This window comes from Bacillus sp. N13C7 (assembly GCF_026790065.1).
Lineage (GTDB): Bacteria > Bacillota > Bacilli > Bacillales > Bacillaceae > Bacillus.
In genome coordinates, this window is record NZ_JALAMO010000012.1 from 1 (window position 1) to 57,671 (window position 57,671).

Annotated in this window: 60 protein-coding genes, 1 pseudogene and 1 riboswitch (1 of these 62 running past the window's edge); of the genes and pseudogenes, 48 read left to right on the top strand and 13 right to left on the bottom strand. The window is 45.5% G+C overall.

The features are described 5' to 3' along the window. Both MOB98_RS20905 and MOB98_RS13580 read left to right on the top strand, forming a co-directional pair. Positions 1–78 (top strand): IS3 family transposase (locus MOB98_RS20905; protein WP_419901046.1); only part of this gene is annotated, 78 nt, incomplete at its 5' end. 201 nt (positions 79–279) lie between these two features. After that, positions 280–525, top strand: coding sequence for a YczI family protein (locus MOB98_RS13580; protein ID WP_075750065.1), 246 nt, complete (start codon positions 280–282; stop codon positions 523–525). Between the two features lie 5 nt (positions 526–530). On the opposite strand, the gene MOB98_RS13585 is transcribed toward MOB98_RS13580, so the two are convergent. Then, on the bottom strand, positions 531–818 hold the full coding sequence (locus tag MOB98_RS13585) for an antibiotic biosynthesis monooxygenase family protein (protein ID WP_268362784.1): 288 nt from the start codon (positions 816–818) through the stop codon (positions 531–533). A 151-nt stretch (positions 819–969) separates the two neighbouring features. On the opposite strand from MOB98_RS13585, the gene pbpC reads away from it, so the two are divergent. From pbpC to MOB98_RS13605, 4 genes are all read left to right on the top strand, one after another. Further along, positions 970–2,976, top strand: a complete 2,007-nt coding sequence (gene pbpC / locus MOB98_RS13590) for a penicillin-binding protein 3 (RefSeq protein ID WP_268367127.1) — start codon at positions 970–972, stop codon at positions 2,974–2,976. Between the two features lie 100 nt (positions 2,977–3,076). Beyond that, a complete protein-coding gene (locus MOB98_RS13595; protein WP_268362790.1) occupies positions 3,077–3,979 on the top strand; it encodes an aldo/keto reductase in 903 nt (300 codons plus the stop codon). A gap of 189 nt (positions 3,980–4,168) precedes the next feature. Continuing rightward, on the top strand, positions 4,169–6,253 hold the full coding sequence (gene mtlR / locus MOB98_RS13600; protein WP_268367128.1) for a mannitol operon transcriptional activator MtlR: 2,085 nt from the start codon (positions 4,169–4,171) through the stop codon (positions 6,251–6,253). A gap of 215 nt (positions 6,254–6,468) precedes the next feature. Beyond that, positions 6,469–7,980: a class I adenylate-forming enzyme family protein gene (locus MOB98_RS13605; protein WP_268358327.1), complete on the top strand. Its 1,512-nt coding sequence runs from the start codon at positions 6,469–6,471 to the stop codon at positions 7,978–7,980. A 16-nt stretch (positions 7,981–7,996) separates the two neighbouring features. Here the strand turns inward: MOB98_RS13605 and MOB98_RS13610 are convergent, their stop codons facing one another. Next, positions 7,997–8,593 carry a class I SAM-dependent methyltransferase gene (locus MOB98_RS13610; RefSeq protein ID WP_268358326.1) on the bottom strand — a complete coding sequence of 199 codons (597 nt, stop codon included), beginning with the start codon at positions 8,591–8,593 and terminating at the stop codon, positions 7,997–7,999. A 150-nt stretch (positions 8,594–8,743) separates the two neighbouring features. Here MOB98_RS13610 and MOB98_RS13615 point away from each other — a divergent pair, with 150 nt between their 5' ends. From MOB98_RS13615 to amj, 5 genes are all read left to right on the top strand, one after another. Beyond that, entirely contained in the window at positions 8,744–9,604 is an 861-nt protein-coding gene (locus MOB98_RS13615) for an SDR family oxidoreductase (protein WP_268358325.1), read from the top strand. Positions 9,605–9,619: 15 nt separating this feature from the next. Continuing rightward, a complete protein-coding gene (lyxE, locus tag MOB98_RS13620; protein ID WP_268358324.1) occupies positions 9,620–10,123 on the top strand; it encodes a D-lyxose ketol-isomerase in 504 nt (167 codons plus the stop codon). Between the two features lie 87 nt (positions 10,124–10,210). Beyond that, positions 10,211–10,759 carry a GNAT family N-acetyltransferase gene (locus MOB98_RS13625; protein WP_268358322.1) on the top strand — a complete coding sequence of 183 codons (549 nt, stop codon included), beginning with the start codon at positions 10,211–10,213 and terminating at the stop codon, positions 10,757–10,759. 80 nt (positions 10,760–10,839) lie between these two features. Next, on the top strand, positions 10,840–11,262 hold the full coding sequence (locus MOB98_RS13630; RefSeq protein WP_268358321.1) for a pyridoxamine 5'-phosphate oxidase family protein: 423 nt from the start codon (positions 10,840–10,842) through the stop codon (positions 11,260–11,262). Between the two features lie 504 nt (positions 11,263–11,766). Next, positions 11,767–12,576, top strand: a complete 810-nt coding sequence (gene amj, locus MOB98_RS13635) for a lipid II flippase Amj (RefSeq protein WP_268358320.1) — start codon at positions 11,767–11,769, stop codon at positions 12,574–12,576. Positions 12,577–12,620: 44 nt separating this feature from the next. On the opposite strand, the gene MOB98_RS13640 is transcribed toward amj, so the two are convergent. Continuing rightward, on the bottom strand, positions 12,621–12,911 hold the full coding sequence (locus MOB98_RS13640; RefSeq protein WP_268358318.1) for a DUF3817 domain-containing protein: 291 nt from the start codon (positions 12,909–12,911) through the stop codon (positions 12,621–12,623). A 185-nt stretch (positions 12,912–13,096) separates the two neighbouring features. Here MOB98_RS13640 and lrpC point away from each other — a divergent pair, with 185 nt between their 5' ends. The 10 genes from lrpC (at position 13,097) to MOB98_RS13690 (ending at position 27,589) form a co-directional block, all read left to right on the top strand. Then, entirely contained in the window at positions 13,097–13,531 is a 435-nt protein-coding gene (gene lrpC / locus MOB98_RS13645) for a transcriptional regulator LrpC (protein WP_268358316.1), read from the top strand. Between the two features lie 64 nt (positions 13,532–13,595). Continuing rightward, positions 13,596–15,779, top strand: coding sequence for a DNA topoisomerase III (locus MOB98_RS13650; RefSeq protein ID WP_268425346.1), 2,184 nt, complete (start codon positions 13,596–13,598; stop codon positions 15,777–15,779). A gap of 198 nt (positions 15,780–15,977) precedes the next feature. Beyond that, positions 15,978–17,066: a glycosyl hydrolase family 8 gene (locus tag MOB98_RS13655; protein ID WP_268358315.1), complete on the top strand. Its 1,089-nt coding sequence runs from the start codon at positions 15,978–15,980 to the stop codon at positions 17,064–17,066. Next, positions 17,047–17,898, top strand: a complete 852-nt coding sequence (locus tag MOB98_RS13660; RefSeq protein ID WP_268358314.1) for a diguanylate cyclase domain-containing protein — start codon at positions 17,047–17,049, stop codon at positions 17,896–17,898. Before MOB98_RS13655 ends, MOB98_RS13660 begins: the two co-directional genes overlap by 20 nt. Before the next feature lie 10 nt (positions 17,899–17,908). Next, positions 17,909–19,618, top strand: a complete 1,710-nt coding sequence (locus MOB98_RS13665; protein ID WP_268358329.1) for a DUF2334 domain-containing protein — start codon at positions 17,909–17,911, stop codon at positions 19,616–19,618. After that, positions 19,611–20,873, top strand: a complete 1,263-nt coding sequence (locus tag MOB98_RS13670) for a glycosyltransferase family 2 protein (RefSeq protein WP_268358313.1) — start codon at positions 19,611–19,613, stop codon at positions 20,871–20,873. The genes MOB98_RS13665 and MOB98_RS13670 overlap by 8 nt, the downstream gene beginning before the upstream one ends. Positions 20,874–20,878: 5 nt before the next feature. Further along, positions 20,879–22,993, top strand: coding sequence for a cellulose biosynthesis cyclic di-GMP-binding regulatory protein BcsB (locus tag MOB98_RS13675; protein WP_268358311.1), 2,115 nt, complete (start codon positions 20,879–20,881; stop codon positions 22,991–22,993). 134 nt (positions 22,994–23,127) lie between these two features. Beyond that, positions 23,128–23,273, top strand: a riboswitch (cyclic di-AMP (ydaO/yuaA leader). A 193-nt stretch (positions 23,274–23,466) separates the two neighbouring features. Beyond that, positions 23,467–25,290: a potassium transporter KimA gene (gene kimA, locus MOB98_RS13680; RefSeq protein ID WP_268367130.1), complete on the top strand. Its 1,824-nt coding sequence runs from the start codon at positions 23,467–23,469 to the stop codon at positions 25,288–25,290. A gap of 59 nt (positions 25,291–25,349) precedes the next feature. Then, on the top strand, positions 25,350–25,802 hold the full coding sequence (locus tag MOB98_RS13685; RefSeq protein WP_268359180.1) for an NUDIX hydrolase: 453 nt from the start codon (positions 25,350–25,352) through the stop codon (positions 25,800–25,802). 62 nt (positions 25,803–25,864) lie between these two features. After that, positions 25,865–27,589, top strand: a complete 1,725-nt coding sequence (locus MOB98_RS13690) for a pyruvate oxidase (RefSeq protein ID WP_268359178.1) — start codon at positions 25,865–25,867, stop codon at positions 27,587–27,589. A gap of 251 nt (positions 27,590–27,840) precedes the next feature. Here MOB98_RS13690 and MOB98_RS13695 read toward each other — a convergent pair whose 3' ends face one another. From MOB98_RS13695 to MOB98_RS13710, 4 genes are all read right to left on the bottom strand, one after another. Continuing rightward, entirely contained in the window at positions 27,841–28,107 is a 267-nt protein-coding gene (locus MOB98_RS13695) for a hypothetical protein (protein ID WP_024714475.1), read from the bottom strand. A 109-nt stretch (positions 28,108–28,216) separates the two neighbouring features. After that, positions 28,217–29,494: an Nramp family divalent metal transporter gene (locus MOB98_RS13700; RefSeq protein WP_268359177.1), complete on the bottom strand. Its 1,278-nt coding sequence runs from the start codon at positions 29,492–29,494 to the stop codon at positions 28,217–28,219. 230 nt (positions 29,495–29,724) lie between these two features. Further along, entirely contained in the window at positions 29,725–29,982 is a 258-nt protein-coding gene (locus tag MOB98_RS13705; protein ID WP_268359176.1) for a GlsB/YeaQ/YmgE family stress response membrane protein, read from the bottom strand. Positions 29,983–30,059: 77 nt separating this feature from the next. Then, entirely contained in the window at positions 30,060–30,515 is a 456-nt protein-coding gene (locus MOB98_RS13710; RefSeq protein ID WP_268359175.1) for a DUF2188 domain-containing protein, read from the bottom strand. Positions 30,516–30,630: 115 nt separating this feature from the next. On the opposite strand from MOB98_RS13710, the gene MOB98_RS13715 reads away from it, so the two are divergent. The 4 genes from MOB98_RS13715 to MOB98_RS13730 all read left to right on the top strand — a co-directional run bounded on the left by MOB98_RS13715 (position 30,631) and on the right by MOB98_RS13730 (position 32,780). After that, on the top strand, positions 30,631–31,449 hold the full coding sequence (locus MOB98_RS13715; protein ID WP_268359174.1) for an EcsC family protein: 819 nt from the start codon (positions 30,631–30,633) through the stop codon (positions 31,447–31,449). Between the two features lie 130 nt (positions 31,450–31,579). Then, positions 31,580–31,951 (top strand): glucose starvation-inducible protein GsiB, encoded by a 372-nt coding sequence (gsiB, locus tag MOB98_RS13720; protein ID WP_268359173.1) that lies wholly within the window; start codon positions 31,580–31,582, stop codon positions 31,949–31,951. Between the two features lie 134 nt (positions 31,952–32,085). Next, the gene (locus MOB98_RS13725) at positions 32,086–32,418 is read left to right on the top strand and encodes a cupin domain-containing protein (protein WP_268359172.1); all 333 of its coding nucleotides are present in this window, start codon (positions 32,086–32,088) and stop codon (positions 32,416–32,418) included. Between the two features lie 2 nt (positions 32,419–32,420). Next, positions 32,421–32,780 (top strand): YdbC family protein, encoded by a 360-nt coding sequence (locus MOB98_RS13730; protein WP_268359171.1) that lies wholly within the window; start codon positions 32,421–32,423, stop codon positions 32,778–32,780. Between the two features lie 36 nt (positions 32,781–32,816). On the opposite strand, the gene MOB98_RS13735 is transcribed toward MOB98_RS13730, so the two are convergent. Next, positions 32,817–33,638 (bottom strand): manganese catalase family protein, encoded by an 822-nt coding sequence (locus MOB98_RS13735; protein ID WP_268359170.1) that lies wholly within the window; start codon positions 33,636–33,638, stop codon positions 32,817–32,819. 88 nt (positions 33,639–33,726) lie between these two features. Beyond that, positions 33,727–34,779: a C4-dicarboxylate TRAP transporter substrate-binding protein DctB gene (dctB, locus tag MOB98_RS13740; RefSeq protein ID WP_268359168.1), complete on the bottom strand. Its 1,053-nt coding sequence runs from the start codon at positions 34,777–34,779 to the stop codon at positions 33,727–33,729. Positions 34,780–34,848: 69 nt separating this feature from the next. On the opposite strand from dctB, the gene dctS reads away from it, so the two are divergent. From dctS to MOB98_RS13785, 9 genes and pseudogenes are all read left to right on the top strand, one after another. Continuing rightward, the gene (gene dctS / locus MOB98_RS13745; RefSeq protein ID WP_268359167.1) at positions 34,849–36,456 is read left to right on the top strand and encodes a two-component system sensor histidine kinase DctS; all 1,608 of its coding nucleotides are present in this window, start codon (positions 34,849–34,851) and stop codon (positions 36,454–36,456) included. After that, positions 36,446–37,126: a two-component system response regulator DctR gene (dctR, locus tag MOB98_RS13750; protein ID WP_268359166.1), complete on the top strand. Its 681-nt coding sequence runs from the start codon at positions 36,446–36,448 to the stop codon at positions 37,124–37,126. The genes dctS and dctR overlap by 11 nt, the downstream gene beginning before the upstream one ends. A 118-nt stretch (positions 37,127–37,244) precedes the next feature. Next, entirely contained in the window at positions 37,245–38,510 is a 1,266-nt protein-coding gene (gene dctP / locus MOB98_RS13755; RefSeq protein ID WP_268359165.1) for a C4-dicarboxylate transporter DctP, read from the top strand. Between the two features lie 147 nt (positions 38,511–38,657). Then, positions 38,658–39,710: an AI-2E family transporter gene (locus MOB98_RS13760; RefSeq protein WP_268359163.1), complete on the top strand. Its 1,053-nt coding sequence runs from the start codon at positions 38,658–38,660 to the stop codon at positions 39,708–39,710. Positions 39,711–39,731: 21 nt separating this feature from the next. Continuing rightward, a pseudogene (locus tag MOB98_RS13765) lies at positions 39,732–39,878 on the top strand (cation:dicarboxylate symporter family transporter); the annotation flags it as partial. A 114-nt stretch (positions 39,879–39,992) separates the two neighbouring features. Continuing rightward, positions 39,993–40,919 carry an ABC transporter ATP-binding protein gene (locus tag MOB98_RS13770; RefSeq protein WP_268359161.1) on the top strand — a complete coding sequence of 309 codons (927 nt, stop codon included), beginning with the start codon at positions 39,993–39,995 and terminating at the stop codon, positions 40,917–40,919. Further along, positions 40,912–41,679 carry an ABC transporter permease gene (locus MOB98_RS13775; protein WP_268359160.1) on the top strand — a complete coding sequence of 256 codons (768 nt, stop codon included), beginning with the start codon at positions 40,912–40,914 and terminating at the stop codon, positions 41,677–41,679. The genes MOB98_RS13770 and MOB98_RS13775 overlap by 8 nt, the downstream gene beginning before the upstream one ends. Positions 41,680–41,773: 94 nt before the next feature. Continuing rightward, a complete protein-coding gene (locus MOB98_RS13780; protein WP_268359159.1) occupies positions 41,774–42,109 on the top strand; it encodes a hypothetical protein in 336 nt (111 codons plus the stop codon). 128 nt (positions 42,110–42,237) lie between these two features. Next, positions 42,238–43,383, top strand: a complete 1,146-nt coding sequence (locus MOB98_RS13785) for an acyl-CoA dehydrogenase family protein (RefSeq protein WP_268359158.1) — start codon at positions 42,238–42,240, stop codon at positions 43,381–43,383. 24 nt (positions 43,384–43,407) lie between these two features. On the opposite strand, the gene fbpB is transcribed toward MOB98_RS13785, so the two are convergent. Continuing rightward, entirely contained in the window at positions 43,408–43,587 is a 180-nt protein-coding gene (fbpB, locus tag MOB98_RS13790) for a Fur-regulated basic protein FbpB (protein WP_010886410.1), read from the bottom strand. Next, the gene (locus MOB98_RS13795; RefSeq protein ID WP_003225157.1) at positions 43,541–43,705 is read right to left on the bottom strand and encodes a Fur-regulated basic protein FbpA; all 165 of its coding nucleotides are present in this window, start codon (positions 43,703–43,705) and stop codon (positions 43,541–43,543) included. Before MOB98_RS13795 ends, fbpB begins: the two co-directional genes overlap by 47 nt. A gap of 248 nt (positions 43,706–43,953) precedes the next feature. On the opposite strand from MOB98_RS13795, the gene MOB98_RS13800 reads away from it, so the two are divergent. Next, on the top strand, positions 43,954–44,826 hold the full coding sequence (locus MOB98_RS13800; RefSeq protein WP_268359157.1) for a cation diffusion facilitator family transporter: 873 nt from the start codon (positions 43,954–43,956) through the stop codon (positions 44,824–44,826). A gap of 14 nt (positions 44,827–44,840) precedes the next feature. On the opposite strand, the gene MOB98_RS13805 is transcribed toward MOB98_RS13800, so the two are convergent. Further along, positions 44,841–45,161, bottom strand: a complete 321-nt coding sequence (locus MOB98_RS13805) for a thioredoxin family protein (RefSeq protein WP_003225161.1) — start codon at positions 45,159–45,161, stop codon at positions 44,841–44,843. A 153-nt stretch (positions 45,162–45,314) separates the two neighbouring features. On the opposite strand from MOB98_RS13805, the gene MOB98_RS13810 reads away from it, so the two are divergent. The 5 genes from MOB98_RS13810 to MOB98_RS13830 all read left to right on the top strand — a co-directional run bounded on the left by MOB98_RS13810 (position 45,315) and on the right by MOB98_RS13830 (position 51,854). Next, positions 45,315–46,400: a D-alanine--D-alanine ligase gene (locus MOB98_RS13810; RefSeq protein ID WP_268359155.1), complete on the top strand. Its 1,086-nt coding sequence runs from the start codon at positions 45,315–45,317 to the stop codon at positions 46,398–46,400. 71 nt (positions 46,401–46,471) lie between these two features. After that, positions 46,472–47,845, top strand: coding sequence for a UDP-N-acetylmuramoyl-tripeptide--D-alanyl-D-alanine ligase (locus tag MOB98_RS13815; RefSeq protein ID WP_268359152.1), 1,374 nt, complete (start codon positions 46,472–46,474; stop codon positions 47,843–47,845). A gap of 402 nt (positions 47,846–48,247) precedes the next feature. After that, positions 48,248–49,732, top strand: a complete 1,485-nt coding sequence (cshA, locus tag MOB98_RS13820) for a degradosome RNA helicase CshA (protein ID WP_268359150.1) — start codon at positions 48,248–48,250, stop codon at positions 49,730–49,732. Positions 49,733–49,903: 171 nt separating this feature from the next. Further along, complete coding sequence (locus tag MOB98_RS13825) at positions 49,904–50,383, top strand: PH domain-containing protein (RefSeq protein WP_268359146.1); 480 nt, start codon at positions 49,904–49,906, stop codon at positions 50,381–50,383. Next, positions 50,373–51,854: a PH domain-containing protein gene (locus tag MOB98_RS13830; RefSeq protein WP_268359144.1), complete on the top strand. Its 1,482-nt coding sequence runs from the start codon at positions 50,373–50,375 to the stop codon at positions 51,852–51,854. Before MOB98_RS13825 ends, MOB98_RS13830 begins: the two co-directional genes overlap by 11 nt. Here MOB98_RS13830 and MOB98_RS13835 read toward each other — a convergent pair. After that, the gene (locus MOB98_RS13835) at positions 51,851–52,450 is read right to left on the bottom strand and encodes a rhomboid family intramembrane serine protease (protein WP_268359142.1); all 600 of its coding nucleotides are present in this window, start codon (positions 52,448–52,450) and stop codon (positions 51,851–51,853) included. The two genes, MOB98_RS13830 and MOB98_RS13835, sit on opposite strands and share 4 nt — an antisense overlap. 91 nt (positions 52,451–52,541) lie before the next feature. Between MOB98_RS13835 and acpS the strand changes: the two genes are divergently transcribed. From acpS to rsbT, 8 genes are all read left to right on the top strand, one after another. After that, positions 52,542–52,907, top strand: coding sequence for a holo-ACP synthase (gene acpS, locus MOB98_RS13840; RefSeq protein ID WP_268359140.1), 366 nt, complete (start codon positions 52,542–52,544; stop codon positions 52,905–52,907). Between the two features lie 163 nt (positions 52,908–53,070). Continuing rightward, on the top strand, positions 53,071–54,087 hold the full coding sequence (locus MOB98_RS13845; protein ID WP_080010740.1) for a LolA family protein: 1,017 nt from the start codon (positions 53,071–53,073) through the stop codon (positions 54,085–54,087). Between the two features lie 115 nt (positions 54,088–54,202). Next, the gene (gene alr / locus MOB98_RS13850; protein ID WP_268359137.1) at positions 54,203–55,372 is read left to right on the top strand and encodes an alanine racemase; all 1,170 of its coding nucleotides are present in this window, start codon (positions 54,203–54,205) and stop codon (positions 55,370–55,372) included. Between the two features lie 116 nt (positions 55,373–55,488). Next, a complete protein-coding gene (endB, locus tag MOB98_RS13855; RefSeq protein WP_003225183.1) occupies positions 55,489–55,770 on the top strand; it encodes a type II toxin-antitoxin system antitoxin EndoAI in 282 nt (93 codons plus the stop codon). Between the two features lie 4 nt (positions 55,771–55,774). Beyond that, positions 55,775–56,125 carry a type II toxin-antitoxin system endoribonuclease NdoA gene (ndoA, locus tag MOB98_RS13860; RefSeq protein WP_003156187.1) on the top strand — a complete coding sequence of 117 codons (351 nt, stop codon included), beginning with the start codon at positions 55,775–55,777 and terminating at the stop codon, positions 56,123–56,125. 116 nt (positions 56,126–56,241) lie between these two features. Next, on the top strand, positions 56,242–57,066 hold the full coding sequence (gene rsbRA, locus MOB98_RS13865; RefSeq protein ID WP_080314625.1) for an RsbT co-antagonist protein RsbRA: 825 nt from the start codon (positions 56,242–56,244) through the stop codon (positions 57,064–57,066). A gap of 4 nt (positions 57,067–57,070) precedes the next feature. Further along, positions 57,071–57,436, top strand: coding sequence for an RsbT antagonist protein RsbS (gene rsbS, locus MOB98_RS13870; RefSeq protein WP_003225190.1), 366 nt, complete (start codon positions 57,071–57,073; stop codon positions 57,434–57,436). A gap of 3 nt (positions 57,437–57,439) precedes the next feature. Next, positions 57,440–57,671 carry the 5' portion of a serine/threonine-protein kinase RsbT gene (gene rsbT, locus MOB98_RS13875; RefSeq protein ID WP_003225192.1) on the top strand. The gene runs 170 nt beyond the window's last position, so the window shows 232 of its 402 coding nt (coding positions 1–232); it begins with the start codon at positions 57,440–57,442; the stop codon falls past the right edge of the window.

Sequence of the window (57,671 nt, forward strand, 5' to 3'; positions counted from 1 at the left end):
CATTATTATAACAATATTCGTATTCAAACGAAACTAAACAACCACTCACCGATAAACTATCGGCAATTGGCTGTTTAAAAGGTGTTTTGATCCCTGTCTCAAAAACGGGGGTCAGTCCCTGACAGGGCGCGTTTTTTATGTGTGATTGAAATATTAAAAGAAACTTAAAATTCTCTGTCTTCTGTTCTACAGACAAACAAAGTGCGCTAGAATAATGGAGGACGTAGGCAAATATAGCCATAACGTTCAATATTTCGTATATAAGGAAGGATGGTCCTTTTGTTTCGGATTTTTAAAATGTCTTTTGCGGTTATCATTATTATATTGGCGCTGATTGCTTTTAAATATACGGAACACACCTCTGTTATTCAATCGGTCATGCTCGTCTTTCTCGGTGCAGTCATGTTTATGCAGGGGCTGGAAGAACGCAAAAAAGAAAACGACGGGTCAGGCGCTTTTAATATTTATACCGCCGTTTTCGTATGGTCTGTCTCTCTCATCGGTTTTACACTTCATATTATATAAATCTATTACACATCCTGAAAATGCTCGACCGTCGGGAATGGGGCATAGAACCGATGAAGCAAGGCTTTCCACTCTTGATATTCTGAAGAACCGCGAAAGCCTTCCGTATGGTCCTCAAGTGTTTCCCATTTCACAAGCAGCAAATATTTATGTGTTTCTTCCATGCATTTAGATAACGAGTGTGTGATATAGCCCCTCATGCCGGAAATGATCGGCACAGCTTGCCGGAACGCCTCCTCAAACTCCTGTTCAAGCCCTTCTTTAATGTGAAGTATTGCTGCTTCTCTGATCATTTCATTCCTTCTTTCCTTCTTTTCAAATAGTCTACAGCAAACGACAGGAGATTTCTTCAAAATCGGTGAACCTTTTCCTTCATTTTCAAAAAAATCTTGCACGCACCAATTCATTTAAGAGAAAATAACAAGTGGAAGGCAGGGGAAAGTCATGTTAAAAAAGTGTATTCTACTAGTAGTTCTATGCGTCGGATTGATTGGATTAATCGGATGCTCCAAGACAGATTCACCAGAGGATCGCATGGAAGCATTCGTAAAGCAGTGGAACGATCAGCAATTCGATGACATGTATCAAAGCCTGACCAAAGATGTTAAAAAAGAAATCTCAAAGAAAGATTTCGTCAACAGGTATAAAACCATCTATGAACAGGCAGGCGTAAAACATCTGAAAGTCACTGCGGGAGAAGTGGATGAGGATGATAAAGACAACGAGACAATGAAGCACATCCCATATAAAGTCAGCATGGATACAAATGCGGGCAAGGTCAGCTTCAAAAATTCGGCTGTGCTGAAAAAAGAAAAAACAGATGACGAGGAGTCGTGGAATATAGATTGGGACCCGTCGTTTATTTTCAAGCAGCTGGCTGATGACAAAACAGTGCAAATCGCCAGCATTGAACCGAAACGCGGCCAAATCTACGATAAAAACGGGAAAGGCTTAGCCATCAATACAGATGTTCCTGAAATCGGAATTGTTCCCGGAGAGCTTGGCAATAAAAAAGAAAAAGTCATAAAAGAGCTCGCAAAAAAACTTGATTTGACTGAAGATGACATCAAGAAAAAGCTGGATCAAAGCTGGGTGAAAGACGATTCGTTTGTGCCGCTCAAAAAGGTCAGCCCGGACCAGCAAAAATTAGTGTCTGAGGCGACGTCATTACAAGGCGTAACAAGAACGAATGTCGGCTCCCGCTATTATCCATACGGCGAAAAGACAGCCCATTTAACAGGCTATGTCCGCGCCATTACGGCTGAAGAACTGAAGAAAAAGAAAGACGGAACGTACAGTGATACGTCTAACATCGGTATTGCCGGACTTGAAAATGTGTATGAAGACAAACTAAGGGGCACAACCGGATGGAAAATCTACGTACCGCAAACCGGAGAAGTCATCGCTGAAAAGAAAGCGAAGGACGGCGAGGATCTTCACCTCACAATTGATATCAACACGCAAACGAAGCTGTATGATGAATTGAAGGATGACAGCGGCACGGCCGTTGCCCTGCAGCCGAAGACAGGTGAAACACTCGCTCTTGTCAGCGCACCTTCTTACGATCCAAACGGATTTATTTTCGGCTGGAGTGATAAGGAATGGAAAAAACTAAACGAAGATAAAAACAATCCGTTTTCAGCAAAATTCAACAAAACATACGCACCGGGTTCTACGATTAAACCGATCGCGGCTGCCATCGGAATCAAAAACGGCACCCTTAAAGCGGATGAGAAGAAAACAATCAAAGGAAAAGAGTGGCAAAAGGATTCAAGCTGGGGCGGTTATTCAGTGACACGTGTGTCTGAGAGCCTTCAGCAAGTCGATCTGGAAAATGCCCTCATTACATCAGACAATATTTATTTTGCACAGAACGCGCTTGATATGGGAGCAGACAGCTTTACAAAAGGGTTGAAAACGTTTGGCTTCTCAGAGGACATTCCGTATGAATTCCCGATCCAGAAGTCGTCTATCGCAAATGGCAAGCTCGATTCAGACATTTTGCTTGCGGATACGGGGTACGGACAAGGGCAAATGCAAATGTCTCCGCTTCACTTAGCAGCTTCTTACACGCCATTTGTTGACAACGGAGATCTTGTCAAACCAACACTGATCAAAAAAGACTCACAAACAGCCGATGTCTGGCACGAGCAAGTGGTCACGAAGGAAGGAGCGGCAGACATTACAAAAGGTCTGAAAGGCGTTGTGGAAGACGAACGCGGATCAGCGTATCAGCCTGTCGTGAAAGGAATCACTGTTGCCGGAAAAACAGGAACAGCTGAGCTGAAAGCATCAAAAGATGACAAAGACGGCGCAGAAAATGGCTGGTTCGTCGGCTACGATTACAAAAACAAAGACCTGCTTGTCGCCATGATGATTCAAAATGTGCAGGACCGCGGCGGCAGCCACTATGTTGTGGAGAAAGCGAAGAAGCTATTTCAATCGAATTAAAATGCCATTTTGACGGGAGCGAAAGGAAAAAGGGGATCTGAGGCCGAATGAACTAGTAAGGGGCAAGACCCGGTTTATACAAAGAAAAGAGGGATTTTGCATGCAGCGTATTCAAGTGGCGGAGGATCTTCAATTTTCAAGAGTCATACACGGGCTTTGGCGGCTGAATGAATGGAGCTATTCAGATGCTGAACTGCTTAACCTCATTGAATGGTGTATGGAACACGGCATCACGACCTTTGATCATGCGGATATTTATGGAGGCTATACGTGCGAGAAGCTGTTTGGAAACGCCCTTGCCCTTTCGCCCGGATTGAGAGAAAACATACAGCTGGTCACAAAATGCGGCATCGTTCTTGAATCACCTGAACGTCCCGCTCACAAGTCGCATCATTATAACACAAGCAAATCACATATCTTGGCATCCGTTGAACAATCCCTTCTAAACCTTAGAACGGATTATATCGACGTACTGCTGATTCACAGACCGGACCCGCTCATGGATCCGGAGGGAGTAGCAGAGGCGTTTCAGGCGCTGAAAGGCTCTGGCAAGGTCAGGTACTTCGGCGTTTCGAATTTTAAAGATCACCAGTATCGCATGCTGGAATCGTATTTGCCTGAGAAGCTTGTGACCAACCAAATTGAGCTTTCCGCATATGAATTAGAAAATGTTCTGGACGGCACTTTGAACTTGTGCCAGGAAAAGCGGATTTCACCGATGGCTTGGTCACCGCTGGCAGGCGGAAAAGTATTTACAGGTGACACGGAAAAAGACCGGCGTGTCCGCACGGCACTTGAATCCGTTCAGGCAGAAATCGGCGCCGCATCGTTGGACGAGGTGATGTACGCATGGCTGTTCACGCACCCGGCCTGTATCATGCCGATCGTCGGAAGCGGAAAACGCGAGCGGATTTCCGCCGCGGTAAATGCGCTGGCATACAAGCTGGACCAGGATCAATGGTTCCGCATATTTACTGCCGCACAGGGATACGATATTCCATAACACAAAGCACCGGCTTAGCAGCTGGTGCTTTTTCAATATTGTCACACCGCTTAGTGCCAAATTCCCATTTATAAGTGATTGAATCTTGTTTGAAAGCGTTTTATATTATAAAGAAAACCTCTCTTTTTCCTCTGCTGCATCTCCTTGCGACTTCATCCGCACATCAAGATTGTCTAGGAGGTCTTTTTTATGTATATGACTGCCAGGGAACAAAAGCTTTTAAAGCACTTGTTATTACAAAATAGATATATAACCGTAACTGAGCTTGCTGAACTGATGCAAGTCAGCACGAGAACCATTCACAGGGAACTCAAATCAATTAAGCCGCTGATGGAAAATGTCGGGCTTACGCTCGATAAACAGCCCGGTAAAGGGTTGAAGGCAGTGGGAAGTCCCGAGAATAAACAAAAGCTGCTTACCGATTTGTCATATGAGCAGCATGAATATAGCGCGGACGAACGGAAACTGCTCATTCTCTGTTCGTTATTAGAGTCTCAGGAGCCTGTCAAGCTGTACACGCTGGCTCATGATCTGCAGGTGACGAATGCAACGGTCAGCTACGACTTAGATGAACTGGAGAAATGGATTTCTCCCTTCGGATTAACACTGATCCGTAAAAGAGGCTTTGGCATCCAGCTCATCGGGCCGGAAAATGCGAAACGTAAAATTGTCGGCAACTTGATTGTGAACCGTCTCGACATCCAAATGTTTTTGGAAGCGGTTGAATTAAACATCAAAGGAAACGCCGATTCTTCAGAGAAAATGTTCGGTGTTGTCAGCAAAGGTGAGCTGTTAAAAATGGAGCGCATCCTTTTTCAGCTCAAAGAAAAAATCGCCTTTTCATTATCTGACAGCTCCTATATAGCGCTCGTCGTCCATCTGACGTTTGCGATCGAACGCATCAAACTTGGGGAAACCATCACCATGGAGCAGAATGAGCTTGAGGAGCTGAAGAATGCAAAAGAATACAGCTCTGCTCTAGAAATCGCGGGCGAGCTTGAACGTGCCTTTGGCGTGACAATTCCGGAGGCGGAGGTCGGCTATATCACCATCCACCTTCGAAGCGCCAATCGCAAATACAAAACAGAATACAAAGCGCAGGAAATTGAACTCGAAACAGCCCTGCAAACAAAGCGGCTCATTGCTTTTATTTCAGACAAAATCAGAATGGATCTCACAAAAAACTACTCGTTATATGAAGGCCTGATCGCCCATTTGGAGCCGGCCGTCAGCCGCATAAAAGAAAATATCGAGATATACAATCCGATGAAGGAACAGATCAAACGCGATTATTTTCTGCTTTATATGGCGATCGAAGAAGGCGTGGAAAAGTATTTTCCAGGCATGTCCTTTTCAGATGATGAGATTGCATTTATCGTCCTTCACTTCGGCTCTGCTCTTGAAATCAAAAAAGAGGAGGCAAAAGTAAAAGCGCTTGTCGTCTGCTCAAGCGGAATCGGCTCTTCGAAAATGCTTGCTTCCAGACTGAAGAAAGAGCTGCCGGAAATTGAATCGTTCGACATGTCATCCCTGATCGAGCTGAAGGGCATGGATGTTCAATCCTATGATTTGATTGTTTCCACCGTTCCGATTCCTTACGAAAACATTGATTACATCATGGTCAGCCCGCTTTTAAATGAGGAAGACACAAACCAGGTGAAGCAGTATATCAAGCGGAAAATCCCGCTCATTCTTGACAAAAATAGAAATTCAAAGGAAGACACGCAGCAGGCTGATGTACCGGACATGCTGGCCGCGGCGGAGAGCATGGGGCGGTACATGGACGTTATTCAAGATGTTCTGCGCCATTTTACACTTACTCACATCGAAACGAAACCCGATCACAGGGTGCTCCTGTTAGAGCTTTTTCAACAGCTGAAGGAGGACGGCTTGATCCGTGATCCGAAAAAAGCGGCTGTTTACCTGGCGGAGCGGGAGAAGCAAGGGGGATTGGGAATCCCGGGGACAAACATGGCGCTGTATCATCTCAAAAATGAAGAAATCGTCCTGCCTTTTTTCAAAATATATGATCTCAGCACCTCGTATGAAGTGAATGGCATGGACGGAAATACCCTCAGCATGACACGCATCCTTGTGATGATGGCGCCGGGGTCGCTATCAGCTGAAGGCTCGGAGATTTTAAGCGCGATCAGCTCCGCCATTATCGAGAGCAATGAAAGCATGGCGGGGTTTCAGGAAGAGGAAGAACAAGAACTTTATCAGCGGTTAAACCGCATATTTTTCACATGGATGAAAGAAAAAAACATACCGTAACAGTGCATGTCACACGTCAAAAAATTGGCGTGTGTTTTTATGTGGAGCGGGTACAAAATAAGAAAATGTGGGACTATTTTATCATTCAGTAATAGAATAATTCCAAAATGAAATAGTTTTACAAGTGATCTTTTTTGGGTTAAAATGGGTGAGGTAAAGGAAGAAAATCTAACAAATGATTGAAGATTCAAGAGAATAATATAGGAGATGACGATATGGAAACATTACAGCATCTGATTCTGCATGACATGCCGGATAGCGAAGAAATAGAGGCTGTAAAAAGCGGAGATCATACCTTGACATATGCAGGTTACCGTAAACGGATTAATCAGCTGGCGAATGCCATGCTTCAAAAAGGAATTCAAAAAGGCGATCGTGTTGCATTGCTTTGCAAAAACGGCCATCCTGCATCAACTGTTATGTTTGCCGCGCTTGAAATAGGTGCTGTTGTCGTACCTGTCAGCTGGCAGCTGAAACCATATGAAATGACAGGCATTTTAAAAGCAAGTGAACCGAAGGCGATGTTTTACGGAGCGGAGTTTAAAGAGACACTGGACGAAGTTCTTCCCGAACTGTCTACATTGCATATCACAATGGAAACAGGAACAGCTTACGAAACGTCTGCTGAGTTTGAAGCACTGTTTACCGGATCTGATCATTTGCCCGAAACTGAAATGGTTTCACCAGATGATACAGCGCTTTTGATGTTTACGTCTGGAACTACAGGAAACCCGAAGAGATGCATGATCACACATGGCGGCATATACAGATACGTCAAAAGATCCAACAGCTCTGTAACACGCATGAAGGGGCTTCGTTTTCTTGCATGCCATCCGATTTATCATACGAGTGCGCTCATTTGCATCATGCTTGGAACGTTTGCAGGAACAACTTTTGTATTTACAAAGGATCAAGACCCTGTTCACATGCTGAAGGTCATTGAAAAAGAGAAAATTCAAACCGTGATGGCTCTTCCTGTGTTTTACACATATTTGCTTGAAGCATGGGAAACGCACCAAACTGACTTATCTTCGCTAGTGATGTTAATGACTGGCGGAACAAAAGTGCCAAGCAGCCTGATCCGCCGCTATCTTGATATCGGCATTCCACTCGCGCACGGGTATGGAAGCACTGAGGCTTGGGGAATCAGCACATGGACGCCTGATATGGGTATGGATAAGGCTGCCTCTGCAGGAAAGCCTGTGGCAGGTGTTAAAGTCAAAGTGGAAGATCCTCAGACGGGAGAAGAACTCCCTCAAGGGGAAATTGGCGAAATCGTTGTTCACACCCCATTCTTATTTAAAGGCTATGAAGACAATCCTGAAGCGACAGCAAAAGTGCTGCAAAACGGCTGGTTCAGAACCGGAGATTCAGGCTATGTAGATGAAGATGGTTTTATTTTCATCACGGGACGCTACAAGGATGTCATTATTTACGGAGGCGATAACGTTTATCCGGATCAGGTTGAAGAAGTCATCCAGCAGATCCCGGGAATCCTTGAAACGGCTGTGGTTGGTATTCCAGATCCGCTGTACGGAGAAAAGCCGAAAGCTTTTATCGTGACAAACGGCGGCCAGCGTATAACGGAAGAGGATGTCATCGCATTTTGTAAAGAGCGCCTATCCGCTTACAAAATACCTGAAGTTGAATTTGTTAAAGAACTGCCGAAAAATAACCTCGGCAAAGTAAAAAAAGACGTCTTGCGCAAGCAGGCCGTACATTCATAAAAAAGAAGCCCGCCGCTTATGTGGCGGGCTTCTTTGCAGTTGTGCAGACAGAAAGCTCAGGCTTAATGTTTTTAAATTGCAACTCAATGTCTTCGAAGCCGGCTGCTTTGAAGTCGGCAACCATCTGTTTTCCAAATGATTTGGTTTTCTCAGGACTCGCATCCGCTTCCCGCGGCTGCATTGTAATCGCTGCTTTTCCGCCGGGCTTGAGCGCCCGATATATCTGTTTTATGCCTTTTGTTTGGTCATTCCAAATGGTGTAGTTGTTAACGGAAATCACTTTATCATAAAACGAGGCATTAAGAGGAAATGTTTCGACGCTTCCTTGTATCAGGCGCACAGGCTTCGATTTTACTCTGCGGGCGGCCAGCTTCAGCATGGCGTCTGACACATCAATTCCATGAAGATGAATGTCCTTTTCGCGTTTCAGCATCTGCTGCATGCAGTATCCCGGCCCAAACCCGACTTCTAATATGCTGTCTCCGCGTGTAATCCCCAGCTGATCGATTGTCCACTGATTCAGTGTCTTATTTTCAGCAGCCATGATGTATCCGGCGATCATGCCGGTTACGCCCTTTGGCCTGCTGAATTTTTTAGAAAGCATGTTAATCATTCAGCAACCCCCTTTGAAAGTTATTTCCTCCTTCCGTTTCATGTGAAACATTTTTCTGATAAAGCAATGCGAAGGTGCCAACCCATGTTTATCCAACGAACGTGCGAGGTACACAACAAATAGACACGAAAACAAAGGAGGAAAATCATCATGGCCAATTATCCAAAAGAACTGCCGGCCCAAACCCAAAATCGCCAGCCGGGAATCGAAAGTGAAATGAATCCAAGTCCGGTGTATGAATATGAACATTACAAAGGGGCGGACAAATTAAAAGGAAAAGTAGCGCTCATTACAGGCGGTGACAGCGGGATTGGACGTGCGGTCTCCGTTGCATATGCAAAGGAAGGCGCTGACATCGCCATTGTGTATAAGGATGAGCATGGGGACGCCGAAGAGACGAAGAAGCGTGTAGAACAAGAAGGCGTCAAATGCCTGCTGATCGCCGGTGACGTAGGCGAAGAGGAATTCTGCAATGAAGCAGTGGAAAAAACGGTTAAGGAACTTGGCGGCTTAGACATCCTTGTCAACAATGCCGGTGAACAGCATCCGAAGGAAAGCATCAAAGACATTACAAGCGAACAGCTTCACCGTACATTTAAAACAAACTTTTATTCTCAATTTTATTTGACTAAAAAAGCAATTGATTACTTGAAACCGGGCAGCGCCATTATCAACACGACATCCATCAACCCGTACGTAGGGAACCCGACACTGATTGATTATACAGCGACAAAAGGGGCGATCAATGCCTTTACAAGAACAATGGCGCAGGCGCTTGTCAAAGACGGCATCCGTGTGAATGCAGTTGCGCCGGGGCCAATCTGGACGCCATTAATCCCAGCTACGTTCTCTGAAGATACAGTCGCTCAATTTGGGCAAGATACGCCGATGGGCCGTCCTGGACAGCCTGTTGAGCACGTAGGCTGTTATGTGCTGCTGGCATCTGATGAGTCATCTTACATGACAGGCCAGACACTGCATGTCAACGGCGGAAATTTTGTGACGACTTAAGAGGGAGTGAGACATATGGGCATCACAAAAGAAGAAGTGAACAGCTATTATCAAAAAGCGGGCATTGTATTAACGGACGAGGAAGTAGATAAAATTCAGCTGATGGATTACGGCTTAGGAAAAGAAAGAAAAGTCGGGCTCCAGCTCTTCGTCTACGTCAATACAGACCGTTATTGCTCAAAGGAACTGGTGCTGTTTCCGGGACAGACTTGCCCGGAACACCGCCATCCGCCGGTTGACGGCCAGGAAGGAAAGCAGGAGACATTCCGCTGCCGCTACGGAAAAGTGTATCTTTACGTAGAAGGAGAAAAAACGCAGCTGCCAAAGGTTCTCCCTCCGCAGGAGGACAGAGAACACTATACGGTCTGGCACGAAATTGAGCTAGAACCAGGCGGGCAATATACGATTCCGCCAAACACAAAGCATTGGTTCCAGGCGGGAGAAGAAGGTGCCGTCGTGACGGAAATGTCCTCGACGAGCACAGATAAACATGATATCTTTACCGATCCAAGAATATAAGGATGGGGCTTAACGGCCCATCCTTTTTTGTGTTGAAAAAAACGGAATCATCGCTATAATGGGTAAAAAAGGAAAGAGGGCGAGGCAATGTTCACCTGCAAGGTAAATGAGCACATTACCATCCGGTTACTTGAGCTGAAGGATGCGGAGCGGCTAGCGGAACTTATTGCCCAAAACCAGCAGCGGCTCGGCCAGTGGCTGTTTTGGGCGGAAAACCCAAGCAGCGCTGACACGTACAGAGAAACGATCATTCCAGATTGGCGGCGAGAGTATGCCGACCTAAGCAGCATTGAAGCTGGGCTCCTTTATGACGGCAGCCTATGCGGCATGATCGGCCTGCATAACCTTGATCTAGTGAATCGAAAAGCGGAAATCGGCTATTGGATTGCCAAAGAGTTTGAAGGCAAAGGCATCGTTACCGCCGCCTGCCGAACACTCATCACGTATGCTTTTGTTGAGCTTGGGCTGAATCGCGTTGCTCTCTGTGCTGCTGTGGGGAACCAAAAAAGCAGAGCGGTTCCGGAGCGGCTCGGCTTTCAAGAGGAAGGAAAGGCACGGGACGGCTTATTCGTAAATGGCAGGTATCATGACCTTGTTTATTACAGTTTGCTGAAGCGTGAATGGAAAAATTCATAATAAAGCGCGCATTTTCTTGTTTAAATCTTCCCCGGAAGTGGAAAAGTAACAGCGGAGACGTTAAAAAGGAGTGATTCGCAATGAATCAGCAAGACATGAAACAAAAAGTGCTTGATGTTCTAGATCACCATAAAGTAGGCTCGCTCGCAACGGTTCAAAAGGGCAAACCGCATTCCCGCTACATGACTTTTTTCCATGACGGGCTGACGATTTACACGCCGACAAGCAAGGAAACTCATAAAGCGGAAGAAATTGAGAACAACCCCAACGTTCATATTTTATTAGGCTATGATTGTGAAGGCTTTGGCGACGCGTATGTTGAAGTTGAAGGAAAAGCCAAAATCAACAATTCGGCAGAACTGAAGGACAAAATATGGAGTTCCAAATTAGAGCGCTGGTTTGACGGCAAGGATGATCCGAATCTGGTGATTCTTGAAATTGAACCGGAGGATATCAGATTAATGAATGCCGGAGAGAAAACACCGGTCTCACTCGAACTATAAAGAATTTGTGTTTTCAGGGGCGATATGTTATCATGAATAGCTAAGCAAGAAAATAAGCAAATAAAAAAGAAAGTAAACTTCTTTTTTCTGTTTTGAGAGAGAAGCTTTACCGCTTCGGATGCAGCAAACCCGCTGCCCTTATTCTTTTCCTTCATAACAAATCGCCCCTAACGATGAGATGGAAAAAAGACTTTTTTGTTTTACAATTCACACCGGCGCGGCTTCGGAGCCGCAGTGACGATTGAGAGGTAGGGCTTTCGTTGTCTTGTGTTCAAGAAAATTCCATGGTGTTTACTTTCCAGAATGATTCTTCGGAACAATGCTTTATGAATCTAACTCGCCCGATGAGGCGGATGATATAATCTTTATTTGCGTATAGAAAAGAATAAGACAAACCGCTCGGCGTACGCCGGCGGTTTTTTTATTGTAAAAAGCACATCGCGCTGAAACCTCTTTGGCTTCTTTCCAGTCTTATCACTAGGATGAAATTGGAGGAAGAATAACGTGCATGTCATGACAACGCAAGTACTTTTTATTTTCTGTTTTTTATTACTGATTCACTCGATAGAAACATTAGCTTACGCCACAAGGCTTTCCGGGGCCCGCGTTGGATTTATTGCGTCCGCGCTTTCTTTGTTTAATGTCATGGTTATTGTATCCAGAATGTCGAACATGGTGCAGCAGCCCTTTACTGGACATTTAATTGATGATGCGGGAAAAAATGCCCTGGCGATTGTCGGAGAGCAGTTCCGCTTCTTGATCTTCGGATCGACAGTCGGCACCATCCTGGGCATTATCCTGCTTCCGTCATTCGTCGCTCTTTTTTCACGGGCGATTATTCACTTAGCGAGCGGCGGCGGGTCCGTTTTTCAAGTATTCCAAAAAGGATTCTCGAAACAAGGATTCAAAAATGCCCTTTCCTATTTGCGTCTGCCGTCTATTTCGTATGTAAAGGGATTTCACATGCGCTTGATTTCGAAGCGTTTGTTTGTCATCAACATGCTGATTACATCCATTTACACGATCGGCGTGCTTTCAGCTTTATACGCAGGCCTTCTGGCGCCGGAGCGCAGCACGACTGCCGTCATGGCATCGGGTTTGATCAACGGCATTGCGACAATGCTATTAGCCATTTTTGTTGATCCTAAGGTATCCGTTCTTGCTGATGATGTGGCAAAAGGAAAACGAAGCTACATCTATTTAAAATGGACCTCTGTCACAATGGTCACATCAAGAGTGGCGGGCACACTCCTCGCCCAGCTGATGTTTATTCCGGGGGCCTACTATATCGCGTGGCTGACAAAGTGGTTTTGATGAAAAAGGCTGGATCATAAAGATCCAGCCTTTTTTGCGTTTCCTTATTTATATTTCCTTAATCCGCGGTCGTACAAAAAGTTTCCGAATGGGACAAAAGCGGCGATGAAGCCGGCAGCTGACCATTTCAACGACCATCTGACAGAGAAAGTCGCATACGCCAAGACAAGCAAATACAAAATGAACAGCCCGCCGTGAACCGAACCGACAATGGTTACTGCAAGCGGAAGGCCTGCCCAATATTTAAGCGGCATGGCGATAAACAGCAAGATTAAGAGTGACATTCCTTCAATAAAACCCATCGTGCGAAGTCTTCCGATCGGCGTTTGCAGCATAAATCGCCCTCCTTGTGGACACGTTTTCATTCTATACTATAAACAATCCGGAGTGCGCATATGACAGCTTTCAGACAATGTTCGAAAAACATTCATTTTTACATGCCTTTTCTCGGGAACTATACTTGTCATTTACAAAAATACCCGAGATAATGTGTACAAAATCATAAAAGAAGGATGTTCAAATGAAACTTGACCAGATTGATCTGAATATCATTGAGGAGCTGAAGAAGGACAGCCGTTTGTCGATGAGGGAATTAGGCAGGAAAATCAAGCTGTCGCCGCCATCCGTGACAGAGCGGGTGAGACAGCTTGAATCATTCGGCATCATCAAGCAATACACGCTGGAGGTCGACCAGAAAAAGCTGGGGCTTCCCGTTTCCTGCATTGTGGAAGCAACCGTCAAAAACGCGGATTACGAGCGGTTCAAGAGCTATATCCAAACATTGCCGAATATCGAATTTTGCTACCGGATTGCTGGCGCCGCCTGCTATATGCTGAAGATCAATGCCGAAAGCCTCGAGGCAGTAGAAGATTTTATTAACAAAACATCTCCATACGCGCAAACCGTCACTCACGTCATTTTCTCAGAAATTGACACGAAAAACGGGCACGGTTAGAGAGTGTCGCGTGAAGTCTGTTATAATAGCAGGATGAGCGTGAAAGAAAGAGAAGTGATCAAGCATGTCAAAAACAGTTGTATTAGCTGAAAAACCTTCAGTCGGCCGGGATTTGGCCCGGGTGCTGAAGTGCCATAAAAAAGGAAACGGTTATCTCGAAGGCGATCAATATATTGTGACTTGGGCTTTAGGCCATTTGGTGACACTTGCTGATCCGGAAGGCTACGGAAAAGAATTTCAATCATGGCGCCTGGAGGATCTGCCGATTATCCCAGAACCCTTAAAGCTTGTTGTGATTAAGAAAACCGGAAAACAGTTCAATGCGGTTAAATCCCAGCTCACCCGTAAAGACGTCAATCAGATTGTCATCGCAACTGACGCAGGCCGGGAAGGGGAGCTTGTCGCGCGCTGGATCATTGAAAAAGCGAATGTCCGCAAGCCGATTAAGCGGCTGTGGATTTCTTCTGTAACGGATAAAGCGATCAAGGAAGGCTTTCAAAAGCTGCGCAGCGGCAAAGAATATGAAAACCTGTACCATTCTGCCGTCGCCAGAGCGGAAGCCGATTGGATAGTGGGAATCAACGCGACCCGTGCACTGACCACAAAATTCAACGCCCAGCTCTCATGCGGCCGTGTGCAGACTCCGACACTTGCCATGATTGCAAAGCGCGAGGCGGATATTCAAGCATTTAAGCCAGTACCGTATTACGGCATCCGTGCCGCGGTCGATGGCTTGACACTGACGTGGCAGGATAAAAAATCAAAGCAGGCGAGAACGTTCAATCAAGACGTTACAAGCCGTTTATTAAAAGACCTTGAAGGAAAGCAAGCAGTCATTGCTGATCTGAAAAAAACAGCGAAAAAAAGCTTTGCACCTGCGCTTTATGATTTAACGGAGCTTCAGCGCGACGCACACAAACGCTTCGGATTTTCTGCTAAAGAAACGCTTTCTGTGCTGCAGAAGCTGTATGAGCAGCATAAGCTTGTCACATATCCTCGGGCGGATTCAAGGTTTTTATCAAGTGACATTGTCCCGACGTTAAAAGACCGTCTGGAAGGCATGGAGGTAAAACCGTATGCCCAATATGTCAGCCAAATTAAAAAACGCAGCATCAAATCCCATAAAGGATATGTCAATGATGCGAAGGTGTCAGACCACCACGCGATTATCCCGACCGAGGAACCGCTCGTTCTCAGCAGTCTGAGTGATAAAGAACGAAAGCTGTATGACCTGATCGCGAAACGTTTCCTTGCTGTATTAATGCCTGCATTCGAATATGAGGAAACAAAAGTCATCGCAGAAATTGGCGGAGAAACCTTTACGGCGAAAGGCAAAATCGTGCAGTCACAAGGGTGGAAAGCCGTTTATGATATGGCGGATGATGATGAAGAGCAGGAAGATGACAAAGATCAGACGCTCCCGGCACTTCAAAAAGGCGACACTCTTGCCGTCCGCACGTTAACTGAGACAAGCGGACAAACGAAGCCGCCTGCCCGATTTAACGAAGGGACCCTGCTGTCAGCGATGGAAAACCCTAGCGCCTTTATGCAGGGAGAAGAAAAGGGCCTCGTCAAAACGCTTGGAGAAACAGGCGGCCTCGGCACGGTGGCAACGCGTGCCGACATTATTGAAAAACTGTTCAACAGCTTTTTGATCGAGAAAAAAGACAAGGATATTTTTATCACATCTAAAGGAAAACAGCTGCTGCAGCTTGTTCCGGAGGATCTGAAATCACCTGCCTTAACAGCAGAATGGGAGCAAAAGCTGTCTGCGATCGCCGCCGGAAAGTTGAAATCGGCTGTCTTTATTAAAGACATGAAGGCTTACGCACACCAGACAGTAAAAGAAATCAAAAACAGCAGCCAAACCTTCCGGCACGACAACATCACGGGAACGGCATGTCCTGAATGCGGCAAAATGATGCTGAAGGTAAATGGCAAACGCGGCACGATGCTCGTGTGCCAAGACCGTGAATGCGGAAGCAGAAAAACGATTGCCCGAAAAACAAACGCGCGCTGCCCGAACTGCCATAAAAGAATGGAGCTTCGCGGGCAAGGCGAGGGCCAGACCTTCGCATGTGTCTGCGGTCACCGTGAGAAGCTCTCCGTATTTGAAAAACGAAAAAACAAAGACAAAGGGCGCGCTTCCAAACGGGACGTTTCCTCTTATATGAAAAAACAAAATAAAGATGAACCGATTAACAACGCGCTGGCAGAACAGCTGAAGAAACTCGGTTTGGATAAATAATAAAAAACCTGTGCATCTCGCACAGGTTTTTTATTGGTCTTAGGTCCCGTTTTTTAAATGTTCAAAAAGGAAAAAAAGCTAGCAATCTGCATTTTTTTCTTTTATAGTAAATGTAATTTGTAACATGGCAGTCATATTTTCGTCTATAACTATTTGTGAGCGTCTGATTCGCTTCAGGCGACAAAGGGGGATTTGCCTGTGAGGCAAGTGTTAATCGCTGTCATCTTATTCTTCTTATCTATCGGACTTTCTGCAGGGTGTGTTGAAGCTGGAAATGAGATCCAAAATCAGTCGGCGGCAGAAGTGAACGCCAGCCCGCTCCAGCCGGCAGAGCATTTCATCTATCACAATCTAATGAATGGTCAAGGGCTGATCAAAACTGATTTGTCAGACCAGCCTTCGTATTTATCGGAATCTCTCGGCCTGTGGATGGCGTTTCTTGTCAGCAAAAATGATGCCCCGCATTTTCAGGAGCAATACCAGCATTTGACTGATTCATTTCTGCTGAGCAATCACTTGGTGACGTGGAAGATTCAAAATGGCCAGGCGAGCAGGACAAATGCGCTGATAGATGATATGAGAATTATGCTGTCTCTTGACCAAGCCGGCGCAAAATGGGGCCGCAGTGACTATGCGCAAACAGCCCGGGATATCGGCACGGCTTTGAAGACATACAATATGAACAACGGGTTATTTACAGACTTTTATGACTCACAGGCCGTTTCAAAGGATGTGACGCTGTCATACGTCATGCCTGAAGCGTTAGCTGTCTTAAAGAAGAATGGAATCATAGACGAAGAAACGGAACAGCGGAATGCCAATGTTCTCTATTCAGCTCCTTTACAAAATGGCTTTCTGCCGAAGACATACAGCTCAGACACGAAAACATACACATACGACAGTGAAATCAACCTGATTGATCAGCTGTACGCTGCTTGGCATTTGCCGGAAGGGAATGAAAAAGCCGCTGTATTAGCAGACTGGATCAAGCAGGAATTTCAGGCAAACGGAAAGCTGTACGGACGGTATTCGGCGGATACGAAGGAGCCTGCCGTCCAATATGAGTCGCCATCTGTATATGCATTAGCCGTGTTATTTTTAACGAAACAGCATGATGACAGCTCTGTCATCAAAGCCATATATGACAGAATGAATGACTTTGAAATTCTTGATCCGGTGAAATCGTATTATGGAGGCTATATGAGCGGCACCCAGACGCATTCTTTTGACAATTTGCTGCCGCTGTTAGCCGAAAGGAAGCTTTTTAATGAAAATATCATTCAATGAATCACAAAAATTATTTGCTTATTTTTCAGGGCTCGTTGCAGCCCTGTCTCTGTTTATTTATTATGTGTCGTCGCAGCAATCGGAGGGCGCTCTGGTGCTTTCTATCACGTTTGTCGTCATCGCTGCAGGCATATGGTTCGGCCCGATTTACGCGCTGGCAGTGACTTTAATCGTACTCTTTGTTCTCGGCACGCTCATGATGTTTTTCCAGACCGGACAGGGTGCGCTGTTTCCGGCTGAGGAAGGGCTGCAAATGCTTGTCGTGTGGGGAATCGCACTTTTGCTGTTTTCTTTTATCGCAGGAAGAATCCATGATATTGCAGCAGAGCTTCGGCGCTCAGTGACGCGGCTTCAATCCGAAATCAAAAGCTTTGTCGCTGTGGACAGAGTGACCGGATTTGATAACAAGCAGAGGATGAAGCTGGAACTTTCAGAAGAGATCAAGCGGGCGGAGCGCTACGGCAATTCTTTCGTGTTTTTGCTGCTGCATATGCATTATTTCAAAGAGTTTAAGTCTTTATACGGTGAAAAAGAAACCGAACGTCTCTTCCAATATGTCAGCAGGCAAATCAGGTCAAGCGTCAGGGAAACGGATAAGAAATTCCGCCCTTCTGACGAGCGTATCGGAATCGTGCTGACGCACACGCCCGCTGAACATATGCCGGCCGTCCTGACAAAGCTGAAAAAAGAATTAGACACGTATCAGCTGGAAAATGGAAAGTATGTGTCGCTCACGTTCCATGTCTGCTACTTGCCTTACCGCAACGATATCAAAACAGCTAATCAATTTTTAGAAGAACTTGAAAACGAGATGATGATGAATGAACTATAAAGCTATCACGCTGCTCTGCGTCACAATGCTTCTGATTTCAGCGATTGCGTCTTTTCCCGTTTCTGCACAAGCGAAGGAGCAGGATGCTGGCATCCTCATTATCTATTCAACCTTGGACGGCAAAGAGTCGTCTCAAGTCAAAATGCTCGATTTGCTTGCGGGCCACTTCACATCCCATGTGACAGTCAAAAATGATTTAGATGTTGAAGCGTCTGATTTCAAAGGCAAAGACCATGTGATGTATTACGGCCAAACAAAACGAAAGCTCAGCAAAAAACTGGTGTCTCTTATCGGCAGCGTAAAGGAACCAGTTGTTGCCATCGGCTATAATGCAGAACAAATCAGTCAATTTTCCGGGCTTTCATTAGCCCGCAAAGAAAATGTGTTTCAAGTTCACAGCAGGTCGGAAAAGGCCGATGTGTCACTGGAGAGCGGGCTTAACGTGCTGAGCGTATCAGGCCTCAAAGGAAAGGCGCTTTATACCTTCAAAGCCGATGACGGCAAAACGCATTCTTTTATATGGAAAACAAAAAAAGACAATATGTATATTGGATTAACGAATTTGTTAAATGACAATTTGATCGTGGCAAAACAGCTCAGAGAAGCTTTCGGAGAGAAGGCGGGGACGACGCTATTGTATTTGCGTCTCGAGGATATCAGCCCGATGTCTGATGAAACATTGCTGCTTCAAGCCGGGACATATCTGCATAAGAGGCATGTTCCTTTTATCCTGGCAGTGATTCCGGTTTACTTGAATCCGGAAACAGGCGATAAAGTGTATTTGTCTGATAAACCGAAGATGGTCAAAGTGTTGAAAAAGCTCCAAAGCATGGGCGGCAGTATCATTGTTCACGGTTATACACACGCCTATCGCTACAGTGAAACAGGAGAGGGCTTTGAATTTTGGGATGCAAAGGCGGATCAGCCGATTACATCCGGAAATGCCGAAGACCCCCCATCCATTTTGGGAAAAGAACAGGATTTTCCAAACGAACAAGCCTATAACAGCTATCTGAAACCATTTCGGGAAAAGGAAGAAACGTATACAAAGCAAAAATTGACCCGCGCGATTGAGGATTTGACATCATCGGGCCTCTACCCGCTTGCATTTGAAGCGCCGCATTACACGATGTCCGAATATGGCTATCAGATCGCTTCGCAGTATTTTACAAGCATTTTCGGCCAGGTTCAGCTAAGCAGCACAACATGGAAAACCTCCGGTGCACCTCCATATGTAACCGCCCCTTCGATGCTGCACGGAATGACGCTATATCCGGAAACGATCGGCTTTGTTGATGCATCCAAGCAAAACCCGCTCGGTGATATGGAGGAGCGCATCTCCCAGATGATTGATTTCGAAGGTGGAGTGGCCGGAGGATTTTATCATCCGTATCTCGGGATGAAATATCTGCCGGAGCTGGTTGATCAGATGGAGCGCATTCCGGACAGTGAATGGCTTGATTTAAAGAAAACGAACCAAACCGTTAAAACAGACAAAGTGGAAATTCACACAAGCGGTGACGGAACAATTCAGGTGAAAAACAGCGTAAGCGCCATTGACGAGTTTTTCGATCATCATCGGCAAACCCCTCTGGAAAAAGCGTTATGGATTCTCTCCGCGGTCGTGCTCTTATTTGTCGTCATGTTTGTCAGTTATACGTTTTACTTGAGAGCCACATTGAAAAAACGAATTTTTAAGGAGAGAAGAAGCCTTGGGTAATACGCTGTTCTTTATCTCGCTAAGTTTAATATGGGTCATGCTTCTCTACCACATGTTTCTCATGCAGGGCGGGTTCCGCCACTATATGACTTTTGAACGGAACATTCCGAAGTGGAGAGAAAGCATGAAGGAGCTGCCAAAGGTCAGTGTCCTCATCCCGGCGCATAACGAAGAGGTTGTGATTCGGCAGACGCTGAAGGCAATGGTCAACCTTTATTATCCGAAGGACCGGCTGGAGATTATCGTCGTTAATGATAATTCATCTGATCGGACGGGTGATATCGTCAATGAATTTTCCGAGAAATACGATTTCATCAAAATGGTGATTACGAAGCCGCCAAATGCAGGAAAAGGCAAATCCTCTGCACTGAACTCCGGTTTTGCCGAATCGAACGGCGATGTGATCTGTGTATATGACGCCGACAACACGCCTGAGAAAATGGCCGTGTATTATCTCGTGCTCGGCCTGATGAATGACGAAAAGGCAGGCGCCGTGGTAGGGAAATTCCGTGTCATCAATGCAGCAAAAACATTGCTGACGAGGTTTATTAATATCGAAACGATCTGTTTTCAGTGGATGGCCCAGGGAGGCAGATGGAAGTGGTTCAAAATCGCCACGATCCCAGGCACCAACTTCGCGATCCGCAGAAGCATTATCGAAAAGCTCGGGGGCTGGGATGACAAAGCGCTCGCTGAGGATACCGAGCTGACCATCCGGGTGTATAATCTCGGCTATCACATCCGCTTTTTCCCGGCCGCCATCACGTGGGAGCAGGAGCCGGAAACATGGAAGGTGTGGTGGCGCCAGCGCACCAGATGGGCGCGCGGGAATCAATATGTCGTGCTCAAATTTTTGGCGCAGTTTTTCAAGCTGAAACGAAAACGGATTATCTTTGATTTGTTTTATTTTTTCTTTACGTACTTCTTATTTTTCTTTGGCGTGATCATGTCAAATACGATTTTTGTCGTCAATCTGTTTTATGATTTAAAATTGTCGATTGGATTTTTGGCAATGATTCTCTGGATTTTGGCGTTTTTCTTATTTATGACGGAGGTCATGATTACGTTGAGCATTGAAAAAACAGAAATGAACAAGCAAAACTTTTTTATCGTATTTCTCATGTACTTCACATACTCGCAGGCCTGGATTGTGCTTGTCATCTATTCTTTATTCGTAGAAATCAAGCACCGTTTATTCAAGCAGGAGGTTAAATGGTACAAAACAGAACGATACAATCAACATAAGAGCGGGTGACCTTTTTGAAACAAATAATGATTTTTCTTACAAGCTTCATGCTGCTGGCGATGGCCGGACAAACGGCTTTTGCCAAAGAGGTGCAGGTCAGCGGCGCGCTTCTTGGAAAAAGCAGCCAAGAACAAGCCAAACAGCAGGTGCTGACAAGCGACCTGATTACATTGTACGGCTCAAAAGACAGCGCAGAGCTGACGTATCAAATCCCGGCAGGCGCTTCTTCAGGCAATCAGCAATTGGTGATTGAGTACGAGGCATCAAATCTTTTAATTTCTCCATCATCATTAACGGCTGTCATTGACGATGAACCGGTCAAAACCTTAAAGCTTGATGGCGATGCCAAACGGAAAACAGTGAAGCTGAACCTGAACAAAAGCCAGTCAGCGCAAGGCTATCACAACGTATCGCTGAAATTCTACGGCGTAATGAAAGAGGGCGTGTGCGTCAGACAGGATACGTCCGGCAACTGGATCAAAATTTATCCGGACAGCCGCCTGACGCTGGCAGACAGCAGTGAAGCGAAAGGAACATCGCTGGACCATTATCCGTATCCTTTCGCCCAATCGGGAAATACAGCGGAAAAAACCGCTATTGTCATACCAGATGACCCAAGTTCGGCGGAAATTGAAGCCGCAGTGAAAACAGAGGGGTATTTAAAAACCGTGGACAGCAGTGTCAGCATTTCGTATCTCACGGAATCTGAACTGAAAAAAATCGACAAGCCGACGATTTTCATCGGGGTGGACAAGCATTGGAACAGCAAGGTGAAAAAGCTGATGAAACAGGCCGGCTTACAGGCAAAAGGAGAAAACCTTCTGCTTGCGGAGCGGGTGCTGAAAGCAGGGGGAAAACAGCAGCCGGTTCTGTTTGCGCAAGCGGCGTCCGCTGACGTTCTCACTGAAAAAATCAGCGTCATTACGGATCAAGCTTACACAGGCCAGCTCAGCGGCGATACACTCTCTATCAGCAAACTTCAGCAGGCTGATAAAAAGGAAAGCAATAAGCTGACTCTCGAAAATTTTGGAGCGGATGACATCACAATTGGAGCTGACAAAACATCTTCCGCCCATTACTTTTACCCTGCATCGGCGGTTTTAGATCAAAAACAATCAGCGAAGCTGTCGCTTAAACTAAAGAAGTCCGAAACGATTCAAGCCTCAACGGCTGAAAACGAGTCAGCCTCTCAGGCTGCAGAACTGAAAGTGATGATCAACGGCCAGCCGCACTCGGTCCGGCTTGATGAATTAGGAAAAGAAGATAAAAACGGATTCTATCATGTCACAGTGAAAGTGGACCCTAAGCTGCTGCAAAAAAACCGCTACATTGATATTCAGTTTGTCACGACCGGTTTAAAGGAAAACAACCCTTGCAATACGACTGATGAAGAAAAGTGGGTTTTTATCGATAAAAACAGTACATTATCATACGCCATCAAAGGCATGTCTCCGTCAGCAGATTTTCAAGAGTGGCCGCTTCCTTACGCCGGACATCAGGAACAGACAACGCTGATTCTGCTTCCTGATAACGTAAGCCAATCGAAGCTTAAGGAGCTTTCTCTCGTAACAGAGTCCTTTGGCAGCGAAGCACAGCATTCATATACGATAAAGAAATCATCTGACGTAACAGCAAATGATGCCAAGGGGCGGAACCTCATTTTCATAGGGGGCATCAATCAATTTCCTCTTCTAAAGGAGAAATCATCAGATCTGCTTGTGCCGCAAGCGAAGAACGGTTCGTTTGATGTATCAGGGTTTGAGATGCTGAATGAGACGACAAAACAAGTAGCATTTACCCAAGCATCTATTTGGGATTCAGGCTACACAATGGCCGTCTTTGCACCGTCAGCAGGAAATGGCACGGCCGTCACGAAAGAAATCATTAATTATTTGAACAGCACCGATGACTCATCAACCGTCGTGAATGAAACAAATAGCCAGCAGGTGTTTACAAACCACCAGCAGCTCAAATCAGAAGCAAACAGTTCCAGCGCAGAACAGCCATCCCAGGATCATAACCAGAAATGGATGTATATTGGTGTGCTGGCCCTCATTATGGTGGTTGCGGCAGTGTTCATTTGGATTGCCGTAATAAGACGCAGAAAAAGAAAGACAGATACAGAATAAAACAGAGGCAATCTAGCCTCTGTTTTTTTGTTTTTGGTATGTAAATTCCATTTGTGGAACCTGTCATTTTATTTTTTCTCGTCCAGCCGAAAGCCCCTTTACAACGTGCGAGAACGGGAGTATGATCTCTTTTATAAAACAAATCGCTTAATCTGAAATCAGAGCGGGGGACCCAATCAGAACGGCTTTTTTGCCGTTGGGGTGAATCCTTTTTAGGTAGGGCTAACTCTCATATGCCCGAATCCGTCAGCTAACCTCGTAAGCGTTCGTGAGAGGAGATGAATGAAACCTGTGTTCGATGTAATGGCACAGGGGCATCCGTTTGCCTCTGTGTTTTTTGCCGTTCATTTTTTTGAATGTAAATCGCATACAGAGACATCATAGCAGAAAGGACTATTGCAAAATGTGAGAGCAGGATGCTGATGGTTTATTGTTTTCATTGAAAAATGAGTAATAAAAAGGGGAAGACATCGATGTATCATTCAATCAAACGTTTTTTGATTGGGAAACCATTAAAATCTCAAGCAGCTGGAGAGCAAAAGCTGACGAAATTAAAAGCCTTGGCAATGCTTTCCTCAGATGCGCTGTCATCTGTTGCATACGGGACAGAACAAATTTTGATCATTTTGGCAACAATCAGTGCTGCCGCATTTTGGTACTCTATTCCGATTGCGGTTGGCGTTCTCATATTGCTGCTCGCACTGATTCTTTCATACAGGCAGATTATTTACGCTTACCCACAGGGCGGCGGGGCGTATGTCGTTTCAAGAGAAAACCTCGGTGAAAAGCCGGGATTGATCGCAGGCGGCTCACTGCTTGTCGATTATATTTTAACAGTAGCAGTCAGTATTTCCGCAGGTACCGACGCCATCACGTCAGCCTTTCCTGCATTGCATGATTACCATGTGCCGATCGCTGTTTTTCTGGTGTTAGTCATTATGATTTTGAACCTGCGCGGACTCTCGGAATCGGCATCAATTCTTGCCTATCCGGTTTACCTGTTTGTGGTGGCGCTTTTGGTGCTCATTGCAGTCGGGTTGTTTAAACTCATGACGGGGCAAATTGACCAGCCAGTCCATCATACACCGCTCGGCACACCGGTAGCGGGTATTACGCTGTTTTTACTGCTGAAGGCTTTCTCATCTGGCTGCTCAGCGCTGACCGGGGTTGAGGCCATTTCTAACGCGATTCCTGCATTCAAAAACCCGCCTGCACGAAATGCAGCAAGAACGCTTGCAATGATGGGGATTTTGCTGGCCATTCTGTTTGCCGGCATTACAGTGTTGGCATACGGATATGGAACGGCGCCAAAGCCTGATGAAACGGTGGTTTCACAAATTGCGTCCGAAACCTTTGGGCGGAATGTGTTCTACTATGTCATCCAAGGTGTCACATCGCTTATTTTGATTCTTGCGGCAAACACGGGATTTTCAGCCTTCCCGCAGCTTGCCTTCAACCTGGCGAGAGACCAATATATGCCGCGTATGTTTACAGTCAGAGGCGACCGCCTAGGCTTCTCAAATGGGATTATCTTTTTAGGCGTTGCTTCCATTGTGCTCATCCTGTTATTCGGCGGACAGACAGAGCACTTAATTCCGTTATATGCTGTCGGCGTATTTATTCCATTTACGCTTTCGCAAACCGGCATGTGCATCAAATGGATCAAGCAAAAACCAAAGGGCTGGATCGGAAAAATGCTGATCAACTCTTGCGGCGCTTTGATATCGTTTATGGTTCTGTCGATCCTGTTTGTGACGAAGTTTAATGTTGTATGGCCTGTTTTAATCTTTATGCCTATCGTCGTTCTGTTGTTTTTTGCGATTAAAAATCATTACACCGCTGTCGGCGAACAGCTTCGCATCGTAGACAAACAGCCGGAAGAAATCAAGGGCACGGTTGTGATTGTGCCTGTAGCCGGTGTCACCACCGTTGTGCAAAAATCGATTCAATACGCGAAGTCATTGTCCGATCAGGTGATTGCCGTTCACGTGTCATTTGACAGAGAACAGGAAAAGAAAGTCGAAAAGCGCTGGGAAGAGCTCAATAACGGAGTGCGTCTCGTTACGCTTCACTCCTCGTACAGAAGCCTTGTCCATCCGTTTGATAAGTTTTTGGAAACAGTAGAAGCAAAAGCGAAGAAGGAGCAGTTTTCCGTCATGGTGCTGTTTCCGCAGTTTATTACGAAAAAACGCTGGCACACCATCCTTCACAACCAATCAGCCTTCCTCCTCAGAGTTCGGCTGTTCTGGAAAAAGGACATAATCGTTGCCACACTGCCGTATCATTTTAAAAAGTAAAGATCTAGGACCAAGGGGATCACCTTGGTCTTTTTTTGCGGAAAAAGAGGAGAAGTAAAATGGATACACAAGGCGCATTTGTCATTCTATCGAACGAGAAGCATCAGATTCTGCTGGTTAAACGAAAAGACGTTCCTTTATGGGATCTGCCGGGCGGCAGGGTTGATCTTAGTGAAACAGCAGAGGCAGCGGCAGTCAGGGAGGTATTGGAAGAAACGGGGTACAACGCAATGCTTTCAGCAAAAATTGGTGTCTATCAAAGACCCAAGTTTCAAGATGAACAGTATGTGTTTGCCGGAAACATAACAGGTGGACGAGCAATTGCAAACGGCATGGAGACAGCAGGTTTGAAGTGGTTTTCTCCGCAGCGTTTGCCGCTTTTTATGGTGCCAAACCGAAAAAGGCAAATCAAAGATTTCATGAATGGTGCTCGAGATGTAAATGTCACTCTCAAGGACTGCGGCATGCTTGCGGCGATTGACCTGCTCAAAAGAAGACTTAGCAAACGATAAAGTCTCCGGGTTTTAAAGCCTTTCTCCTGTGGTATTGAAAAAAGGAAAAAGGAGGATACGTCATGGCACACAAAACTGCAGGACAAGCAATGGCAGAACTGCTTGAGCAATGGGGAGTTGATCATGTTTACGGCATCCCCGGAGACAGTATAAATGAATTTATTGAAGAATTAAGACACGAAAGAAATCAGTTGGAATTCATTCAAACCCGCCATGAAGAGGTGGCAGCGCTGGCAGCCGCGGCTGAGGCAAAACTCACCGGCAAGATCGGCGTCTGCCTGTCGATCGCAGGGCCGGGTGCGGTTCACTTATTAAATGGTTTATATGATGCAAAAGCGGACGGCGCCCCTGTGCTGGCGATTGCAGGACAGGTCTCATCAGGCGAGGTAGGACGGGATTATTTTCAGGAGATCAAGCTTGAGCAAATGTTTGAGGACGTGGCTGTCTTCAACAGGGAGGTACATAGCGCAGAATCGCTGCCGGATCTCTTGAATCAGGCGATTCGCACCGCCTACAGCAAAAAAGGCGTCGCGGTATTGAGCGTGTCAGATGATTTGTTTGCGGAGAAAATCAAACGAGAACCAGTGTACACTTCACCAGTCTATATTGAAGGGAATCTTGAGCCGAAAAAAGAACAGCTCGTCACTTGTGCGCAATATATAAATAACGCCAAGAAGCCAATTATTTTGGCGGGGCAGGGAATGAAAAAGGCGAAACGCGAGCTGCTGGAGTTTGCAGACAAAGCGGCCGCCCCGATCGTTGTCACGCTTCCGGCAAAGGGCGTTGTTCCCGATCAGCATCCGCATTTTCTCGGCAACCTCGGGCAGATCGGCACAAAGCCGGCTTACGAGGCAATGGAGGAATGTGATTTATTAATCATGCTCGGGACTTCATTTCCGTACCGCGATTATTTGCCTGATGACACGCCGGCGATCCAGCTTGATTCAGACCCGGCGAAAATCGGAAAGCGCTATCCGGTGACAGCAGGCCTTGTTTGTGATTCGGCTCTCGGTCTGCGTGAATTGACAGAGTATATTGAACGGAAGGAAGACAGAAGATTCCTGAATGCCTGCACGGAACATATGCAGCATTGGTGGAACGAAATTGAAAAAGATGAGACAGAGGCGGCAATACCGCTTAAACCCCAGCAGGTCGTGGCACGCCTTCAGGAAGCGGCAGCCGAAGATGCAGTGCTCTCTGTAGATGTCGGCACTGTTACCGTTTGGATGGCACGTCATTTCAAAATGAACGCGAACCAGGATTTCATTGTTTCCAGCTGGCTTGCGACAATGGGCTGCGGACTGCCGGGAGCAATTGCCTCAAGCTTGGCCGAACCGGAGCGACAGGCGATCGCGGTCTGCGGTGACGGGGGCTTTTCTATGGTCATGCAGGATCTCCCGACCGCAGTCAAATACAAGCTCCCGATCACCGTTGTGATTTTAAACAACGAAAATCTTGGCATGATCGAATATGAGCAGCAGGTCAAAGGCAATATCGACTATGTCACAAAACTTCAAAATGTCGACTATGCCGCATTTGCAGAAAGCTGCGGAGCAAAGGGCATCAAAGTGACCAAAGCGGAAGAGCTTGCGCCGGCTTTCCATGAGGCGCTGCACTCTGACCAGCCGACCGTTGTGGACGTCATGATCGGAAATGAACCGCCGCTGCCTGGCAAAATCACCTACGGACAGGCAAAAGGCTTTAGCAAGTACATGCTGAAAAATTTCTTTGAAAACCAAAAAATCGAAATGCCGTCACTGAAGAAAAGTTTGAAACGGTTATTCTAAAAAACAGGGGCCCTTAGAAGCCCCTGTTTTTTTGCGTTGGAAATACATGTGGTTTTTGTAAGAGGAGAATAACATGTTTACGCCTAAAAATTATCGTTATATGTTCAGGAATGATTTAGAAGCCTTTCCTCATTATCGCCATACTCCAAACCTCCAAACGAAAAAAAGGACAAATGCATCTTTTTTCACAGCAAAAAGATGCATTTGTCCTTGTATGTTTCATATGTTTATTCTTGTCAAACCTTACCGAGCTATTTCTCTTTTTTCTTAAGCCCGAAAAAGAACGGAAATGCAGAACCAACCAATAAGGTGCCGAATAAAAACATGCCGCCGATAAACACGTGGAAATTCGTGTGTCCGGCCGTAAACGCGGTAATCAAGGAGATGATACTGAGCACGATCATGGCAATGCCGGGCGCGACTCTCATTTTTCCCTTGGATTTATAGGCAGCAACAGAACATAAAATTCCGATTACAATAGGTACAATCCACAAATAAAACAGAATAAATACTGACATTATCAAAACTCCGATTTTTTCTTCTATCATAACAAATTTCTGTCAAAAAGGATATGAACGAGCTTTGGACAACAAGAAAAAAACCGGCCTTCAAACAGCCGGTTTTTTTCTAACGGAACGTATCAATAATTAAAAACACATTCAAAGCGACGATCAATACAGCGATCAGCCAGGACACTACTGTGACCCATTTGGCGTTGATAAGCGGCCCCATAATCCGTTTATTGCTTGTAAACATAATAAGCGGGATTAAGGCAAACGCGATGCCGAAGGAGAGTACAACCTGGCTCAGCACGAGAGCGGTCGTCGGATTGACGCCTGACGCGATGATCAGGATCGGCGGAATGATCGTGATAAAACGCCGTACATACAGCGGGATGCGGTAGTTGATAAATCCTTGCATGATCACGTCGCCTGACAGTGTGCCGACAGACGAGCTGGATAGTCCAGCAACGAGCAGCCCGATCCCAAATAAAACCGCTGACACAGGGCTGACAAGTTGCCCGAATTGTTGAAATGCGACGTCAAGATCCTCGACAAACAGCCCGTTTTTGAAAAATAGAGCGGCAGCCACAATCAGCATACTCGCATTAATAGCACCTGCAATCAACATCGCTATTAAAATATCAATAAATTCGAATCTAAAGATTTTTTTCCGTTCCGCATCCGTTTTGCCGACCACCCGCCGCTGTGTAAGGGCAGAGTGTAAATAAATGGCGTGCGGCATAACGGTTGCGCCGAGAATACCCGCTGCGAGAAGCACACTGTCAGTGCCGTGAAACGCCGGAACAAAAAGGCCCTTCATCACTGACGCGGCATCAGGCTTTGCGAAAAAGGTCTGCAGTGCAAAGGCGATTACCACTACAAACAGCATACCGGCAATTCCGGCTTCAAGTGAGCGATAACCGCGGCGCTGAAGCTCCAATATCGCGAAAGAGCCGATCGCCGCTATAATTGACGCTTCAAGCATCGGGATGCCGAACAGCAAATACAGTCCCAGAGCCGCTCCGATAAATTCCGCCAGATCAGTTGCAATAATGACCAGCTCGCCCTGAATCCATAATCCGATGGAGACAGGCTTCGGGAATTCTTCGCGGGCAACCTCAGGCAGATTTTTGCCTGTCGCAATACCGAGTTTGGCGGAAAGTGATTGGATTAAAAGCGCCATGATATTAGAAAATAAAATCACCCATAGCAGCATATATCCGTATTTAGAACCCGCCGATATATTCGTTGCGAAGTTGCCGGGATCAATATAGGCGATGGCTGCTATAAACGCAGGGCCCAGAAATGGGAGCAGTCCTCTGAATCCTCTGCTTTTCCCGTCAAGCGCATCTTGGACTGCTTTGGAACGGGGAGATTGTGCTGTGATGTCCTTGTTCATCATGTCTCACCTGAATTCTGATTGTTTTTGCCATACAACAAAGAGTTTCCTTAAACCAAATTATTTTATCTACATCATATGACCATCCGGGTTTCTTGTCAACCGAAGATGTTTAAAATACACTCTCAAATTTTCCCCTGTTATGTAACATGATATGTAGGAATTCGTATAAGGTCCCATAAATAAAAAGACATCGTTTCAGTTCGAAACGATGCCCCCTGTATTAAATAGGTTTAAGCTTCTTTCCGCAGTCCGCGGAATACGAGGCTCAGCAAGAATACGAAGATGGCGGCCCCAATGATTGCCGGGAAAATAGCAAAGCCGCCGAGGCTAGGTCCCCAAGTGCCAAGGAGCCCGTGTCCGATCCATGCGCCGATCAGACCGGCAATCATAGAGCCGAAAATTCCTCCCGGCATCCGATTTCCCACGATGGCGCTACCGATTAATCCGATGACGATAGCTACGACTAATGAAACCAAAAAGCTAAGCATTATGCTCACCTCTCATAAATGATTTACTGATCAATAACCGATCCTGCCAAATCCGAAACACGGAAAAGCATATTGCTTTATGACGATCCTGTTTTGATCTTTCGCTGTACGCTGCCGTCAGCCAAATGAACAATGACATCAGTGCCTTTATTCGCTGCGATCTCCTTTGCCCTTTCAATGGCTTCTTTCTTTGTATCCTTGATCTCAGACACACGTTTGGCATCCTCGGCTTTGACCGCCCAGCCGTCTTTATGCTTGATGACATGCTCTGCTTTATCCATGAGCTCAGGACCGTTGCTTCTGATTGAATCTTTATCGCGTTCTGTCTCATCATCGTGCTTGAGGAAATCATCAATTTCTTCTTTAGAGGCATTTTCCGCCCATTCCTTTGCTTTGCTTGTCGCAATCGGAATCGCGCGTCCTTCCTCATAGCCCTCATCAATCATCGCATTCGCAATGTCAATCGCTTTCTTCTTCACCGGCTTTTCGAGATTTTTTAATGAAGCTGGATAATCCTTCATCGACCAAGGCATGTCCATCACTCCTTTTCTTTTTATAAAAATGGTACCCGCAGGCGAAAAATAAAAACGTTTCTGAGAAAATGAAGGTATACTATATAGTAGAATTCGGAAGGGAAGTGCGAGTTGGGTGATAACAGAACGAAAAGAAGACTTACAGCAGCAGTTAAAAGAAATAGAGAAATGGGAAAGAGATCAGCAAAAAGTCTGGTTTTGGGAAAAGCTCAGCCGTCTCCCGTTTCAGCTGCTGGACAAGCTGACGCCGGAATTCATCCAGAAAAAAATCGGCAAGCTCTTGGATGAGGTCGGCAGCTTTGTTCAAACAGGAGGGCAATACCTGACTTCTGAAAAACAAATAATCAACATGTTTCAAAAGAAACTGCCGGAGGAGATCTTCGAATCACTCGAAGATGTACAAAAAGCGCCTCTTTCTGTCATGGATGAAATTGCGGAAGGGATGGGCAAAAACAGAATCAACGCTGCAACTGTTCAAGGCGCGACCACGGGTGTGGGCGGCGTGTTTACGCTGGCGGCTGATATTCCGGCCGTGCTTGGCCTGTCGCTAAAAACGTTGCAGGATATCGCGGTTGCTTACGGCTATGATCCAAAGGAGAAAAAAGAGCGGGTCTTCATCGTAAAATGTTTGCAGCTGACATCGGCTGATGTTGTCGGCAAAAAGTCGATTTTGCAGGAATTAAAAGACTACGATCAAGATCGTACATATAAAAATGTCGCTTCTCAAATCCAAGGCTGGCGTGAAGTCGTTTTAGGCTACCGCGACACATTTGGATGGAAAAAGCTTTTTCAAATGGTGCCTGTCGCCGGAATGGTCTTTGGCGCCGCAGCCAATCGCTCGACATTAAACGACATTACCGAAACAGGCATGATGCTTTACAAAAAACGGCGCGTTCTAGAGCGGCTGAAAGAAACAGAACAAGGGATGGAATAACAAAGAAAGCAGACGGGCACCGCGCTCCGCCTGCTTTCTTTAGTGGAAACACACCCAATGTGTTTTGTTTGTTTAAAAGAATTATGAGCGGGAATACAACAACCAACACCAATTAAAGGAGGAATTCAAAATGGCAGACGATAACAAAATGAGCAGAGAAGAAGCAGGTAGAAAAGGCGGAGAAACAACAAGTAAAAACCATGATAAAGAATTCTATCAAGAGATTGGAAAAAAAGGCGGAGAAGCCACTAGCAAAAACCATGACAAAGAATTCTATCAAGAAATCGGCGAAAAAGGCGGAGAAGCAACAAGCAAAAATCATGACAAAGAATTCTATCAAGAAATCGGCGAAAAAGGCGGAGAAGCCACTAGCGAAAATCATGATAAAGAATTCTATCAAGAAATCGGCCGTAAAGGCGGAGAAGCCACTAGCAAAAATCATGATAAAGAATTCTATCAAGAAATTGGCTCAAAAGGCGGTAACGCCCGCAACAACGACTAATCAAAAGCATAAAGGCAGACAACCTGTAGGTAAAAAGCGATCCGGCGCATCAGCTGGATCGCTTTTTATTTTAGGAATTTTCTCAATTTATGCCACTATTACAATACAATTATTGAAAAAGGGGTTTTTCGCTAATGTCCAAAATGCAAAACCTGCTCGCCATCGCAAATGATGTCAAAGAAAAGCACGCCAATTTTTCAATCTCAGAGGTCAACGACCATTGCGTGCGCCTTGCAGTGTTTACAGGAGAATATGACTGGCACCATCACCCTGACTCAGATGAATGGTTCATAGTTCTTGAAGGTGAGCTGCTGATCGATTTTCAGGACAAAGAAACCGCGGTTCTCAAGGCAAATGACAGCCTGCTGATCCCGAAAGGAACCGTGCACCGCACGCGCTCTTACGTCAGGACAGTGAATCTCTGTGTCGAGCATCAACACGCGAAAACCGTCATCATAAAGGGTTAGCCATGCTAATCAAAAAGATTGTGTGTGAAGTAGACGATGCAAACGCTGAAGCATTTTCAAAAGCGCAGTCACAGTGGGGAGCATTATCGTATATAAGCGGCTTCATCAAACAGGCCGGCGGCTGGCGAAAAACAGCAAACGGGCCGCTCACCGCCGAGATCATCGGTGTTTGGGAGAACAGAGCTGCCTATGATCATTTTATGGAGAATGAACACGACAGCATATACGAAGAAAATGAACAGAAGGCAGTGATTCTTTCGATAGAAGTGGCGCTGTACGAAGAGGATGAACCGTTCGTTCACGATCTGTTACATCACCCTGATATCCGGTACGAACCAGGCTGGACAGTTCTGAAGGCATAACGAAAGCCCAAAACATCATGTTTTGGGCTTGTGTCTTTACTCGCGTCCCGGAAGCGTATTATGAACAAATGGCGGCGCCGGTTTTAACTCCGGTTTTTCTCCAAACGCCTTTGCTTCTTTCACATATTCAAAGGCTTCTCCGTCCGGCGCTTTTTCGTTCAGCCAGGTTTGCTCGGCGCTTTCTTCGCCTTCAGAGAAATTGATAAGCTGATGCGAGAACTCTTGTTTTTCAAGAGCTTTAGGGAAAGTCCCCGGCACAACCGGACCTTCCTGTGCTTCTAATTCTTTAATGGCAGCGAGCCATTGATTTTGGTGCATCGTATCACGCGCCAGCAGGAAGCTGAGCATATCTTTGACGCCTTTGTCATCGGTCATTTCAAATAGGCGTGCGACCTGCAGACGGCCTTGTGATTCCGCATTCAGGTTAGCGCGGAAGTCTGCCAGCAGGTTTCCGCTTGCTACGATATAACCGCCGCTCCAAGGTACGCCTGTACTGCTTTCCGGCATGGCGCCAAGTCCTGATACAATGGCATGGTGAGGATTCATGCCGCCCAGGATGGAGCCGATGACCGGATCTTCAGCGGCTTTTTCCTGCTGATCAAGCGGGGCATTCTCAAGAAGTCTCGCAATCATTGTTGCGATCATTTCAACATGCCCGAGTTCCTCAGTTGCCGTATCCATCAGCAAATCTTTGTATTTTTCATTTCCTCTTGTATTCCAGCCTTGAAATAAGTACTGCATGGCAACTGAAATTTCACCGAATTGCCCGCCTAAAATTTCTTGCATTTTTTTAGCGAATAATGGATCTGGACGATCTGGTTTAGCTGGATGCTGCAGCATTTTTGTGTGCTTAAACATGTACCCATCTCCTTTTTCATTTATCTATCTCTTTCTATATTTCCGATCGATCGAAAGATAAACGGAAAACAGCGTATCGAGATGGGGACTACGAATCCTTTCGCAGGTCTAACAGCTCCTGAATCAGCTTCCGGCCAAAGATGGGCTCATACTGACGGTAAACAGGATCAAGGCGCTTCATCCAATCTTTTTTCTCTTGATCTGACAGCTCGTAGATGTTAATAGAAGAATTCTTTTTGATTTCTTCCAGCTGCTCCTTATTCATTTGTTCGGCATGCATCTCATTCCACTCTGACGTTTCCTTCATCGCTTCCGTCAAAATGCGCCGAGTTTCCGGTGTTTGCGCCTTCCAGAAATGGTCATCCGTCATGACAGCGTAGCCTAGATAACCGTGGCTGCTTATTGTCAAATAGTCCTGAACATTATAAAATTTTTTAGAATAGATGTTTGAGATGGTATTTTCTTCGCCGTCGACCACATTGTTTTCTAACAGCTGAAAGGTAGAGTTGAAGGATTCCTGATGAGGTGTTGCGCCTAACAGCTTGAATTGATTCTCTATTACATCACTTTGCATAATACGGAGATCTTGTCCTTTTAAATCGTCCGGAGTCTTGACCGGTCCTTGGTTTGTTGTGATTTGCTTAAAACCGTTCGTCCAATAGGCAAGGCCTTTCAAATGGTTTTTCTTTAGAGAGTCAAACAGCTGCGTGCCGATGCTGCCGTTGAGCCCTTTTTTAACGGCGTCGTAATCTGTAAATGCATACGGCAGATCCAATACGCCCCATTCAGGCGAGAGCATGCCGAGTTTTGATGTAGAGGGGGCGATAAATTGAACATCGCCGTTTTGCAATGCTTCAATTTCTTCAATGTCCGAATACAGGCTTCCATTCGGGAACACCTCAATTTTGATTCTCCCGCCTGATTTTTCGTTCACCAGCTCGGCAAACTTATTGGCAGCTAACCCTTTTGGTGTGTTTTCAGCAACAACATGGCTGAATTTAAACACAATTTGATCCTGTAAGCCTTCCTGATCGTCATCATAAACAATCTCTTCACTGCCGGTGCGATCATGGAATCCGATAAATAAAGCGGTTGCAATACCGGCGATCATCAGTGCGAGACATGCAAGCAAACTCTTCATGAAAAGCCCTCCCCTATGTTTAGGATAATGGGGGCAATGCCATTCGTAAAGACCTGAAAGGAGAAGCTGATGAACAAAAAGAAGCTCTCAATCCGTTGGAAAATCACGATCCTATCCTATATACTCGTCATTTTCTCCTTTTTGATCGGCGGCATTGTACTCATCGGCAATATCCAGCATACAGAGGAGCGGGAGCTGAAGAAACGGCTGATGAATACGGCCCGGACGGTGTCGGAGATGACAGAAGTAAAAGGGGCCTTGGCGCGAAAAAAACAAACAGAAGCTGTTCGCCACGCAGTTGAAGAAATCAGGATGATTAATGAAGCAGATTACATCGTCGTGATGGATATGAATCACATCCGCTACACGCATCCTGTCAGTACAAGCATCGGCAAAAAGTCTGAGGGTGCGGACGAAGAGGCGGCGTTTGCGGAGCACATTTATTTCTCAGAAGCAAAGGGTGAGATCGGCACGGCGGTTCGCGCTTTTTACCCGGTGAAGGATCACGATCTGAACCAGATCGGCGTGGTGCTTGTCGGGAAAACACTGCCGGGGATCGCCGACATCCTCCTTCATTTAAAGCGTGATATTGCGTTCATCGTTGTGCTGACACTTGGCTTCGGGCTTGCAGGTTCCTTTCTGCTGGCCCGCCATATCAAAAAACAAATGTTTCAGCTTGAACCCCATGAGATTGTCCGGATGTATGAAGAACGGACGGCGACGTTTCATTCAATGAATGAAGGCGTGATCGCTATTGACAACCGGCTCATCATTACAATTTTCAATGAAAAAGCGAAACAGATCTTTGAGGTGCAGGGGGATCTGGTCGGAAAGGTGATCTGGGAGGTTCTCAAGGATTCGCGCCTGCCCGAAATCGTGGAGCGGAACAAAGCGGTTTATAATGAAGAAATTCGTGTCAGCGGAAAGGTCATCATGAGCAGCAGAATTCCGATTGTCATGAAGAAAAAAGTCATCGGCGCCGTCGCGATTTTTCAGGACAGAACGGAAGCGGCCAAGATGGCAGAGGAATTGACTGGTGTCAGAAACTTTGTAGAGGCGCTCCGTGTCCAAAACCATGAGCATATGAATAAGCTGCATACGATTGCCGGTCTCATCCAGCTGGGGAAATCTGAAAAAGCCTTGCAGCTTGCATTCCAGGCGTCAACTGAGCAGGAAAATGTGACTGAGTTTCTGCATCGGTCGATTCAAAATGACGCCGCGGCCGGCCTGCTGTTAAGTAAGGTCAGAAGAGGGAGGGAGCTCGGCATTATTGTTCATATTGATGAAAACAGCAGTCTCCAGCAATTTCCTGAGCATGTTGATCAGCATGATATCGTTGTGCTCCTCGGCAATCTGATTGAAAATGCCTTCGGTTCATTTGAAACCGTTCAATCTGATGACAAACGAATTGACATCAGCATTGAACAAACGGATGATATCCTTGCCATTTTAATAGAAGATAACGGCTGCGGAATTGAACCGGCGCATATGCCGCACCTTTACGACAAAGGATTTACGGTTAACAAAACAGGCGGTACAGGCTATGGCCTTTATTTAGTGAAACAAATTACAGACAAAGGATCGGGTACGATAGAGGTCGATTCACACGCGGGACGGGGAACATCTTTTTCTATCATTTTTCCAATGAAGGGGGAGGAAGCACAGCATGGTTCGTAAGGAATGGAAGGTTCTGCTCATTGAAGACGATCCGATGGTTCAAGAGGTAAACAAGGAATTCATCACAACGGTCAAAGGCTTCGACGTCTGTGCAATAGCTGGAAACGGTGAAGAAGGCATCAAGCTGATTAAAGAAAAACAGCCTGACCTCGTTATTCTCGATGTGTACATGCCGAAAAAAGACGGAATCAAAACGTTGCAGGAAATCAGAAAGCAAAAGCTTGAAGTGGATGTCATCGTCGTCTCCGCTGCAAAAGACAAAGAAACGATCTCCCTTATGCTGCAAAACGGAGCGGTTGACTATATTTTAAAGCCGTTTAAACTTGAGCGAATGAGACAGGCACTTGAAAAGTACAAGCAATATAAACAAAAAATCGAAGCGAATGATACGCTGTCCCAGGAGCAGCTTGATGCGATCCTGAATATTCCGCAGCAGGCCGTTCAGGAGCTCCCGAAGGGGTTAAATCATTTCACGATGAATGAAGTCACTGCTTTTTTGAAACAGCAAACCGCATCACTTTCTGCGGAAGAGGTCGCCAAGGCGCTCGGCATCGCCAGAGTGACAGCCAGGCGATACCTTGATTACCTTGAAAAAAACGGAACGATCAAGCTGGACGTTCAATACGGAGGAGTCGGCCGGCCCGTCAACCGTTACGTGTTTATAGGATAACCTGAGACCAAAAAGACCAAAATGTCCGTTATGATCATAAACTTCCCCAGACTGTATGAAAACGCTATCATTCTAGTAAGAAAGACACAAAGGCGAATAGGACAGGGGGATGAAGGATATGAAACTGTTTAAAAATTTAACAGTTCAGGTCATTACCGCGGTCATCATCGGGGTCATTGTCGGGCTGGTCTGGCCGGATGTCGGCAAAGAGATGAAACCGCTTGGCGATACATTTATCAACGCTGTTAAAATGGTGATCGCACCAATCATTTTCTTCACAATCGTTCTCGGGATTGCAAAAATGGGCGATATGAAGAAGGTTGGAAAAGTAGGGGGAAAAGCGTTTATTTATTTCGAGGTTGTCACCACCCTCGCACTCATTATTGGTTTATTTGTCGTAAATATCATGAAGCCGGGAGCAGGCCTTGATTACAGCAAGCTTGAAAAGGGAGATGTATCACAATACACGCAAAATGGCGGTCAGGGAATCGACTGGGTTGAATTTGTCACACACATTGTTCCGTCCAACATGGTTGATGCCTTCGCAAAAGGGGACATTTTGCAGGTCTTATTCTTTTCTATTCTTTTCGGAGTCGGTCTCGCGGCATTAGGTGAAAAAGGGAAAAGCGTCATTGATTTCTTCGACAAGATTTCTCACGTCTTTTTCAAAATCATCGGCTATATCATGCGTGCAGCGCCAATCGGGGCTTTCGGGGCGATGGCGTATACGATCGGGCACTTCGGTCTCGATTCCATCAAGCCGCTGGCAAGTTTAATGATGTCAGTTTATATTACGATGTTCCTGTTCGTATTTGTTGCTTTAAATATCATCTGCAAGCTTTACGGATTCAGCCTGTGGAATTATCTGCGCTTCATTAAAGATGAGCTTCTGATCGTGCTTGGCACAAGCTCATCAGAATCGGTGCTTCCGCGTATGATGGATAAAATGGAGCGCTACGGCTGTTCCAAATCCGTTGTCGGGCTTGTTATTCCGACGGGCTATTCGTTCAACCTCGACGGCACATCCATTTATTTATCAATGGCGACCGTCTTTCTGGCACAGGTGTTTGGAGTAGACCTCAGCATCGGCCAGCAGATTACAATTATCCTCGTTCTGATGCTGACATCGAAGGGAGCGGCAGGTGTGACGGGAAGCGGATTTATTGTCCTTGCTTCAACACTGTCGGCGCTACAGGTCATTCCGCTGGAGGGTCTTGCACTCCTGCTTGGGGTTGACCGATTCATGAGTGAAGGAAGGGCAATTGTGAACCTGATAGGAAACGGGATCGCTACAATAATTGTTGCAAAAAGCGAAAACGAATTCGATGAAGCGAAAAGCGTAGAGGCTGTTGAAGGCATGAAAAAAATGAAAACAGCAGTCTGAAAAAAGAGCGGCCCATCTGTGGGCCGTTTTTTTAATTGTTTAAGAATTATTAAGGTAAGGACAGAGACCTCAGCATTTTTTTGTTATATAATTTACAAATGGATACTATATTGAATGAAGGACGTTTGTCCTAACAGGAGTGTATAAATGGCCGCTTTAGTTAAATTTTTTCAGCACCCGGGAGTAAGGCGTTTCTCCGTCTTTGTCGTGTTAACTGGTGTGTTATATCTATTTAAGAGCATGATCAATTTAATATTGCTTACCTTCATTTTCACGTTTCTAATGGATCGTTTGGAGCTTGTCGTACGGCAGTTTGTAAGCCGGTTCTTCCGCGTGAGCCAGCGGGTTGTCATTACGTTTCTGTACATGTTGCTGGCTGTGCTGCTTACAGTCGGGGGATTTGTATTTTATCCGGTCGTCGCGGCACAGATTCAGCAGCTGGTTAAGCAGATTAAACATATTGCGTATCACCCGGACAGTATCCCTTTCTTTGATGAAATCACAAGTGTTTTCGGAGATATTAACATCAGCTCATATGTCAAAGAAGGCTTCAATGTCGTGTATACGTATTTGGCCGATATTAGCACATTCGGCTTGCAGGTCGTGATGGCGCTCATTCTCAGCATGTTTTTCTTATTTGAGAAAAAACGGCTGTCTGAATTCATGGCGAAATTTAAAACGAGCAAGCTGAGAGTCTTTTACGAGGAAATTGCTTTTTTCGGAAGCAAATTTGCAAGAACGTTCGGCAAGGTGCTTGAGGCTCAATTTATCATTGCGCTCGTCAACTGTATTCTGACATTTATCGCGCTTTGGATTATGCATTTCCCGCAGCTGTTTGGGCTTTCGATTATGGTGTTCTTCCTCGGATTAATTCCTGTAGCTGGTGTCGTCATTTCTCTGATCCCGCTCAGTATTATCGCTTACAGCACTGGCGGCGGAATGTATGTCCTCTACATTGTGCTTGTCATATTCGCCATTCATGCGATCGAAACCTATTTCTTAAATCCGAAGCTAATGTCTGCAAAAACAGAGCTGCCAATCTTTTTCACCTTCACAGTACTCATTTTCTCTGAACACTTTTTCGGCATTTGGGGTCTAATTATCGGGATTCCGATCTTTGTGTTTCTCCTTGATATTCTTGATGTCACCAACAAGGAAGATAGGTCTAAAGAACCTCGAGAGAAAAGTGATAACAAGTAGTTTGCAAAATCGATAAGGAGTGTGCTTCTATCTGGCGGCCTTCCTGTCGAGGGAATCGGATGAATACTCGGCATTGACCGCCTGCTTGATATGCTCCGTACAGTGGTCAACACAACAGGGGACGCGGCCTGCGCTGTCATCATTAACCGAAAAGAACAAACAGCCTGAGTAAGCGCGGCTCTATCGGTTTAACCAAACATTTGGAAGCAACAAATGCTATAATACAAACAGTGCCTGCTTTGGGGCACTGTTTATTTTTTGTCGAAAAAGGAGGAAGGCTTTATGGCTGAGCCGATTTTACATATTGAAGGCCTCGATAAAAAGATTGGGTCGAAACAGATACTAAAACAGATCAGCATGGAGGTCATGGAGGGGGAAATCATCGGCCTGCTCGGTCCGAATGGCTCCGGAAAAACAACACTCATCCGCATCATCGTCGGGCTGTTAAAACAAAACAGCGGAAGCGTGACAATCAGCGGGTTCCAGCATGATACAGAGTTTGAAAAAGCAATGGAAGCTGTTGGAGCGATCGTCGAAAATCCCGAGTTCTATCCGTACCTGACAGGCTGGGAAAACCTCAAGCACTTTGCGAATATGCACAAAAAAATAACAGATGAACGGCTTGATGAAGTGGTGGAACGTGTCGGGCTGACGTCAGCGATTCATGATAAAGTAAAAACCTATTCCCTCGGTATGCGCCAGCGGCTTGGCATTGCACAGGCAATTCTTCACCGGCCGAAGCTTCTTATTCTAGATGAACCGACAAACGGTCTCGATCCTGCGGGCATGAAGGATTTTCGCGACCATATCAAGGAGCTCGCGGAAATAGAAGGAACAGCAGTCCTGTTCGCGACTCATTTGTTGCGCGAGGTTGAAGATTTGTGCAGCCGCGTCATCATCATTCAAAAAGGTGAAATCAAAGCGGAAGTCAGCTTACATGGCACAGGCCAAAAAACTGAAAAAGCCATCATTGAAGCGCAGCCGGAAGAAAAAGCGCTCAATTGGCTGAAAGGCAATCATTATCAAGCTGAGCGGCAGGGCGGAGCGATAGTTGTTGAAGTGGCAAAAGAAAACATTCCGGAGCTGAACCGCTCACTTGTCGGACAAGACCTGAATGTCTTTTCCATTACGCCTTACACGCAATCACTGGAGGACGAATTCATCAAAGCGACAACTGCACATCAAGAGGAGGGAGAAGAGCTTGTCTAAATTAATTTGGAATGAACATATGAAACTTTTTAATCGGAAGGTCACATTGGTTTCTCTTATCCTGATGGCGGTCTTTCAATTTTTCATGGCTTTGATTATTAAACGGATTGTCATCAGTGCAGGAACGGATGAAAACTTCATCGGCTATTTATCGTATACACCGAGCCTGAATATTCTGCTGCAGGCTTTAACGATCGTGATTGCAGCGACAATTGTTTCGATGGAATTTGATAAAAAGACGATCAAATTTCTGCTCATTCGCCCAGTTAAACGCCAAAAGGTCTTTTGGTCAAAATTAATCACAGTCGTGATGGTCAGCTTTTATCTGTATCTGGCATATTACATTTTGGCATTGTTATTCGGTCTCGTCTTTTTTGGCACATCGGTGACCGCGGAATCAAAGACATTGCTGATCAACACCTTGGCGCTGATCGGGTCAAACTGGCTTGAAGCCGTCATGATGGGATTATTCGGGCTGCTTTGTTCTTCGCTGTTCCGCAATAGTGCGGTAGCGGTCGTCGTTTCGTTTGTTGTGTTATATGGAGCGAGTACACTTGTCCAGCTTATGAAGCTATTTGAAAACAAATGGGGCAGCTTTTTGCTTTTTGCGAACACCGACTTTACCCAATACAGAAGCGGAGAGACAGCGCTGTTTTCAGGCATGACGCCATTGTTTTCAATTGGGATTATCCTCATACATGCCATTTTCTTCATCGCCGTCGGCTGGTGGTGCTTCTGTAAACGGGATGTACGGGTATAAAGGCAAGGAATGACATTTTTGTGAAAAAGCTCACGTGAATCAATATCTTTTGATATTTTGGTTTATACTAAAGGTACTGACGGAGGTGTCTCGATTGAGGAACTTTATTACCGCTTTACCGATCGTATTGCTGCTTGGATTCTCATTTGTGTCATTCATGTTTCAGTTTGAACATCTTGTGTATTTCAGGCTCGCGCTTGGGTTGTTCTCTCTCGTGGGGCTGTACATGATATATAAAATAAAGACGGGCATCCGTTATTTTATCATCTATCTGTATGCCAGCTGGATTGTGCTGGCAGCAGTGACCGCTTTTGAAGAGCCGATTTTCTCAAGCTTTTTCTTTGGCGGCCTGGTGATGACAATGGGTTACCTGACATATATGCTGATTTATCTCGGCATGAAACAAGACCGGGATGCTAATCCTGTGTAAACACGCTGTTCCTTGGGGAACGGCGTGTTTTTCTATACCGGACAAAAGGTTAACAGTTGCGGAATGATGGCAGGAAATCTATAATACATATTAAATTTATCGGAATTAAAACCTTGGGGGGCTGCCGGATGTCATTATTTATACAAAACGATCAACAGCGGCAATGGATGGAGAAAATCGGACGGATTGCAGATGAATTTCAGCAAACAGCCGCTGAAGATGACGAGCAGGGACGTTTTCCTGCCGAAAAAATACAAAAACTGCGTGATGCCGGGTATACAGCATTAACATTGCCGGCATCTTTTGGGGGAGAAGGCATTTCTGTTTACGATATGCTCTTGTTTCAAGAGCGGCTGGCGCGGGGAGATGCTCCTACAGCACTGAGCATCGGCTGGCATTTGAGCGTAATCGGAGAGCTCGGAGAAGGCAACAGCTGGGATAAAGACGTGTTTGCCTTTATTGCAAAGGAAGTCCAAAACGGAGCCGTCATCAACAGGGCTGCGACAGAAGCGCAAACCGGAAGCCCGACAAGAGGAGGGCGTCCCGGTACAAACGCCGTCAAAAAAGATGGCAAATGGGCAGTGAACGGAAGAAAAACCTTTACGACAATGTCGCAGGCACTGGATTATTTTTTAGTGACAGCGTGGATTGAAGACAAACAAACAACAGGTGTGTTTCTCATTCATAAAGATGATCCCGGTTTGTCGATTGAAGAAACGTGGAATATGATGGCGATGCGGGCGACTGGAAGCCATGACCTTGTACTGAATGAGGTAATGCTTGAGAAGGATAAACTGGTGGAATTGCTTCAAGGGCCTCGGGGAGCTAAGCCGAATGGCTGGCTGCTTCACATTCCGGCGATTTATCTTGGCATTGCTCAAGCTGCACGGGATTATGCGGTGCAATTTGCGTTTGAGTATTCTCCAAACAGCTTGAAGGGACCGATTAAGGATGTCCCAGCCGTACAGCAACGAACAGGCGAAATGGAGCTCGAACTGCTCAACGCCAGACATTTTCTTTTCCATATCGCTCAATTGTACGACGATCCGGAGCGCCGTCCTTACTTGAGAAGCGAGCTTGGTGCGGCGAAACATATCGTCACAAATGCTGCGCTGTCTGTTGTGGATAAAGCGATGAGAGTTGTCGGGGCTAAAAGCCTTGAACGAACCAACCCGCTTCAGCGCTATTATCGTGATGTGCGTGCCGGTCTCCACAACCCGCCGATGGATGACGCCGTGATACACAAGCTGGCCGCAGAAGCGTTTGAGTCATGAAAAAAAGAGCCTTTTCGGCTCTTTTTATGTATTGTTTTGCTCTTGAAGATTTTTTTGATGCTTGCGGTCGATCCTGTCATAAATGACGTTCATCAGCTTTGGATTGCCCATAATCGCCTCTTTGTTTTCCTGGATTAGCTGCTGGTAGGTTTTCACTTTACGCTTCGGCATGCTCCGGCGCCCTCCTGACATGTTTGTATTCACTTTCTAACTCTGTCAGCGACAATTCATACAAATGACGCTTTGACTTTTTGTATATACCATTCTGTATTAACAGATGAATGAGCTGTTTTTTCCTGATTTCTGCAGACTGAGGTGTCATTGTGTCACCAACCTCCAATCAAACGATATTGATAATCATTATCAATTAAGCTCAGTATACAATGTCCGCAAAAGCCTGTAAAGGTGAAAACAGTCCTATTCTTTCATAAAAATGCAAATATTCAACAGATCGACAAAAAGTTTCCCGGGCAATAATTTGCTGTCGAAATGTCCCTTTCCTTGAAAGCTGCCGCTGCTATTTTTCATGTTTTGAACCATACTATGTAATAGAATGGAGGCTGGTATTCGATGGAGCGGACAGAAAATCTGAAAAAGGGAGAAAAAGGGGCGCTCCTTAATATTCTGGCATATGTCATCCTTGCTGTTGTAAAGCTTGCCATTGGGATTCTCTATCATTCCGAAGCGCTGAGGGCAGACGGGTTAAATAATGGAACAGATATTGTTGCGTCAGTAGCAGTGCTGATTGGATTGCGCATCTCGCAAAGGCCGGCAGACAGCGATCATCCATATGGCCATTATCGGGCTGAAACAATTTCGTCTCTTGTTGCGTCTTTTATTATGATGGTTGTTGGCATTGAAGTGTTAATCGGCGGAGGAGAAGCGATTGCGGGCGGAACAACGGAAACGCCAAGTCTTATCGCCGCATGGACGGCGTTAGGCAGTGCTGTGTTTATGTATGGCATCTATTTATATAACAAAAGGCTGGCGGCATCCATTAAAAGCTCTGCCCTGATGGCAGCGGCAAAGGACAGCAGATCAGACGCTTTTGTAAGTGCCGGGGCATTTATCGGTGTAATGTCATCCCAGCTGCAGCTGCCGTGGATCGATCCGGTAACGGCTTTTATCATCGGCATCATCATTTGCAAGACGGCTTGGGATATCTTTAAAGATGCTTCACATTCGTTAACAGACGGCTTTCACTTAAAAGATCTTGATCCTTACAAACAGACCGTCGGCAGGATCGAAAGTGTACATCGTCTAAAGGATGTAAAAGCGAGGTATTTAGGCAGCACAGTTCATATCGAGATGGTCATTACGGTTGACCCAAAGCTTACAGTAGAAGAAGGCCATGGAGTGGCGGATGAAGTCGAAGACAAAATAAAACATGAACACGATGTCACTCATGTTCATGTTCATGTAGAGCCCGACGACAAAAAATAAGGCTGTCTAACGAATTAGCTTATATGTTCAGACAAAAATTCAGTCACTTCTTCAGGCGTTTTGGCATTGGCGCTATGAAGGTGAGCTGTTTTTTCACCGTTTTTGAAGATAAGCAAGCTAGGAATACCCATTACTTGGTATTTTTCAGCGAGTTCAGGAAGCTCGTCCTTATTCAGCTCATACCAGTCATTTTGATTGTACTCTTCCAGAATATCGCCAATGAACATATTCATGCGTGTGCAGTCTGGGCACCAATCAGCATAAAACTTTACAATAATTTCTTTATCTGATTGAATCAGTTCGTTAAATTGTTCGTTTGTTGTGATTTTTTTCATATGTCACATCTCCTTTTCAATGCCATTTTAATATAAAATAAAAAGGAATTACATACAAATGCATTCCACATCAGCATGCCCAAAAATAATTAGATCATTTTCTTGTGAAAGTGATAAGATAGTAAAGATGAATTGTAGTGGGGGGAGTATCCATTGAAAACAAGTCTAGGATTAGTGTACGGAGGAAAGTCGGCAGAACATAATGTTTCACTGCAGACCGCTCTGGCTGTAATCAAAGCGCTAAACACTGAGAAGTTTGATATACATCCGATTTATATAACTGAAAAAGGCGAATGGGTAAGAGGCGCCCGTTTAACTGAGCCTGTGTCCAACGTAAAAATGCTTCAATTTGAACAGGGAGGCACTGCTTTTTCTCCAGCTGCCTTGAATCAGGAGATGTTTCCGCAGGAAGTTTCACAGCAAAATGAAGCCATCGACGTCGTATTCCCGCTCCTCCACGGACCGAACGGAGAAGACGGTACGATCCAAGGAATGCTCGAACTTTTGAATATTCCTTATGTCGGCAACGGTGTGCTTGCTTCCTCAGCAGGCATGGATAAAGTCATCATGAAACATTTATTCGCGCAAGCCGGACTTGCTCAGGCTAAATACGCGGCTTTCCTTAAGAAAGATTGGACTCGTTCTCCGGAAGAAAGCTGTCAGCAGGTCGAACAGGAATTAGGCTATCCTTGCTTCGTGAAACCGGCAAATCTTGGATCTAGTGTCGGAATCAGCAAATGCCGTAACCGTGAAGAATTGCAAAAAGCGTTTGAGCTTGCATTCCAATATGACCGTAAAGTCGTCGTTGAAGAAGGAATTAACGGCCGCGAAATCGAAATCGGCGTTCTCGGAAATGACGATCCTAAATGCTCTGTTGTGGGAGAGATCGCACCGAAGACTGATTTCTACGATTACAAAGCGAAATATGAGGACGGAGACACTGATCTGATGATCCCGGCGATTGTGTCCGATGAGGAATATGCAACAATCAGTGATATGGCGATTAAGGCATTTAAAGCGATCGATGGTTCAGGACTCGTCAGAGCAGACTTTTTCCTGACAGCTGACGGCGAAGTTCTAATCAATGAAGTCAACACAATGCCTGGCTTCACACCTTTCAGCATGTTCCCGCTGCTCTGGAAAGAGGCCGGTGTGGAATACGCTGACCTGATTGAACAGCTTGTGGAGCTTGCAAAAGAACGCCATGCTGAGAAACAATTAATTAAGCATACATTCTAATGAAGATGGACACTGCCGGTTAGAGGGCAGTGTCTTTTCCCGTATATACAAAAGAAAGAGAGGGACCTCACTTGATTAAGCGAACAGTAAAGAACATTGCCGAGATGGTCAAAGGCACACTGACAAATCCGCAACATGAACAAACCGTGATTCATGGAGTGTCAACAGATACAAGAAAACTGGAACAAGATCAGCTTTTTATTCCGCTGAAAGGGGAACATTTTAACGGCCACACTTTTGTGCCGCAGGCATTTGAAGCCGGTGTAGCGGCCGTTTTGTGGGATCGGTCAGAACCAAATCCGCCCGAGAATCAAGCCGTCATCTTAGTGGACGACACCCTTTCCGCACTTCAGAAGCTTGCAAAAGCCTATTTGCGGGAGCTTGGCACGCGAGTTATCGGGGTAACCGGAAGCAATGGCAAAACGACAACGAAAGATATGATTCACGCCGTCCTGGGCACGCGATACCGTGTCCACAAAACAGGAGGAAACTTCAATAATCACATCGGCCTGCCGCTGACGGTTTTAGCCATGCCTGAAGACACGGAGATCGCTGTATTAGAAATGGGCATGAGCGCCAAAGGAGAAATTGACCTCCTGAGCCGCTTGGCAAACCCGGAAGTGGCTGTGATTACGAATATCGGCGAATCCCATATGCAAGAACTTGGCTCAAGAGAGGGCATCGCGGAAGCCAAGCTCGAAATCATTAACGGCCTTAAAGAAGACGGAGTGCTGATTTATATCGGGGACGAACCGCTTCTTCAAAATGAATACAGCTGCCAAACAAAAACATACGGAACGGGATCACAAAATGATTATCAGCTTCAGGATGTCAGCCAGAGTGAAGCAGGAACCCATTTTACAATCAAAGGGATGGAAAAAACGTTTTTTATTCCGATACTCGGCAAGCACAATGTCATGAACGCCATGGCTGCGGTTGCCGCGGGGGTTTATTTCGGCATCACTCCAGACGATGTCGCTAAAGGACTGAGCGGGCTTAAGGTAACCGGGATGAGACTTGAACTCATCAAAACAGACAGCGGCATTTCAATTATCAATGACGCTTATAATGCGAGTCCGACTTCCATGAAGGCTGCGATACAATTGACAGAAAGCCTTGAAGGCTACGGAAAAAAAATGCTCGTACTCGGCGACATGCTTGAACTTGGCGATCTTGAAGAAACGTTCCATAAAGAGTGCGGCGCTGTGATCAGCCCTGAGAAAATCGACCGCGTCTTTACGTACGGAAAACTGGGCGCTTTTATTGCGGAAGGCGCACGGAAACACTTTGAGAAAGAACGCGTCAGCCACTTCACAGAGAAAAAAGATCTCCTCCAAGCTGTGAAGGAACACGCATCAAAAGGAGATTTGATTTTATTCAAAGCGTCCAGAGGTATGAAGCTTGAGGAAATCGTTAAAGATTTAATAGAGAGCCCGCTCTCTTAAGAAAAAAATCTTGCGGAAAAAATGCATATTGCATCATAAAATAACATGATGTGCAAACAATAATGTATGCCGGCCGGAAATAATGTATGTCTGGCCGGCTGCGGCTATGATACAATAAATACAGGTTATTTCGCGATACGAACATATTCGTCCGGACTCTTATCCGCTGACCCGAAGTTCTCTACCTGATACATGGGAGCAGATGGAGAAGCAGCCAGCATATTCGAGATGCCGTTCTGCTTCTCATCTTATTGAAAAACGAATAGTGTAATGGTAAGATAAAACTTAAAGTAATTCGGGCTTTGTATACGGATGGATCCTGTCCTTTTTGTTAAAAGGGCAGTTTTATAAGTGGTAAATCACGACATTACTGAAACAGCAATTAGAAGGAGTTTGAATAATTTGACTATAACGTTTCAAGATTTTAATTTAAGTTCTGATCTCATGAAAGCAATTAATCGTATGGGATTTGAAGAAGCAACACCGATTCAGGCACAAACGATACCGCTCGGACTTTCAAATAAAGACGTCATTGGACAAGCGCAAACAGGTACAGGTAAAACAGCTGCGTTTGGTATACCCCTTGTTGAAAAAATTAACCCCGAGTCTCCTAATATTCAAGCAATCGTAATCGCGCCAACCCGTGAATTAGCCATTCAAGTATCTGAAGAATTATATAAAATTGGACAAGATAAGCGTGCGAAAGTTCTTCCTATTTACGGCGGACAGGATATTGGACGGCAAATCCGGGCGTTAAAGAAGAATCCGAATATCATTGTCGGAACGCCTGGACGTCTTCTTGACCACATCAACCGCCGCACAATTCGTTTAAACAACGTAAATACTGTTGTAATGGATGAAGCGGATGAAATGCTGAACATGGGATTCATTGACGACATTGAATCTATCCTTTCAAACGTGCCGAGCGAGCACCAGACACTTCTGTTCTCTGCTACAATGCCTGCGCCGATCAAACGCATTGCAGAGCGCTTTATGACTGAGCCGGAACACGTAAAAGTAAAAGCAAAAGAAATGACGGTTTCCAACATTCAGCAGTTCTATTTAGAAGTGCAAGAGCGCAAAAAATTTGATACACTCACTCGTCTTCTTGACATTCAGTCTCCTGAGCTTGCGATCGTATTCGGACGTACAAAACGCCGTGTCGATGAGCTGACTGAAGCCCTGAACCTTCGCGGATATGCGGCTGAAGGAATTCACGGTGACTTAACGCAGGCGAAACGTATGGTTGCGCTTCGCAAATTTAAAGAAGGTGCAATCGAAGTTCTTGTCGCAACTGATGTTGCCGCTCGCGGACTTGATATCTCAGGTGTTACTCATGTGTACAACTTCGACGTGCCTCAAGATCCTGAAAGCTACGTTCACCGTATCGGAAGAACAGGCCGTGCAGGAAAAACAGGTATGGCGATGACGTTCATTACACCGCGTGAGAAAAGCATGCTTCGCGCAATTGAACAAACCACAAAACGCAAAATGGACCGCATGAAGGAGCCTACACTTGATGAAGCGTTAGAAGGCCAGCAGCAGGTTACGGTTGAACGTCTTCGTACGGCAATCAGTGAAAACAACCTGAATTTCTACATGACAGCGGCTGCTGAGCTGCTTGAAGATCATGATGCAGTAACAGTAGTTGCAGCTGCTATCAAAATGTCTACAAAAGAGCCGGACAACACACCGGTTCGCTTAACAGACGAAGCGCCGATGATCAGCAAACGCTACAAAAACCAGCGCTCTTCTAAACGCAGAGACGGACAAGGCGGCGGCTATCGCGGCGGAAAAGGGAAAAGCAACAACCGTTCTTCCTACGACAAAAAGCGTTCAAACGATCGCCGTTCTTCAGGTGACAGACGCCAGAAAAAATCTTACTAATACTATCAATGAAAAGCTCAAAACATAACGTTTTGGGCTTTTTTATGTTCGCGATTTGTGATTCAGCAAACTTTCAGCTGACGGTAGCCGTTTTTCTATGTATGCTAAAGAATGAAACCTTTCTGTGAAAGAGACGTATAAGTAACGACGAAAAAACGGGAGGTAGGTATTTTGAGAGAGCAGCCAAAAAACCAAATCAGTCCGGACGGATTAAAGGTTTGGCGACTTCAAGAGATCATCACATCCGCTGTCTGCTTGCTTATTGTCATAGCAGTTGCAGTGTTAAGCTATTATTTTCATTGGCCGTACTGGATCAGCGGCGTGCTCGGCGCGGTTTGGTTTCTGGGGTCTGTTGTGACGATCTTTCTCATTCCAAAGATCCGTCATAAAGTGTGGCGCTATGAGGTTCATGAACATGAAATAGATATTCAATCAGGTATTTTTGTGGTAACGCGTGTAATTGTTCCAATGGTCAGGGTTCAGCACGTAGATACGTCACAAGGACCGTTATTGAAAAAGTACAATCTGGCAACCGTCAAAATTTCCACGGCCGCAACCGTTCATTCGATTCCCGCTTTAGCAATGGAGGAAGCGGATCGGCTGAGAGACTCCATTTCCCGTCTGGCAAGGGTGACTGACGATGATGTCTGAACCGAAACGCCTGCACCCGGCGGCAGTCATTTTGAATTTAAGCCATACCATTATTCAAACGATAAAAAATATCATTCTGCCATTCTTTTTTGTTTATATTGTGAATTCGAATCATACTGTCCGTTTTTACGGAGCCATTGCGCTCGGTGTACTGTTCATCTGGCTTGTAGCCGCAAGCATCATCGAATGGAGAAGGTTTACTTATCGGATTGAAGATGATGAATTTAGAATCGAAGAGGGCTTGTTTGTCACGAAAAAGAAATACATATCGATTGACCGGATTCAAACGATGAATACGAGCGCGGGCGTGGTCCAGCAAATTTTTAAGCTTGTGAAGCTGCAAATTGAAACGGCAGGCGGAGGCAAGGAGGCAGAAGCTGTTCTTTCTGCTATTTCTCTTGAAGAAGCTGAACGCATCAAAGAAGCTGTCTTTAAGAAAAAAGCACAAAGGCACGAAAACAAACACGATGAAGAATTGATTGAAGCGGAGCGGGAGCTGATCCCGGCTGTTGAGCACAAAGAGCACTATCGCATGACCTCGAAAGAATTACTGATGGCCGCTTCTACCTCCGGAGGAATCGGAGTGATTATCTCTGCTGTATTTGCGCTTATTTCCCAACTTGACGAAGTGCTGCCGATGGATTGGGTTTTCGATAAATTTTCCTTCCTTCAGCACGCCAGCATCGGCATTTACGCAGTACTCATTTTTTTCGGTTTATTTATCGCCTGGATTTTCAGCATCGCCGGTATGATGTTTAAATACGCGAACTTTCAAATCATGAAAAAAGAACAGGAACTGATAATTTCAAGAGGGATTATTGAAAAACATCAAGTTACGATTCCGCTCCGAAAAATACAGGCCATTAAAATAAAAGAAAACATCATCCGCCAGCTTTTCGGCTTTGTGACGGTGTCCATCGTCAGCGCGGGCGGAGGCGACCGGGAAAAAGAAGAAGGCGCTTTGACCATTCTTTTTCCGATGATTCATAAAAAAAAGCTTCCGCACATGCTCCGGACCTTTACGCCGGAATACACGCTGGAAGAAAACTGCCGCCGCCTGCCGCGGCGCGCGTTAAAACGATATTTGTTCCGTTCCGTCATTTTTTCAATCTTTTTGATCATCCCGTTATGTATCTTCTTTCAGCCATGGGGCTATCTGTCAATCATCCTGCTGCCGATTGAATTGGTCTTTGGCTACCTCGCATATAGGGATGCAGCGTGGACGATCAGCGGGGACCGTCTTCAATTGACGTCAAGATTTATCGGCAGAACAACCGCGATTGTGTTGAAAAAACGAATGCAGGTTTGCAAGTTCAGCCAATCCTATTTCCAAAAGAAAGGCAGCCTGTATACCATTTCTACTTCGGTGAAATCATCGAGCCATATGGAAGAATTAACGGTGAGGGATGTAGGTGAAGAGGATGCAGCCTTCATTTTAAACTGGTACTCATATGAAAAAGCGGACGGTTAATACCGCCGCTCTTTTTTTTGCACACATAAAAATGAAAGAATAAACCCGCCGCAAAGTCCAAACAGATGGGCCATCATGTTAATATTGGAGTTGATAAATGACATGAGAACGGCAAATGCGAGCAGGGTGAGAATCATTTTGGAATGCTCGTGACCGATCAGTTCTTTGCGAAAAAGAACCATAAACAGATACACGCCGAATAGCCCGAAAATCGCGCCGGAAGCCCCGACATGCACGTAATCAAGCGGCTCTGTAATATATGTGCCGATATTGCCGATGATGCCGGAGCCGGCGTACACAAGCAGGAAACGCGCTTTTCCCAGCATGCGTTCTAAAGCCGGGGCAAATAAAAAGATCGACATGGAATTAAACAGCAGATGGGTAAAACCGGCGTGCAGCAAAACAGGAGTGATCAACCGCCACCATTCACCGTTTGCAACGCCTAAATTATAGCCTGTGACGGCATCTCTCCATAACACCACCGAATGGACAGGAAGTGAAAAAAACAGCCAGAGGGCAGCTTGCAACGCCAATATAAAGGTGACAACGGGGTAAAGTCTGATAAACGTTTGAAAATTTTCAGTCCGTATAAACATTCCGAGCCCCTTTTCATCATTTTGGTATTTCTATAGTAACACGTTTATGAGACAAACCATTCAAATAGTACGTACGAAAGAAGGTTATCACATGATTTATGGCATTGGTTTAGACATCACCGAACTTAAACGGATTGCTGCCATGGCCGCCCGCCAGAAAAGGTTTGCTGAGCGGATTTTGACGCCAGGCGAGCTTGACCAATATCATGAGCTTTCTGAGAAAAGAAAAATTGAATTTCTCGCGGGCCGATTTGCGGCAAAAGAAGCTTTCTCCAAAGCATTTGGCACCGGTATTGGGAAACAGCTCAGTTTTCAGGACATTGAAATCAAAAAAAATCAAAATGGCAAGCCTTATATCATTTGCGCGAAGCTGAGCCAAGCCGCCGTTCACGTATCAATCACCCATACAAAGGAATACGCAGCCGCGCAGGTTGTGATTGAAAGGTTGTCAAGCTAGTCTGCATATTAGGGAAACCCCACTCATATATTTGATAATGCATTAAGGGAGACAAGTTGTTTGAGGCTTTTATGGTACGCATCCGTTCTGCCTGCCTGTACCGAGCGTACCGTTAAAGTCAAACAAGCGATTTCTTCCTTTTACATCAATTGAGAAAAAGGGGTTGAAAAAGGTGAGAAAAAGCTTTGTTTTGCTTTTAACGGGACTGCTTGCTGTCCTTATTCTTTCTGCCTGCGGGGAAAAAACGCAGCAAGATATTGTGACCGGATTAGATGAAAAGGCGAAAGAATACACCTCGTACAAAGCAAAAGCGAAAATGACCATCGAGACAGGGAGTGAGCCTCAAGTATACAATGTGGAAATCTGGCACAAAAAACCGTCTCTGTACAGGGTTTATCTGGAAAATCCAAAAAAGGACCAAAACCAAGTCATTTTACGAAATGAAAACGGAGTATTTGTTCTCACGCCGTCTTTAAATAAGAGTTTCAGGTTCCAAAGCGACTGGCCGAACAACAGCAGCCAGGTGTATCTGTTTGAATCGCTCGTAAAAGATGTTCAAAACGATTCAGATGCGGTCTTCACTGCGAAAGAGAAGAAATATGTATTTGAAACAAAAACAAACTATCAGCACAACAAAATGCTGCCAACGCAAGAAATCACGTTTAACAAAAAAGATATGAGCCCGTCATCTGTCAAAGTCATGGATACTGACAGAAAAGTCATGGTGAAAGTAGAATTCAGCAGCTTCGAATTTAATAAACAATTCGACAAAGAATCATTTGACGAAAAGAAAAATATGACCCTTTCTCAAATGGATGTTGCCACAAGCGCGAAGCCATCCGATACATTCGCGGTTAAAACGCCGCTTGAACTGCCGCTTGGCGTAAAACTGCTTGAAGAGAAAGATATTTCTACCGAAGACGGGAAGCGGATCATCATGACCTACGGAGGAGAAAAATCATTTACCTTAATTCAGGAAAAAGCCCAGATCGCCAAGGCATCCTCCTCCGTTACGCTGAACGGCGAACCGGTAAATCTTGGCTACACGATCGGCGCCTTGTCAGATGCGTCATTATCATGGACATATGACGGGGTAGATTACCTTCTCTCATCTAAAGATCTATCTAAGGAAGAAATGGTGACAGTCGCAAAAAGCATGCAGGGACAATCATCTAAATAACCGCCAAAGGCCAAACATGGTTTGGCCTTTTTTTCGTCAGGCATCGTTTCCCTTTGGCCTATAATTTTAGTATGATATGTAAATGATATTGAATAAAAGCTAGGAAGTGTCATGAATGAGCACAAAACCTTTTTACAGAGATACGTGGGCGGAAATCGACTTGTCCGCGATAAAGGAAAATGTCAGCAATATGAAAAAACACATTGGCGAGCATGTCCACCTGATGGCGGTTGTGAAAGCGAATGCTTACGGGCATGGTGATGCAGAAGTAGCAAAGGCGGCGCTTGATGCAGGCGCTTCATGCTTAGCGGTAGCCATTCTGGATGAAGCGATTTCACTGCGCAAAAAGGGCTTAAAGGCGCCTATATTGGTGCTCGGCGCAGTTCCCCCAGAGTATGTGGCAATCGCTGCTGAGTATGACGTGACATTGACAGGTTATTCTGTTGAATGGCTTCAGGAGGCAGCCCGCCACATGAAAAAAGGTTCTCTTCATTTTCATCTGAAGGTCGATACGGGGATGAACAGGCTGGGTGTAAAAACAGAGGAAGAAGTTCTGAACGTGATGGCGATTCTTGACCGCAACCCCCGTTTAAAATGCAAAGGGGTATTTACCCATTTTGCGACAGCGGATGAAAAAGAAAGAGGCTATTTTTTCATGCAGTTTGAGCGCTTTAAAGAGCTGATTGCTCCGCTGCCGCTAAAGAATCTGATGGTGCACTGCGCCAACAGCGCAGCCGGCCTCCGTCTGAAAAAAGGCTTTTTCAACGCGGTCAGATTCGGCATCGGAATGTACGGGCTCCGTCCGTCAGCCGACATTACGGACGAAATACCGTTTCAGCTGTGCCCTGCATTCACCCTGCATTCGACGCTGTCTCATGTCAAACTGGTCAGAAAAGGCGAGAGCGTCAGCTACGGAGCGGAATACACAGCGGAAAAAGACACATGGATCGGAACGGTGCCTGTCGGCTACGCGGACGGCTGGCTTCGAAAGTTGAAAGGGACCGAAATTCTTGTGAAGGGAAAACGGCTGAAAATTGCCGGCCGAATCTGTATGGACCAATTTATGGTCGAGCTGGATCAGGAATATCCGCCGGGCACAAAAGTCACATTAATCGGCTCCCAGGGAGATGAACATATTTCCATGGATGAGGTCGCAGGCAGGCTCGAAACCATAAACTACGAAGTGGCTTGTACAATAAGTTCCCGCGTTCCCCGTATGTTTTTGGAAAATGGGAGTATAATGGAAGTAAGAAATCCTTTATTGCAGGAAAATGCAAGCAAATAGCTCATCTCATTATGAGAATTCATAAAACAGCTTTGCTTGAAGAGTGAATAATGGTATCATTATCACTGGATGGATAAAAGAGTCGTATCCGTAAGTTTGGTGGAGGTGTATGTTTTTTGTCTGAATCCAGCGCAAGAACCGAAATGAAAATCAGCTTGCCCGAAAACCTAGTAGCTGAATTGGATGGTGTAGCGATGCGGGAGAAACGTAGCAGAAACGAACTGATATCACAAGCAGTGAGAGCGTATGTCAGCGAACGAACAACTCGTCACAACCGTGATTTGATGAGACGCGGCTATATGGAAATGGCGAAAATCAACCTGAATATTTCTTCTGAGGCTCACTTTGCGGAGTGCGAGGCTGAAACGACAGTTGAGCGCTTAGTCAGCGGAGGATAATCATTTGATTGTGAAACGCGGCGATGTTTATTTTGCTGATTTATCTCCTGTTGTTGGCTCAGAGCAAGGCGGGGTGCGCCCGGTTTTAGTGATCCAAAATGACATCGGAAATCGCTTCAGCCCAACTGCTATTGTTGCAGCCATAACAGCACAAATACAGAAAGCGAAATTACCAACCCACGTCGAAATCGATGCAAAACGCTACGGTTTTGAAAGAGATTCCGTTATTTTGCTGGAGCAAATTCGGACGATTGACAAGCAAAGGTTAACGGATAAGATTACTCATCTGGATGATGAAATGATGGATAAGGTTGATGAAGCCTTACAAATCAGTTTGGCACTCATTGATTTTTAGACATATTTTATAGGTTGCTCAAATAGAGCAACTTTTTTTGTTTTCAAAAAACATAAACGATATAATAGTGAAATAACGAAAAAAATATGTTGTTTTTTATCGGGAGGTAAGCGAATTTGATGTCGAATCAGACTGTATACCAGTTCATTGCCGAGAATCAAAATGAACTGCTCCAACTGTGGACTGACACACTAAAAGAATTAAGCGAGCAAGAATCCTATCAGCTGACTGACCAAGTGTATGAAAATATATCTAAAGAATATATCGACATTCTGTTGCTGTCTGTTAAGGACGAAAACGCTGCTGAAAGCCAAATCAGCGAATTGGCGCTTCGAGCGGTTCAAATCGGGCTTTCTTTGAAGTTTTTGGCTACTGCGCTTGCTGAATTCTGGAAGCGTCTCTACACGAAAATGAATGATAAGAGATTGCCAGATCAAGAGAGTACGGAATTAATCTGGCAGATTGACCGCTTTTTCAGCCCGATTAATACTGAGATCTTTAACCAATACTCAATTTCGTGGGAAAAAACAGTTTCTCTGCAAAAAATCGCCCTGCAGGAGCTATCTGCGCCGCTCATACCGGTATTTGAAAATATCACCGTGATGCCGCTGGTCGGAACAATTGATACCGAACGCGCTAAACGAATTATGGAAAACCTTCTAAACGGTGTCGTCAAACATCGGTCACAAGTCGTGTTAATTGATATCACAGGTGTTCCTGTCGTTGATACGATGGTTGCCCACCATATTATTCAGGCATCTGAAGCGGTAAGGCTTGTTGGAGCGAAATGCCTGCTCGCCGGAATCCGTCCGGAAATTGCTCAAACCATCGTCAACCTTGGCATTGATTTATCCCAAGTTATTACTAAGAATACCCTGCAAAAAGGAATTCAAACAGCATTGGAAATGACGGATCGAAAAATCGTTTCATTGGGGGAATAACATTGTGAGACATCCGAAAATCCCGATCTTGAAACTGTATAATTGCTTATTAGTATCCATTCAATGGGAACTGGATGACCAAACTGCATTAACCTTTCAAGAAGACTTATTAAATAAAATATACGAAACAGGTGCTAACGGAGTCGTGATTGACCTGACATCTGTGGATATGATAGATTCATTTATCGCGAAAGTGCTGGGCGACGTCATTACAATGTCTAAGTTAATGGGGGCAAAGGTTGTCTTGACCGGCATTCAGCCCGCTGTGGCAGTGACGCTGATTGAACTCGGAATCGCTCTTGAGGAAATCGAGACTGCACTCGACTTAGAGCAGGGGCTTGAGACATTGAAGCGGGAATTGGGGGAATAGCGAATGAACGACCAATCCTGTGTAAAAATCATGACAGAATGGGATATTGTGGCCGCCAGACAACTGGGACGAAACGTTGCAAAAGAACTGGGATTCGGCACTGTAGACCAGGCTAGAATTACAACGGCTATTTCAGAATTAGCCAGGAACATTTATTTATATGCCGGCAAAGGGCAGATTGGAATTGAACAGGTCGCAGACAGAGGAAAAAAGGGCCTGAAAATCATAGCGGAAG

Excerpts from the sequence above, each read along its gene's own strand:
- MOB98_RS13610 (WP_268358326.1), bottom strand. The coding sequence starts at position 8,593 with ATGATTAACATGCTTTCTAAAAAATTCAGCAGGCCAAAGGGCGTAACC.
- MOB98_RS13630 (WP_268358321.1), top strand. The coding sequence starts at position 10,840 with ATGAATCAGCAAGACATGAAACAAAAAGTGCTTGATGTTCTAGATCAC.
- acpS (WP_268359140.1), top strand. The coding sequence starts at position 52,542 with ATGATTTATGGCATTGGTTTAGACATCACCGAACTTAAACGGATTGCT.
- MOB98_RS13735 (WP_268359170.1), bottom strand. The coding sequence starts at position 33,638 with ATGTTTAAGCACACAAAAATGCTGCAGCATCCAGCTAAACCAGATCGT.
- MOB98_RS13730 (WP_268359171.1), top strand. The coding sequence starts at position 32,421 with ATGCTAATCAAAAAGATTGTGTGTGAAGTAGACGATGCAAACGCTGAA.
- MOB98_RS13805 (WP_003225161.1), bottom strand. The coding sequence starts at position 45,161 with ATGAAAAAAATCACAACAAACGAACAATTTAACGAACTGATTCAATCA.
- MOB98_RS13785 (WP_268359158.1), top strand. The coding sequence starts at position 42,238 with ATGTCATTATTTATACAAAACGATCAACAGCGGCAATGGATGGAGAAA.
- MOB98_RS13830 (WP_268359144.1), top strand. The coding sequence starts at position 50,373 with ATGATGTCTGAACCGAAACGCCTGCACCCGGCGGCAGTCATTTTGAAT.
- dctR (WP_268359166.1), top strand. The coding sequence starts at position 36,446 with ATGGTTCGTAAGGAATGGAAGGTTCTGCTCATTGAAGACGATCCGATG.
- gsiB (WP_268359173.1), top strand. The coding sequence starts at position 31,580 with ATGGCAGACGATAACAAAATGAGCAGAGAAGAAGCAGGTAGAAAAGGC.
- MOB98_RS13650 (WP_268425346.1), top strand. The coding sequence starts at position 13,596 with ATGTCAAAAACAGTTGTATTAGCTGAAAAACCTTCAGTCGGCCGGGAT.
- MOB98_RS13685 (WP_268359180.1), top strand. The coding sequence starts at position 25,350 with ATGGATACACAAGGCGCATTTGTCATTCTATCGAACGAGAAGCATCAG.
- MOB98_RS13615 (WP_268358325.1), top strand. The coding sequence starts at position 8,744 with ATGGCCAATTATCCAAAAGAACTGCCGGCCCAAACCCAAAATCGCCAG.
- dctB (WP_268359168.1), bottom strand. The coding sequence starts at position 34,779 with ATGAAGAGTTTGCTTGCATGTCTCGCACTGATGATCGCCGGTATTGCA.
- lrpC (WP_268358316.1), top strand. The coding sequence starts at position 13,097 with ATGAAACTTGACCAGATTGATCTGAATATCATTGAGGAGCTGAAGAAG.
- MOB98_RS13625 (WP_268358322.1), top strand. The coding sequence starts at position 10,211 with ATGTTCACCTGCAAGGTAAATGAGCACATTACCATCCGGTTACTTGAG.
- MOB98_RS13760 (WP_268359163.1), top strand. The coding sequence starts at position 38,658 with ATGGCCGCTTTAGTTAAATTTTTTCAGCACCCGGGAGTAAGGCGTTTC.
- MOB98_RS13700 (WP_268359177.1), bottom strand. The coding sequence starts at position 29,494 with ATGATGAACAAGGACATCACAGCACAATCTCCCCGTTCCAAAGCAGTC.
- MOB98_RS13690 (WP_268359178.1), top strand. The coding sequence starts at position 25,865 with ATGGCACACAAAACTGCAGGACAAGCAATGGCAGAACTGCTTGAGCAA.
- MOB98_RS13595 (WP_268362790.1), top strand. The coding sequence starts at position 3,077 with ATGCAGCGTATTCAAGTGGCGGAGGATCTTCAATTTTCAAGAGTCATA.
- kimA (WP_268367130.1), top strand. The coding sequence starts at position 23,467 with ATGTATCATTCAATCAAACGTTTTTTGATTGGGAAACCATTAAAATCT.
- dctS (WP_268359167.1), top strand. The coding sequence starts at position 34,849 with ATGAACAAAAAGAAGCTCTCAATCCGTTGGAAAATCACGATCCTATCC.
- MOB98_RS13835 (WP_268359142.1), bottom strand. The coding sequence starts at position 52,450 with ATGTTTATACGGACTGAAAATTTTCAAACGTTTATCAGACTTTACCCC.
- lyxE (WP_268358324.1), top strand. The coding sequence starts at position 9,620 with ATGGGCATCACAAAAGAAGAAGTGAACAGCTATTATCAAAAAGCGGGC.
- MOB98_RS13660 (WP_268358314.1), top strand. The coding sequence starts at position 17,047 with ATGAAAATATCATTCAATGAATCACAAAAATTATTTGCTTATTTTTCA.
- MOB98_RS13770 (WP_268359161.1), top strand. The coding sequence starts at position 39,993 with ATGGCTGAGCCGATTTTACATATTGAAGGCCTCGATAAAAAGATTGGG.
- MOB98_RS13710 (WP_268359175.1), bottom strand. The coding sequence starts at position 30,515 with ATGCCTTGGTCGATGAAGGATTATCCAGCTTCATTAAAAAATCTCGAA.
- MOB98_RS13795 (WP_003225157.1), bottom strand. The coding sequence starts at position 43,705 with ATGACACCTCAGTCTGCAGAAATCAGGAAAAAACAGCTCATTCATCTG.
- MOB98_RS13705 (WP_268359176.1), bottom strand. The coding sequence starts at position 29,982 with ATGCTTAGCTTTTTGGTTTCATTAGTCGTAGCTATCGTCATCGGATTA.
- MOB98_RS13640 (WP_268358318.1), bottom strand. The coding sequence starts at position 12,911 with ATGCTGCAAACGCCGATCGGAAGACTTCGCACGATGGGTTTTATTGAA.
- pbpC (WP_268367127.1), top strand. The coding sequence starts at position 970 with ATGTTAAAAAAGTGTATTCTACTAGTAGTTCTATGCGTCGGATTGATT.
- MOB98_RS13800 (WP_268359157.1), top strand. The coding sequence starts at position 43,954 with ATGGAGCGGACAGAAAATCTGAAAAAGGGAGAAAAAGGGGCGCTCCTT.
- MOB98_RS13605 (WP_268358327.1), top strand. The coding sequence starts at position 6,469 with ATGGAAACATTACAGCATCTGATTCTGCATGACATGCCGGATAGCGAA.
- MOB98_RS13725 (WP_268359172.1), top strand. The coding sequence starts at position 32,086 with ATGTCCAAAATGCAAAACCTGCTCGCCATCGCAAATGATGTCAAAGAA.
- mtlR (WP_268367128.1), top strand. The coding sequence starts at position 4,169 with ATGTATATGACTGCCAGGGAACAAAAGCTTTTAAAGCACTTGTTATTA.
- alr (WP_268359137.1), top strand. The coding sequence starts at position 54,203 with ATGAGCACAAAACCTTTTTACAGAGATACGTGGGCGGAAATCGACTTG.
- MOB98_RS13585 (WP_268362784.1), bottom strand. The coding sequence starts at position 818 with ATGATCAGAGAAGCAGCAATACTTCACATTAAAGAAGGGCTTGAACAG.
- dctP (WP_268359165.1), top strand. The coding sequence starts at position 37,245 with ATGAAACTGTTTAAAAATTTAACAGTTCAGGTCATTACCGCGGTCATC.
- MOB98_RS13695 (WP_024714475.1), bottom strand. The coding sequence starts at position 28,107 with ATGTCAGTATTTATTCTGTTTTATTTGTGGATTGTACCTATTGTAATC.